Source organism: Bacillus sp. 41-22 (assembly GCF_025809295.1).
Lineage (GTDB): Bacteria > Bacillota > Bacilli > Bacillales > Bacillaceae_G > Bacillus_A > Bacillus_A mycoides.
This window is the reverse complement of record NZ_CP084035.1, coordinates 2,108,503-2,166,173: the sequence shown is the minus strand read 5'-3', so window position 1 is coordinate 2,166,173 and position 57,671 is coordinate 2,108,503. Positions and strand designations below refer to the sequence as shown.

The 57,671-nt window shown below is 34.3% G+C and carries 59 protein-coding genes and 1 pseudogene (1 of these 60 running past the window's edge); 10 read left to right on the top strand and 50 right to left on the bottom strand.

Annotated elements, in window-relative coordinates; all coding sequences use genetic code 11:
- A protein-coding gene (locus tag LCF45_RS11100) for a hemolysin family protein (protein ID WP_002127238.1) crosses the window boundary here: on the bottom strand, window positions 1-241 show its start. 1,115 nt of this gene lie to the left of the window's left edge; 241 of the gene's 1,356 nt are visible here — the first part of the coding sequence; it begins with the start codon at window positions 239-241; its stop codon lies off the left edge, out of view.
- A gap of 363 nt (window positions 242-604) precedes the next feature.
- Here LCF45_RS11100 and racA point away from each other — a divergent pair, with 363 nt between their 5' ends.
- Window positions 605-1,147: a chromosome-anchoring protein RacA gene (gene racA / locus LCF45_RS11095; protein ID WP_002012665.1), complete on the top strand. Its 543-nt coding sequence runs from the start codon at window positions 605-607 to the stop codon at window positions 1,145-1,147.
- Between the two features lie 101 nt (window positions 1,148-1,248).
- Here racA and LCF45_RS11090 read toward each other — a convergent pair whose 3' ends face one another.
- The 13 genes from LCF45_RS11090 to gntK all read right to left on the bottom strand — a co-directional run bounded on the left by LCF45_RS11090 (window position 1,249) and on the right by gntK (window position 16,829).
- Window positions 1,249-1,845, bottom strand: coding sequence for a hypothetical protein (locus tag LCF45_RS11090; protein ID WP_002085820.1), 597 nt, complete (start codon window positions 1,843-1,845; stop codon window positions 1,249-1,251).
- 316 nt (window positions 1,846-2,161) lie between these two features.
- Complete coding sequence (locus tag LCF45_RS11085) at window positions 2,162-4,012, bottom strand: hypothetical protein (RefSeq protein ID WP_087995730.1); 1,851 nt, start codon at window positions 4,010-4,012, stop codon at window positions 2,162-2,164.
- Window positions 4,002-5,819 carry an AAA family ATPase gene (locus tag LCF45_RS11080; protein ID WP_002012669.1) on the bottom strand — a complete coding sequence of 606 codons (1,818 nt, stop codon included), beginning with the start codon at window positions 5,817-5,819 and terminating at the stop codon, window positions 4,002-4,004. The genes LCF45_RS11085 and LCF45_RS11080 overlap by 11 nt, the downstream gene beginning before the upstream one ends.
- A gap of 107 nt (window positions 5,820-5,926) precedes the next feature.
- Complete coding sequence (locus LCF45_RS11075) at window positions 5,927-6,187, bottom strand: hypothetical protein (RefSeq protein ID WP_002085825.1); 261 nt, start codon at window positions 6,185-6,187, stop codon at window positions 5,927-5,929.
- 76 nt (window positions 6,188-6,263) lie between these two features.
- Entirely contained in the window at window positions 6,264-7,691 is a 1,428-nt protein-coding gene (locus LCF45_RS11070) for a basic amino acid/polyamine antiporter (protein WP_002085826.1), read from the bottom strand.
- Window positions 7,692-7,904: 213 nt separating this feature from the next.
- The gene (locus tag LCF45_RS11065; RefSeq protein ID WP_002127232.1) at window positions 7,905-9,416 is read right to left on the bottom strand and encodes an ABC transporter permease/substrate-binding protein; all 1,512 of its coding nucleotides are present in this window, start codon (window positions 9,414-9,416) and stop codon (window positions 7,905-7,907) included.
- Between the two features lie 3 nt (window positions 9,417-9,419).
- Entirely contained in the window at window positions 9,420-10,367 is a 948-nt protein-coding gene (locus tag LCF45_RS11060; RefSeq protein ID WP_033709046.1) for an ABC transporter ATP-binding protein, read from the bottom strand.
- 102 nt (window positions 10,368-10,469) lie between these two features.
- The gene (locus LCF45_RS11055; RefSeq protein WP_002127228.1) at window positions 10,470-11,027 is read right to left on the bottom strand and encodes a YdcF family protein; all 558 of its coding nucleotides are present in this window, start codon (window positions 11,025-11,027) and stop codon (window positions 10,470-10,472) included.
- Window positions 11,028-11,090: 63 nt separating this feature from the next.
- A complete protein-coding gene (locus LCF45_RS11050) occupies window positions 11,091-12,320 on the bottom strand; it encodes an MFS transporter (protein ID WP_002127227.1) in 1,230 nt (409 codons plus the stop codon).
- 1 nt (window position 12,321) lies between these two features.
- Window positions 12,322-12,858, bottom strand: coding sequence for an NADPH-dependent FMN reductase (locus LCF45_RS11045; protein ID WP_002031805.1), 537 nt, complete (start codon window positions 12,856-12,858; stop codon window positions 12,322-12,324).
- Between the two features lie 153 nt (window positions 12,859-13,011).
- On the bottom strand, window positions 13,012-13,908 hold the full coding sequence (gene gnd / locus LCF45_RS11040) for a phosphogluconate dehydrogenase (NAD(+)-dependent, decarboxylating) (RefSeq protein ID WP_002127226.1): 897 nt from the start codon (window positions 13,906-13,908) through the stop codon (window positions 13,012-13,014).
- An 18-nt stretch (window positions 13,909-13,926) separates the two neighbouring features.
- Window positions 13,927-15,276 carry a GntP family permease gene (locus tag LCF45_RS11035; RefSeq protein WP_000260210.1) on the bottom strand — a complete coding sequence of 450 codons (1,350 nt, stop codon included), beginning with the start codon at window positions 15,274-15,276 and terminating at the stop codon, window positions 13,927-13,929.
- Between the two features lie 14 nt (window positions 15,277-15,290).
- Window positions 15,291-16,829, bottom strand: coding sequence for a gluconokinase (gene gntK / locus LCF45_RS11030; RefSeq protein WP_263894806.1), 1,539 nt, complete (start codon window positions 16,827-16,829; stop codon window positions 15,291-15,293).
- A gap of 394 nt (window positions 16,830-17,223) precedes the next feature.
- Here gntK and LCF45_RS11025 point away from each other — a divergent pair, with 394 nt between their 5' ends.
- A complete protein-coding gene (locus LCF45_RS11025; RefSeq protein WP_002127222.1) occupies window positions 17,224-18,126 on the top strand; it encodes an ABC transporter permease subunit in 903 nt (300 codons plus the stop codon).
- Window positions 18,123-19,142, top strand: a complete 1,020-nt coding sequence (locus LCF45_RS11020) for an ABC transporter permease (RefSeq protein WP_002127221.1) — start codon at window positions 18,123-18,125, stop codon at window positions 19,140-19,142. Before LCF45_RS11025 ends, LCF45_RS11020 begins: the two co-directional genes overlap by 4 nt.
- Before the next feature lie 152 nt (window positions 19,143-19,294).
- Here LCF45_RS11020 and adhP read toward each other — a convergent pair whose 3' ends face one another.
- The 5 genes from adhP to LCF45_RS10995 form a co-directional block, all read right to left on the bottom strand.
- Complete coding sequence (gene adhP, locus LCF45_RS11015; protein ID WP_263894805.1) at window positions 19,295-20,332, bottom strand: alcohol dehydrogenase AdhP; 1,038 nt, start codon at window positions 20,330-20,332, stop codon at window positions 19,295-19,297.
- A gap of 380 nt (window positions 20,333-20,712) precedes the next feature.
- A complete protein-coding gene (locus tag LCF45_RS11010; RefSeq protein ID WP_002012688.1) occupies window positions 20,713-21,567 on the bottom strand; it encodes a MurR/RpiR family transcriptional regulator in 855 nt (284 codons plus the stop codon).
- Between the two features lie 287 nt (window positions 21,568-21,854).
- A complete protein-coding gene (locus LCF45_RS11005; protein ID WP_263894804.1) occupies window positions 21,855-22,490 on the bottom strand; it encodes a response regulator in 636 nt (211 codons plus the stop codon).
- 14 nt (window positions 22,491-22,504) lie between these two features.
- Entirely contained in the window at window positions 22,505-23,602 is a 1,098-nt protein-coding gene (locus LCF45_RS11000; protein ID WP_220089392.1) for a GAF domain-containing sensor histidine kinase, read from the bottom strand.
- Between the two features lie 172 nt (window positions 23,603-23,774).
- The gene (locus tag LCF45_RS10995) at window positions 23,775-24,668 is read right to left on the bottom strand and encodes a mechanosensitive ion channel family protein (RefSeq protein WP_002127215.1); all 894 of its coding nucleotides are present in this window, start codon (window positions 24,666-24,668) and stop codon (window positions 23,775-23,777) included.
- Between the two features lie 287 nt (window positions 24,669-24,955).
- Here LCF45_RS10995 and LCF45_RS10990 point away from each other — a divergent pair.
- A pseudogene (locus LCF45_RS10990) lies at window positions 24,956-25,075 on the top strand (DNA mismatch repair protein MutT); the annotation flags it as partial.
- Between the two features lie 35 nt (window positions 25,076-25,110).
- On the opposite strand, the gene LCF45_RS10985 reads toward LCF45_RS10990, so the two are convergent.
- The 10 genes from LCF45_RS10985 to asnB all read right to left on the bottom strand — a co-directional run bounded on the left by LCF45_RS10985 (window position 25,111) and on the right by asnB (window position 33,752).
- The gene (locus LCF45_RS10985) at window positions 25,111-25,659 is read right to left on the bottom strand and encodes a cysteine hydrolase family protein (protein ID WP_078178585.1); all 549 of its coding nucleotides are present in this window, start codon (window positions 25,657-25,659) and stop codon (window positions 25,111-25,113) included.
- A gap of 236 nt (window positions 25,660-25,895) precedes the next feature.
- A complete protein-coding gene (locus tag LCF45_RS10980; RefSeq protein ID WP_235713853.1) occupies window positions 25,896-26,078 on the bottom strand; it encodes a hypothetical protein in 183 nt (60 codons plus the stop codon).
- A 147-nt stretch (window positions 26,079-26,225) separates the two neighbouring features.
- Complete coding sequence (locus tag LCF45_RS10975) at window positions 26,226-26,714, bottom strand: putative periplasmic lipoprotein (protein WP_078178586.1); 489 nt, start codon at window positions 26,712-26,714, stop codon at window positions 26,226-26,228.
- A gap of 260 nt (window positions 26,715-26,974) precedes the next feature.
- Entirely contained in the window at window positions 26,975-27,622 is a 648-nt protein-coding gene (locus LCF45_RS10970) for a nitroreductase family protein (protein WP_002012699.1), read from the bottom strand.
- A gap of 98 nt (window positions 27,623-27,720) precedes the next feature.
- The gene (gene dat, locus LCF45_RS10965; RefSeq protein ID WP_002165885.1) at window positions 27,721-28,596 is read right to left on the bottom strand and encodes a D-amino-acid transaminase; all 876 of its coding nucleotides are present in this window, start codon (window positions 28,594-28,596) and stop codon (window positions 27,721-27,723) included.
- Between the two features lie 132 nt (window positions 28,597-28,728).
- Window positions 28,729-29,691 (bottom strand): ABC transporter substrate-binding protein, encoded by a 963-nt coding sequence (locus tag LCF45_RS10960; protein WP_002127211.1) that lies wholly within the window; start codon window positions 29,689-29,691, stop codon window positions 28,729-28,731.
- 234 nt (window positions 29,692-29,925) lie between these two features.
- On the bottom strand, window positions 29,926-30,912 hold the full coding sequence (locus LCF45_RS10955) for an N-acetylmuramoyl-L-alanine amidase (RefSeq protein ID WP_002127209.1): 987 nt from the start codon (window positions 30,910-30,912) through the stop codon (window positions 29,926-29,928).
- Window positions 30,913-31,018: 106 nt separating this feature from the next.
- The gene (locus tag LCF45_RS10950; protein WP_012260872.1) at window positions 31,019-31,354 is read right to left on the bottom strand and encodes a hypothetical protein; all 336 of its coding nucleotides are present in this window, start codon (window positions 31,352-31,354) and stop codon (window positions 31,019-31,021) included.
- Window positions 31,355-31,399: 45 nt separating this feature from the next.
- Window positions 31,400-31,759: a GNAT family N-acetyltransferase gene (locus tag LCF45_RS10945; protein WP_263894803.1), complete on the bottom strand. Its 360-nt coding sequence runs from the start codon at window positions 31,757-31,759 to the stop codon at window positions 31,400-31,402.
- Window positions 31,760-31,850: 91 nt separating this feature from the next.
- On the bottom strand, window positions 31,851-33,752 hold the full coding sequence (asnB, locus tag LCF45_RS10940; protein WP_002012706.1) for an asparagine synthase (glutamine-hydrolyzing): 1,902 nt from the start codon (window positions 33,750-33,752) through the stop codon (window positions 31,851-31,853).
- Window positions 33,753-33,969: 217 nt separating this feature from the next.
- On the opposite strand from asnB, the gene LCF45_RS10935 reads away from it, so the two are divergent.
- Entirely contained in the window at window positions 33,970-34,437 is a 468-nt protein-coding gene (locus tag LCF45_RS10935) for an Hsp20/alpha crystallin family protein (protein WP_002012708.1), read from the top strand.
- 36 nt (window positions 34,438-34,473) lie between these two features.
- Here LCF45_RS10935 and LCF45_RS10930 read toward each other — a convergent pair whose 3' ends face one another.
- Complete coding sequence (locus LCF45_RS10930; RefSeq protein WP_002012710.1) at window positions 34,474-35,061, bottom strand: SCO family protein; 588 nt, start codon at window positions 35,059-35,061, stop codon at window positions 34,474-34,476.
- Window positions 35,062-35,396: 335 nt separating this feature from the next.
- Here LCF45_RS10930 and LCF45_RS10925 point away from each other — a divergent pair, with 335 nt between their 5' ends.
- Complete coding sequence (locus LCF45_RS10925) at window positions 35,397-36,371, top strand: MBL fold metallo-hydrolase (protein ID WP_002065197.1); 975 nt, start codon at window positions 35,397-35,399, stop codon at window positions 36,369-36,371.
- A 188-nt stretch (window positions 36,372-36,559) separates the two neighbouring features.
- On the opposite strand, the gene LCF45_RS10920 is transcribed toward LCF45_RS10925, so the two are convergent.
- The 4 genes from LCF45_RS10920 to LCF45_RS10905 form a co-directional block, all read right to left on the bottom strand.
- Window positions 36,560-37,402 carry a DegV family protein gene (locus LCF45_RS10920; protein ID WP_033707617.1) on the bottom strand — a complete coding sequence of 281 codons (843 nt, stop codon included), beginning with the start codon at window positions 37,400-37,402 and terminating at the stop codon, window positions 36,560-36,562.
- Window positions 37,403-37,555: 153 nt separating this feature from the next.
- Complete coding sequence (locus tag LCF45_RS10915; RefSeq protein ID WP_002012715.1) at window positions 37,556-37,807, bottom strand: DUF2535 family protein; 252 nt, start codon at window positions 37,805-37,807, stop codon at window positions 37,556-37,558.
- Between the two features lie 328 nt (window positions 37,808-38,135).
- On the bottom strand, window positions 38,136-38,876 hold the full coding sequence (gene tatC / locus LCF45_RS10910) for a twin-arginine translocase subunit TatC (RefSeq protein ID WP_033708120.1): 741 nt from the start codon (window positions 38,874-38,876) through the stop codon (window positions 38,136-38,138).
- A gap of 57 nt (window positions 38,877-38,933) precedes the next feature.
- Window positions 38,934-39,113, bottom strand: a complete 180-nt coding sequence (locus tag LCF45_RS10905) for a twin-arginine translocase TatA/TatE family subunit (protein WP_002012719.1) — start codon at window positions 39,111-39,113, stop codon at window positions 38,934-38,936.
- Window positions 39,114-39,322: 209 nt separating this feature from the next.
- Between LCF45_RS10905 and trhA the strand changes: the two genes are divergently transcribed.
- Window positions 39,323-39,979, top strand: coding sequence for a PAQR family membrane homeostasis protein TrhA (gene trhA, locus LCF45_RS10900; protein ID WP_002085872.1), 657 nt, complete (start codon window positions 39,323-39,325; stop codon window positions 39,977-39,979).
- Between the two features lie 36 nt (window positions 39,980-40,015).
- Here trhA and LCF45_RS10895 read toward each other — a convergent pair whose 3' ends face one another.
- The 5 genes from LCF45_RS10895 to LCF45_RS10875 all read right to left on the bottom strand — a co-directional run bounded on the left by LCF45_RS10895 (window position 40,016) and on the right by LCF45_RS10875 (window position 45,326).
- Window positions 40,016-40,735, bottom strand: coding sequence for a lysophospholipid acyltransferase family protein (locus LCF45_RS10895; RefSeq protein ID WP_002185951.1), 720 nt, complete (start codon window positions 40,733-40,735; stop codon window positions 40,016-40,018).
- A gap of 111 nt (window positions 40,736-40,846) precedes the next feature.
- Window positions 40,847-41,482 carry an FMN-dependent NADH-azoreductase gene (locus LCF45_RS10890; protein WP_012260865.1) on the bottom strand — a complete coding sequence of 212 codons (636 nt, stop codon included), beginning with the start codon at window positions 41,480-41,482 and terminating at the stop codon, window positions 40,847-40,849.
- A gap of 237 nt (window positions 41,483-41,719) precedes the next feature.
- Window positions 41,720-43,705 (bottom strand): penicillin-binding protein 3, encoded by a 1,986-nt coding sequence (gene pbpC, locus LCF45_RS10885; RefSeq protein WP_002168473.1) that lies wholly within the window; start codon window positions 43,703-43,705, stop codon window positions 41,720-41,722.
- A gap of 156 nt (window positions 43,706-43,861) precedes the next feature.
- Window positions 43,862-44,350, bottom strand: coding sequence for a dihydrofolate reductase (locus LCF45_RS10880; protein WP_000637202.1), 489 nt, complete (start codon window positions 44,348-44,350; stop codon window positions 43,862-43,864).
- A gap of 19 nt (window positions 44,351-44,369) precedes the next feature.
- Window positions 44,370-45,326 (bottom strand): thymidylate synthase, encoded by a 957-nt coding sequence (locus LCF45_RS10875; protein WP_002127201.1) that lies wholly within the window; start codon window positions 45,324-45,326, stop codon window positions 44,370-44,372.
- A 198-nt stretch (window positions 45,327-45,524) separates the two neighbouring features.
- On the opposite strand from LCF45_RS10875, the gene LCF45_RS10870 reads away from it, so the two are divergent.
- Complete coding sequence (locus LCF45_RS10870; RefSeq protein ID WP_131246632.1) at window positions 45,525-46,979, top strand: serine hydrolase; 1,455 nt, start codon at window positions 45,525-45,527, stop codon at window positions 46,977-46,979.
- Window positions 46,980-47,030: 51 nt separating this feature from the next.
- On the opposite strand, the gene LCF45_RS10865 is transcribed toward LCF45_RS10870, so the two are convergent.
- From LCF45_RS10865 to LCF45_RS10840, 6 genes are all read right to left on the bottom strand, one after another.
- Window positions 47,031-47,963, bottom strand: coding sequence for an aminoglycoside phosphotransferase family protein (locus LCF45_RS10865; RefSeq protein ID WP_263894802.1), 933 nt, complete (start codon window positions 47,961-47,963; stop codon window positions 47,031-47,033).
- 11 nt (window positions 47,964-47,974) lie between these two features.
- Window positions 47,975-48,361, bottom strand: a complete 387-nt coding sequence (locus LCF45_RS10860; protein WP_001094650.1) for a VOC family protein — start codon at window positions 48,359-48,361, stop codon at window positions 47,975-47,977.
- Window position 48,362: 1 nt separating this feature from the next.
- Complete coding sequence (locus LCF45_RS10855) at window positions 48,363-48,998, bottom strand: HAD family hydrolase (protein WP_033734641.1); 636 nt, start codon at window positions 48,996-48,998, stop codon at window positions 48,363-48,365.
- Between the two features lie 105 nt (window positions 48,999-49,103).
- Entirely contained in the window at window positions 49,104-49,691 is a 588-nt protein-coding gene (locus LCF45_RS10850; RefSeq protein WP_002031682.1) for a YpjP family protein, read from the bottom strand.
- Window positions 49,692-49,974: 283 nt separating this feature from the next.
- Window positions 49,975-51,174 (bottom strand): ABC transporter permease, encoded by a 1,200-nt coding sequence (locus LCF45_RS10845; protein ID WP_078178919.1) that lies wholly within the window; start codon window positions 51,172-51,174, stop codon window positions 49,975-49,977.
- Window positions 51,167-51,877, bottom strand: a complete 711-nt coding sequence (locus LCF45_RS10840; protein ID WP_002127194.1) for an ABC transporter ATP-binding protein — start codon at window positions 51,875-51,877, stop codon at window positions 51,167-51,169. Before LCF45_RS10840 ends, LCF45_RS10845 begins: the two co-directional genes overlap by 8 nt.
- Window positions 51,878-52,030: 153 nt before the next feature.
- On the opposite strand from LCF45_RS10840, the gene LCF45_RS10835 reads away from it, so the two are divergent.
- Together LCF45_RS10835 and LCF45_RS10830 are read left to right on the top strand one after the other, a co-directional pair.
- Entirely contained in the window at window positions 52,031-52,462 is a 432-nt protein-coding gene (locus LCF45_RS10835) for a GNAT family N-acetyltransferase (RefSeq protein ID WP_002127192.1), read from the top strand.
- 29 nt (window positions 52,463-52,491) lie between these two features.
- Entirely contained in the window at window positions 52,492-53,019 is a 528-nt protein-coding gene (locus tag LCF45_RS10830; RefSeq protein WP_002127190.1) for an HAD-IIIA family hydrolase, read from the top strand.
- A 56-nt stretch (window positions 53,020-53,075) separates the two neighbouring features.
- Here the strand turns inward: LCF45_RS10830 and LCF45_RS10825 are convergent, their stop codons facing one another.
- The 5 genes from LCF45_RS10825 to LCF45_RS10805 form a co-directional block, all read right to left on the bottom strand.
- The gene (locus LCF45_RS10825; RefSeq protein WP_033708121.1) at window positions 53,076-53,516 is read right to left on the bottom strand and encodes a GNAT family N-acetyltransferase; all 441 of its coding nucleotides are present in this window, start codon (window positions 53,514-53,516) and stop codon (window positions 53,076-53,078) included.
- Window positions 53,513-53,986 carry an SAM-dependent methyltransferase gene (locus LCF45_RS10820; RefSeq protein ID WP_002127188.1) on the bottom strand — a complete coding sequence of 158 codons (474 nt, stop codon included), beginning with the start codon at window positions 53,984-53,986 and terminating at the stop codon, window positions 53,513-53,515. The genes LCF45_RS10825 and LCF45_RS10820 overlap by 4 nt, the downstream gene beginning before the upstream one ends.
- Window positions 53,987-54,073: 87 nt before the next feature.
- Window positions 54,074-54,772, bottom strand: a complete 699-nt coding sequence (locus LCF45_RS10815; RefSeq protein ID WP_002127187.1) for an aspartate/glutamate racemase family protein — start codon at window positions 54,770-54,772, stop codon at window positions 54,074-54,076.
- Between the two features lie 147 nt (window positions 54,773-54,919).
- A complete protein-coding gene (locus LCF45_RS10810; RefSeq protein ID WP_002168486.1) occupies window positions 54,920-56,122 on the bottom strand; it encodes an iron-containing alcohol dehydrogenase in 1,203 nt (400 codons plus the stop codon).
- A gap of 87 nt (window positions 56,123-56,209) precedes the next feature.
- The gene (locus LCF45_RS10805; RefSeq protein ID WP_002127185.1) at window positions 56,210-57,649 is read right to left on the bottom strand and encodes a GntP family permease; all 1,440 of its coding nucleotides are present in this window, start codon (window positions 57,647-57,649) and stop codon (window positions 56,210-56,212) included.
- Window positions 57,650-57,671: the final 22 nt, after the last annotated feature.

Below are 57,671 nucleotides of genomic sequence, written 5' to 3'. Positions count from 1 at the left end.
GCGCAGGTTTACCAGACCACCCAATCCCAAGAGCTGTAACAGTTATTCCTAATTGACAAGCTGATAAATATTCGTCTAAGTTTGTAATGATTGTTTTGACAGATATTGCACGATTATTTCCTTTTGCAATTAAATAGTCAATTCGTGAACTCCTCACTTTAACAATTGCAAATTCTGCTGCAACGAAAAATGCCGTTAAGGCAATTAAAACAATCACTATACTTATACTATATATGTCCAAATACTTTTCCTTACTTACAGTGTAAGCAAGGAAGCCACCTCCTACTTAAATTTATTCAAGTGAAGTAAGCATTCTTATACTCTAATAAAATTCTACATTAGTAACCACCTTTTTATATATTATATGCATACATAAAAAAGATATTTATAATTATGATAATCTAATTAGCTTATTATCGTCAAACTATAATAAGCCCAATTTTCCGATAACTAAAAATGATTTATATAAATAGTATGTGCTAAACAGCTGAACTTCGTGAAAAAACACTTTCTTTGCCGATTCCACACTTCTTTTGTCACACCTGAAGGGAACTTGCTACATAACTAGAAATCATTCAACAGGATATATATAGGAGGGATTATTTTGGAATATAAAACACCATTTATCGCAAAGAAATTAGGTGTTAGCCCAAAGGCTGTTGTCCGGATTGCACAACAATTAAATCTTACGATTAAAAAAAATAAATATGGTCATTTTATTTTCACACAAGGTGATTTAGATCTAATGTTAGAATACCATCGCTCTCAAATGGACCAGCCTCAAAACTCTCAAACTACTCAAAAACCATCTTCAAATGATGTAGAAAAATTAAAAACTCAAGTAAACACAATTGTTCAAAACACATCATCGAATGATTTTGAGCAATTAACAGCTCAATTTACCACAATTACGAGAAGACTAGATCGAATGGAAGAACAAATGCAAGATAAAGCAAATGATGTCGTTACATACCAACTTTTACAACATCGCCGCGAAATAGAGGAAATGTTAGAACGAATTCAAAAACTAGAAGCTGCCCTAAAAAAAGAAGAACCAATATACATTACTCCTGATGCAAAACCAACATATGAAAGAGAAAAGAAACCGAAGCGTCGTAAAATGATTTTCAGTATATTTGGACTATAATATTTTAGACCCTTATTCTGAGAATAAGGGTCTAATTTTTGTATGAAAACAGATGCCCGTAATAAGTAACTCTTCTTCATACTATACATATTCATATATTTTCATTTTGTTAACATAATATTTTTACTGTATTCTGCAATAAGTGCCTGCGCATGAGCATTCCCTTGAATAATATCACGGAATTCTTTCAAAGAATACAGATGTGTAGCCCCTTTTCGAGCATGAATTCGCACTGGTACACCTTGTAAAGTATCATGAAACTGGAATGGACTATCTATCGGTTCGATTGGAAAACCGAGTGTAAGTAAATACATATACATTCTTTTTGTAACTGCTGCAATATACCATTCCGCTTTCGTCTCTAACGCATGCATAAATAAAATAGCTGCCAGCCTTTTGAAATGTCCTCTCCCCCGAGACGTTTTCGCAATACTTAACTTTCCTATTTCATACACATTTTTCAAATCTTTCACTAAATCATTTTTAGAAAACGGATAGAAAAACTCAGAATTTGATTGTTCAGGTACTGTAAACTTAATACATTCTACTGTACCAATATGATGTTCATCTTCTATTAATAAAAATCGTGATGGATTTAAATTACGTTCTACAAACATTAAATTTCTTTCTTCACAAAAATCTCCCCACAGTTGCTCGAACCAAAAATGCTCTTCCTTTGTTTGAACACGCTGGAACATATTTAACCGCCTTTCCCATCGCCGCTCTGTTTTTGATAACGCTTTCACTTACTATCATATAAGAACAAATCTTCGTATGCAACTAAAAATATTTATGTCTTATTATATTCTGCAAAATGAATTAAATTCCTACTTATTAGTCATTAATACACATGCAAAACCCCTTAATTCCCCATACTGTTACAAACATAACAAGATTCAATTACTCTAATAAAAAATGATAATCACTATCAAGTTCGAACCGTATAATGTGTCTTTCCGTACTGCATATAATTCTTCTTAACCTAAAGAAATCCTTCATTAAAAAGGATTTCTTTTACATTTTATTACTTTTTAACCATTTCTCAAAAATTTGAATCATCCCATGCTTCCCAGCCAACTTCTCTTCTCCTTGTTTCGTTTTATATGGATATAGTTGTAAAAACACTCCACATCCAGATTCAATTTTTTTACTATGCATATGGCTACCTGGATATGCACAAATCACTTCATAAATCGCTCTTCGCTTAAAAATTCGTTTACCATTCTGTTCTTCTACATACTTAATAGACCAGTATTTATACATTTGCTCCGTTGCTTTCGTATTACCGACAGGCTGAAAAATATTGTACATAGGGCTGTATTTCACTTCGATAATAATAGAAGATTTATATACATACTTCTCTTCTTCCTTTACATAACAATCTAAACGAATATCCGGCTTCTTTGTGTCCTCTCCGTTATAAAAATTACTTCCTTTGCTTAGTGCAATAAGAGGGTGTGTTTCAATTAAATCATTAAACGCGACGTGCACTTTTATATCATCTCGATGTAAAATCACTGTCGTTCCATCTTGTAATCCGTCTAAATAAAAATGTTCTTGTATTTGTTCACGAATAGGATTCTTATCTTCAAATCCGATTTGTTCCAATATAGAAATAACGATAAAAAAAGCGTAATACTCATACACTAAAAACGTTGGTTTATATACGAATAATAAAGATGGGGGTTGCTCCGTATGTTGCGGTAACAATTCTAAATGGTGGATTAATTGTTGATGCGGTATAGATAAAGTGTTCGAATTAATGGTAGCTGTTTCAGAAACTTCCCTCCAAAATGGAGAATACAATAAATTTCGAAAGTATTGCACACTTTCATATACGATATGAGCTAATATTTTATATTCTTGTATTTTCACAGAACTTTTCCGTAAATCTGCTTCTTTCAGTAAATGTAGATTTCTATATTTTTGTTTTTCCCTATCCGTCACGGATCCATTTCGTTCAATCGTTTTCATAATTGTTTTAACAGCTTGAAATTCATCTGACTTTTTCTTCTTTTCTCCTTCTAATATTTCAATAGTTTTACGTACAAAAATTTCTGCTTCAAGTAAATAATAATAGAATTGCATCGTTTTAAATTTAAGAAATGCATTTTCAATACTATTTTTTTGCTCCTTAAATTTACGGTTGTAATATTTCGCATAAAGCTTTCTTTCTGTCATAATGGCAGTTTTTCTCGTTGTCTTCCGCGCTTTCGTTTCCCATTCATATTCGTGTACAAATTCCGCATTCGATTCTACTTTTTTAAAAATTTGTTTTATTCTTTTCATTTTTTGTGGCAACTTTCTTAACAATACCAAATAAGAAGAATCTTCAATATCGCTAAGTGCTGAGAAAGTTTTCTTGTAATAACCTCTATCTAAAATTAACTCGTTTAAAATTGACTTCACATAATCTTGAATCATTTCAAATTGGTCATCAAAAAAGTTTTTAGGAACCACTTGAAACGCACCATAATAAGTTTTATCTTCTATACGCACTTCAAAATGGTATAAGCCACAGCGCCACGGATAAAAAAATTCAGTTTTTCCATGTTCATACACTAATACTCTTTGTTTTTTTTCATTTAATTCATATTGTGACTCTTTTATATTCTTTTGTCCCTCATATACTTTATTCCATATGAATGTAATGTCCATTGGATTTTGATAATGGAAATGTAATTTCAGTGGTTTTAATTCCTGTACTTTATAAATACATTGAACTAATGCTGTAGTAGACGTACAAAGCCGGTTTAAAAGGATAAAATCGCCTTTCCCCTCAGTACCAATAATTAGCTTCAATACAAACGGGAGCGTTTCTTTCGTATCGACGATTGCTGTTTCATAACGCTCCTCATTTTGCATAGCCATACAGCTCCAGTTCTCTACGCTTTTGTCTTATATAAGCTAAAGAATGTTCAAATGTAGATACACGATTTGCAAGCGGAGACTGTAAAAGTGGTATCAATGTCGCTCCCCTTTTTGCTTCTTCAGAAAGTAGAGGGCCCACTGTCATTTCTGTCCCCCTTAATTTCGTTAATACACGCTGCTTTATTTGCAAATCAAAACCTTCTTCCCTGCTAATCATATAAGACTGATTATTTTGGAACGGTATATTTTGCAAATACGTAGCGATTGCGCTTGCACATCGGAAAGAAATTCCTTTTGATATATCGTGTGATGATAATACATCATGTAACTTATCCAATAACTCTAATTCCTCTTCAGTATACACTTCGATCATCTCTTTATTCCTAAACCAATTGAGTCGAAATTCTCCCGTTGTTACTTTCAGCGGAGGTTGCTGAACAACTTTCTCATGTTCTATACTCATCTCGCAAAACGGAATTTTTTGTAATGTAATCAAATTTGTTCGATCTAATAATCGATCGGAAAGCTCTTTCGTCGTTTCATCAAAATTTACAGTGCCTACGAAAATAATATTCTCACCAATTTCCACTGAAGGTGGAATTTGATTTTCTATTTCTTGTACTTTCTCATACAAACTCAAAATACGATTTTTCTTTTCAAGTTGAAGAACGGATAGAAACGGAGTAAACCAATGCTCAATATGTGACATGTTCATTTCATCGAACACAATTATATACAATTGATTTGGATTTTCTTTAGCCTTTAACAATGTCCGAACTAACTTCGTTTCACTTTCAATAAAATTACCATTCGGATGAAGGTAACCGAGAATATCATGTGGTTCTTGATACGATGGTGAAATCGGAATCCAAATTAATTCTTCCCCATAACGTAAACCAAGTGATTCTGCATAAGCTTGCACAAAGCGTGATTTCCCAACACCTGGTATACCACCAACAATTGTTAACATATTGGTTTTAATACTAATGTGAAAATTATATATATCTGTATCATCCAAATATAACCCTTTATTACGAACCATACTTTGTACATACTGCAAAAAAGAGGATTCACGCTCATCCCATTCCCAGTCATCCTTTTGCATTTTAATATCTTCTACTTCAACTAACTTACCTTCTTCAGCAATTCGTTTATTTAGTTGGTCATACACATTTTCACTTACAAAATATAAATGATCATCTACTGCTATTTCTACATGTTTCATCCAATCGTTTATTTCAATATATTTGCATTCTTTTCTTTGCTCAAAATATGAAATTGAACTTATTGATGATTTTAACGATAAATTTCCATATAGCCTTCCTTCATGCCACAATAATTCTGGAGGCTCAAAGTCTTTTGGTAATTTAGGCATAAGAAATGATAAATAACCGTTGCTTAACTTCCGTTCCAAAGACGCTCTCTTTTTATAATTTGAGACCTTTGGTGAAGGAATCACTTTATATGAAGATGCTATTTCCCGAGGCTCTTCTGTGCATATTAATTCCAGAAATAAATTTCCACGATCATAATAAAGACGAAACATAACCAGTTGCTTTTCTAATTTATGCTTCTTTAAATCAGTAAAGATTTTTTCATTCTTTTTATTACTGCATAATCCTTCAAACAAATATTTTCCAGTCGGAAATAACTCTTGTAAAGTTAAAGGTATTGAAGAAAGACATTGTACAAAGAAATTTTCTCCATTCTTCTCTCCCTCAGCTTTTGCAAACTTCCCAATAAACCTCATATAATACATTCGCTTTATAAAACTTGGATGAAGAGCTTTATGTAATTTCAACGTAGTCACCTTCTTTTTTTCATACTATTCTTATTGTATGAACTACAATCTAAAACTAGAAATAAAAAACCTGACGTCATCCGTCAGGTTCAAAATTAAAACGTATATTAATGAGAAGGAAATGCTTTTTTTTCTTGTAAAATGGCATTATGAGCGATTTTCATTTTAGCAAGTACGTACCGTAATCGATCTTCGGCATTTTCATCTTTATTTTGCTGCAAACTCGCCAAATTCTCTACAGAACTCGCTAAATTTTCAATCACGCCTCGAAGTTCAGGATGATGATTAAAAAAAGATTCTTGTACTAATACTTTCCTTAAATCACTAGCTAAATCCATAATTCTAGACAACTGTTCTTTTTCTTCCATTTTCATCCCTCCTGAATATCTTATGTATTAAATATTCTCTAGACAAGGAAAAAAGCCCTTTAAATTAAAAGGACTTTTACATTTTTATAGTTCCTGTCAGTAACATATAAAGTGATGTAATAGCTGCAATAACAATTGCCCACATCACATATCGCTCTTTGCCTGCAAAACAACGATTCCCTTTTTCTTTTCTTGCAAACATATACACGAGAATCCCAATGCCATATACGATTGAAACAAGCAATAAATTCTTTAAACCAGCTGCATAAATTAACCATACAGAGTATAGGGAAGCAATTAATGCTAACAATCCATTTTTTACTCTCGCAACTTTCAGCTCTTTCGTGATGACTAATTTCAATTGAAATAGCGCTGATAATAAGTACGGCAGTAATATAGATGTTGACGCAATAAAATACATAATTTGATATGTCGATTGTGAAAACAGAACGATTATAAATATAGTTTGGGCAACGATATTTGAAATCCACAATGCCATATGCGGCGTTTGTTTCTTATTTGTTTTCGTAAAGACTTTCGGAAACACGCCGTCTTTTCCTGCTACGTGAGAAATTTCAGAAACAAGTAAAAACCAGCCAATTAATGTACCTACAAGTGACGCAACTAATCCAATATTAATTGCCATTGCACCCCATGGCCCAACAACATGTTCTAATACATGTCCCATTGAAGGAGTCTCTAATACTGAAAGTTCTTTTCTTGTCATGGCTCCCATTGACAGAACAGAAATTAAAATATAAATAGACATTACTAAAATAAGTCCAAGTACTGTCGCTTTTCCAACGTCTCTACTATTTTTAGCTCTTCCTGATAATACAACTGCTCCTTCAACCCCAATGAACACCCAAAGGGTTACAAGCATTGTATTTTTCACTTGACCTAGTACAGAGGAAACTGAGATAGTTCCTTCGCCCCAAAAGTCATGTGTAAATGTATCCCAGCGAAACGCTGTTACCATCACGACAATAAATAATAAAATCGGAACTAATTTCCCAATCGTTGCGATAACATTCATAATGGAAGCTTCACGAATTCCAAATAAAATTAGAAAATGCAATGTCCATAATAAAAGTGATGCACCTACGATTGACGCAACATTATTTCCGCCTTTAAAAATTGGGAAGAAGTAACCTAATGTACTAAACAGTAACATAATTGTTGCAACATTCCCTAAAATCCCTGCTAGCCAGTATCCCCAAGCACTGTTAAAACCAATATATTCACCGAATCCAGCTCGTGCATAACTATAAATTCCGCCCTCAAGCTCCGGTTTTTGTCTTGCTAACGTTTGATATACGAGCGCAAGTGGAATCATTCCCATTGCTGTAATACACCAACCAATTATCGTTGCACCACTATTTGCTCCTACTGCTAAATCATGCGGTAAACTAAAAACACCGCCACCAACCATCGTTCCAACTACTAATGCGATTAACGGAAAAAATCCTAACTTCTTTTCTATTTGTACCACCCCATCTGTCATTCTAGGTGTTATGTTCGTTCAACTATTAAAGTCACCTTTTTCTCTAATAGACGTTTCTCTTATATTTTTTCAGGAAAACATTACTTATTCTAAAAGAAAATGAAGAAAAATGGAATACTTTTTTGAAAAAATGTATAAGTATGCACAAAAAAACCGTTCATTTTGTAATGAACGGTCATTTCATACATATAAAATTGTATATTTATTGTAAAATTAACGAAGTAACTTCTCTTTTTGTAAAAATTGTTTTGCGACTTCTTCGCTACTTTTCCCATTCACATTTACTTCATAATTCATTTTTCTCATTTCTTCATCTGTAATCTTTCCAGATAATTCATTTAATACTTTTTCGAGTTCAGGATATTTCTGTAACGTCTCTTTTCTTAATAATGGTGCTCCTTGATAAGGCGGGAATAGTCCTTTATCATCTTTTAGCACTTTAAGCCCATATTGCTCCAATTCACTATCTGTTGAATATGCATCGATTACGTTAACATCTCCCGATTGTATTGCACTATAGCGCAGTTTCGGTTCCATCGTTTTAACATTTGAAAACTTATAGTTATATAATTTTTGCATTCCTTTATAACCATCTTCACGATCAGCAAATTCTAATGTAAATCCTACTTTAGCTTCCTGTGCAATTTTTCCTAAATCAGAAATTGTATTTATGTTATTTTGATCTGCTATTTTTTTCGGCATGGCTAGTGCGTATGTATTGTTATACTCCATTGGCTTTAACATAACCATATTATATTTCTTTTCCATTCCAATACGAGCTTGTTCATATACTTCATCACGATTTGTACTTTTCGGTTCTTCTTTCACGAAAGTAGATAAAGCTGTACCTGAAAATTCTGGGTATATATCTACTTCACCTGATTTTAACGCTTCGAATACAAATGCTGTTTTTCCAAGGCCTGGCTTTAATTCCACTTGTAAATCTGTATCCTGTTCAATAAGTTGCTTGTACATTTGAATTAATATTTCTGGTTCAGATCCAAGTTTACCAGCAATAACTATGTCTTTCTTTTCGGTATTCCAAAGAAATGGAGCAGCTATCATTACTACAACTATACATATCGTCAATATAACGCGCTTAGAAGAGCGTTTCGGGCTCTCAAGTATGCGAAGTACTATATCAAAGAATAAAGCGAGTAACGCAGCTGGTACGGCCCCTAAAATGATAAGCGCATGGTCATTTCGATCTATACCTAATAATATGAGCTTACCGAGCCCACCAGCGCCTATTAAAGCAGCTAATGTAGCCGTTCCAACAATTAATACCATCGCTGTACGAATACCAGCCATAATAATTGGCAATGCGAGCGGAAGCTCTACCTTCCATAATCTTTTCCAGCTATTCATCCCCATAGCTCTCGCCGCTTCTATAAGTGATTCATCTAATTCCCGTATTCCTGTATATGTATTTCGTAAAATAGGTAATAGTGCATACACAACTAATGCGATTATAGCTGGCAGTTTTCCAATTCCTACTAACGGAATTAATAGTCCAAGTAAAGCAAGTGAGGGCACTGTCTGCATAACAGCAGAAGTCCCTATAATAAATTCAGCCATTCGTTCTTTTCTCGTTAATATAATGCCGAGCGGCACTGCAATAATTACTGCAAAAAATAGTGAAATAAGCGATATTTGTAAATGCTCACTTAATGCACTTAGCAATTCTACTTTTCGTTCTTGGAACGTTTGAATAAAATCAGTCACTGTTTAGCCTCTTTCCTTCATTTGTTCAACAATGTAATTGACAATATGACGACTTGTTAACGCTCCAACATATTGACCATGCTCTTCAACCGGCACTGACTCTTCAGTTTGTAAGCGGACTAGTGCTTCTTGTAATGACGAATGTAAAGATAAAGCATTCCCTTCAACTCGTATACCCTCGTCTAGCGGCAATACCTCTTCTATACTCTTCCCCTCATACCAAGGTCGTCCACGATTTCCAATGAACTCCTCTACAAACTCATTTTTCGGGTTATGTATAATTCCTTCTGGTGTATCTAATTGAACAACTTTTCCTTCTTTCATTACACAAATACGATCACCAAGTGATAAAGCCTCTTGCATATCGTGCGTTACAAACACGATTGTTTTTTGAATCTTTTTTTGCAGTTGTACGATATCCTTCTGAAGCTGCTCCCTACTTAACGGATCTAACGCACTAAATGGTTCGTCCATAAGTACAATTTTCGGGTTTGCGGCTAATGCCCGTACGACACCAACACGTTGTTTCTGTCCTCCCGACAATTCATCTGGCATGCGATCACGATATACATCTGGATCGAGCCCAACCATCTGTAGCAAGTCATCGACACGTGCTTTTATTTCCTTTTTGGTCCATTTTCTCATTTCAGGGACAACTGCAATATTTTCAGCAATTGTCATATGTGGAAACAGCGCAATCTGCTGCAACACGTACCCTATATTCCAACGTAGTTCGTTTATGTTATATTGTTGAATATCTTTTCCATCGATTAAAATTGATCCTTCCGTCGTTTCAATTAAACGGTTAATCATCTTCATTGTCGTTGTTTTCCCGCAACCACTCGGACCAATGAGAACAAAAAATTCTCCTTTTTTAATTTCTAAATGTAATGAATCCACTGCTTTTGTGCCATCTTCATACGCTTTTGACACATGATTAAATTGAATCACAGACACAACTCCTTTCATGTTGTTTCCTTTATTTTGATGGAATATAGCATTCATTTCAAATGATACGCTTTATTATACAAAAAAAGAGCTCTCATTTGAGCTCTAACGGTCGAACAATATTGTTTTCATAATTGCAGCATATTCACGCACATACGCTTTTTTCTTAGAGCGTCTCGGTGTTTCAGCAGCCAAAGCTTCCATCTTTATCCCTAAACGCTTTGCAATTATTTTCGTTCGATATAAATGATACGTATTACTTACAACTACCGCATGCTTTACATCATATAAATCCATACTAAACTTTAAATTTTCATACGTATTTGTAGAGCGGTCTTCAATTAAAATACGATTCTCATCTATACCATGTACCATTAAATAGTTTCTCATACTGTGAGCTTCCGGTATATCTTCATCTTCCCCTTGACCACCTGAAACAATTACTTTCACCTCAGGGTGAGCATGTAAATATTCCAACGCTATATCCAAACGATTTTGAAGAGATAAAGACGGTCTATCTCCAAATAACTTTGCACCTAATATAAGAACGTATGGAGAGTGATTACTCAATGTTTCACGAGCAACTTTATTCATTCGAAACGTCATATAAATGATGTATAGCGGAGGTAGTAATAAGATTATAAGCAATATCCATTTGTTCATAAATAAGTTAACACTCCCTTTCTTTTTATTATATAGAAAAAGAAAAGGAGGCAGAAGTATTTTTTAAACAATTGATTTATTAGACACATTCGCTTCCGTTTTACGTTTTGAAATTACATAATAAAAAGCAATCCCTAATGATAGGATCAATATACAGCTCAGTACATAAAACGGGATCATCACCCCTGCTTTAGATACGCCTGCCGTAAACAACATTAATAATACAATTCGAATTCCTGTGCCAATTAATCGAAATAAGCTGTCCACACGTCCCATTACTTCATTTGGAATTTCTTCCATCATCAATACATTTCTCGCCACTCTCGTTCCAGCATTTCCAATCGCATGAAAAATCGCTAGTCCATATAATAACATAATGGAAGGCTCAATAATCATTACGGTAATTGAAATTACATAAATGAACATCGTCATAACGATTGAAACTTCTGTTTTGACATATTTCATCATGATTGGAATACTTATTCCTGCAAGAACCGCTCCGACACCGTACATCATACCTTCAATTGCGTATACAGAGGCACTAGCTTTGAGTATATCTGAAATATATACTGGGATTAAATAATTTGCCATCATGACACCGATAAACGGCATATAAGTCGCGAGTAAAAACCAAAATAACTTAGGGCGCTTTTTCATAAAGTGAATTCCTTCGAACAATTGCTTCTTAAAGGTTACTTTCCCTTTTACTTCTTTTTTCTTTACATATGGTATACATAAGAACAGGAAAAATGCTCCTGCAAAAGTTAACATATCCACTAACAAGATCCATTTCAAAGAAATAATCTCAATTAAAAAGCTAGCAGCTGCACCTGAAATAACTTGCGTTAATTGTCCTTGTATTTCCATCGTGCCACTTAAACTTTTATAATGCTCTGATTGAAATATTTCTTGGTTAAATGCAAATATTGTGGGATAGAATAATAGATAATAGAAAGAACCTGCTATATAAATAATAATGTAATGAATAGAATTGTATGATTGCCCAGCAAATCCCCAAATGGCCATCATTCCTATAATGGCTATCCCGATACCTTCGTTACATAACAATAAAGATTTTCTTGAAAAACGATCAATGCTTTGCCCAATGAATGGTGTTAGTAAAAACATGATGAGAGTTGCAACGATAGAAATATACCCAAACGTTGTCTCTCCCCCACTTTCCTTAATCAATAGCCACGGAATCGTTATCATAACAATCCCAGAGCCAATAGCAGATAAACTATTGGCGCCTAGAATGTAATACAAGCGAGAATCATGATAAAGAGAGGACATATCACTCAACTCCTAATTGTTTTTTCACCTCTTTATATACGCTCATATATGCTTTTAATTCTTTAACTAAATCATGAATTAATGGTTTTGCATCTTCTCCAAGTTCACTATCTTGCACATGTAATCCATCAAGCACGACTTGTTTTGGAATTGCGTTTGCGTAAACGCCTCTAGCGACAGTGCGCATACTATTTAATGCGTTTATTCCCCCTTTACCTCCTCCAGCAACTGCTAGTAATGCGACAGGCTTATGGATGAATTCACTGCTACTTAAGTAATCTAACGAATTTTTCAGCGCTCCACTCATCGCATTATGATATTCCGGTGTACATAGTACTACTCCATCCGCAGCTTTCACTAAAGCTTTTAATTTTTTTACTGCCTCTAATTCACGTTGTGATTCTTCTCCATTATATAAAGGCAATTCCGCTACTGCTAAATCGTATAACTCCCCTTCAAATTGCTCTGCAATATATTTTGCCACAACGCGAGTTCTACCGAACTTTCTTGGTGTACCGTTAATAACGACTAGTTTCATAATTATTTCTCCCCTTTGTTTTCAAGTTACATTTATATATTATCAGAAATTTCTATACAAAACACAGTAAAAAGAGGGAAAAACTTTCATTAAATAGTATGAGAAATAAAAAAAACTCATACTTTCGTATGAGTTTCACAAAACTAATATTTCCTATTTTTTCACAACCTCATGTCCACCGAATTGATTACGAAGTGCAGAAACCACTTTTCCGTGGAATGTATCATCTTCTTGTGAACGGTAGCGCATAAATAATGACATAGCGATAACTGGTGCCGCTGCTTGTAATTCAAGCGCAGTTTCAACAGTCCATTTCCCTTCTCCTGAAGAGTTCATTACACCTTTAATGCCATCAAGTTTTGGATCATCTGCAAATGCTTTTTCAGTTAAGTCCATTAACCAACCACGGATAACTGATCCGTTCGCCCATACTTTTGCAACATCTTCATAATTGAAATCAAAATCACTTTTATCTAGTACTTCAAATCCTTCAGCGATTGCTTGCATCATTCCGTATTCAATACCGTTATGAACCATTTTTAAGAAATGCCCACTACCGACGCGACCTGCATATGAATAACCATTTTCTACTGCTAAATCTTTAAATAAAGGTTCTAGTTGATCATAAATTTCTTTTTCTCCACCAACCATTAAGCAAGCACCGTATCTAGCTCCTTCCACACCGCCTGATGTACCGATATCTACATAATGTAAACCAAAGCTTTTCGCTTCTTCAGCACGGCGTAACGTATCTTTATAGAATGAATTTCCGCCTTCAATAACGATATCGCCTTCCTCTAATAATGGATATACATCTTTTAGTACTGACTCGACAACTTCTCCTGCAGGTACCATTACCCAAATTGTACGAGGTGCTTCTAGTTCAGCAATCATTTCTTTTAACGTATGACGGGCAGTAATCCCTAATTCCCCTGCCTTTTCAACAAGCTCATTATTTACATCGTATACAACTACTTCATGCTTGTCTTCATGTAAGTGTTCAGCTAATGGGAATCCCATTTTTCCTAATCCAATTAAACCTAGTTTCATATTAATCAATCTCCCATTCTATACAAATATATTTAATAACGAAATTAGCCCAAGTGCTACAACAGATAATATTGTCTCCATTGCAGTCCATGTTAATAATGTTTCTTTCACAGTCATTCCGAAATACTCTTTAATCATCCAAAATCCTGAATCATTTACATGCGATAAAATTAATGACCCTGCTCCTGTTGCAAGTGCCAGTAACTCTACATTTACTCCTGGTGTACTTGCTGCAATCGGTGCTACAATTCCAGCTGCTGTCATCATAGAAACAGTAGCCGATCCCGTTGCAACTCGGATAAGTGCAGCAATTCCCCAACCTAATAATATCGGTGAAATATGCGATTCTTTCGCCATCTCCGCAATTGTAGTTCCGATCCCAGAATCTAATAACACTTTATTAAATGCGCCCCCTGCACCGATAACTAACAGTATGTTTGCAATCGGACCTAAGCAATCGTTTGTAAATTGTAAGACTTTGTCTTTAGAAAATCCTTTTGCATAGCCAAGACTAAAGAAAGAATATATCGTTGCAATTAATAATGCGACTATTGGATCTCCAATAAAGTGCAATACTTGTGCAAGTTGACTCGTTTTGCTTAACGCTACTTCCGCAATGGATGCACCAAGCATAAGAAATACTGGAAGTAAAATAGTAAACAATGTATTTCCGAAACTAGGAAGTTCCTTCTTCTTATCTCTTTCAATAAATTGCTCCGCTATTTCTAATGGTACTTCTTTATGTATACGAGCACCGATCCATTTCCCATAAAGCGGACCTGAAATTATTGCAGTTGGAAGTCCGACAATTAATGCATATAAAATTGTCTTCCCTACATCTGCTTTAAATATACCTACCGCTGCCATTGCTGCTGGATGCGGTGGAACAAGTCCGTGTACAACCGAAAGACCTGCTACTAGCGGAATTCCGATTGTAATAAGTGATACCCCTGTTTCTAACGCAATTGTAAATACTAACGGAATTAATAGTACAAATCCAACTTGGAAAAACACCGGAATCCCTACTAAAAATGCAACGAACATCATTGCCCAGTGAACACGCTTTTTCCCAAAACGTCCAATTAATGTGTTTGCAATTCGTTCAGCACCGCCAGACTCAGCCATCATTTTTCCAAGCATTGTTCCTAAAGCTAAAACAATCGCTAAAAACCCTAACGTATTACCAAGACCTAATTTAATAGAATCGATAATCCCCGGATGTTGTGGTGAAGTTCCAATTAAGGGCATCCCCATTGCTAGCCCAACTCCGATTGCTGTTAAAATTAACGCGACAAATGGATGCCATTTTACTACCGTAATTAGTAAAAGTAATATAACAACAGCCGCTAGTACGATCCCAACTACCATTTCTCCCAATCCCCCTATTGTTTACGTTGGAAAGCAGCTATACAATCAAATTCTTCTTTCAAACGATTGTAAAGTCGTTCATACATATAAAACAGCTCTAAATATAAAGCCGTATTTTCTTTATTCGGTACATGGTGATGGACAATATCAATCCAATCCTTCACCTCTTCAAGAGAATCAATTTTCCCAATTGCATACAAAGCAAGTGCTGCTGCCCCAAGCGCAGATGCTTCATGACTTTCTGGAACAAGCAATTCTTTCCCCATCATGTCAGATAACATTTGTCTCCAAAATGCAGATTTCGCAAAGCCACCTGAAACACGTATTTCAGTAAGTGGCCCTGTACAATCTCGAATGGCAAGTGCTACTGAATACACACTCATACAAACACCTTCCATAACTGCACGTATGAAATGTTCACGTTTATGCTGAAGGTTTATCCCGAAGAATGTACCTCGAGCATTTGCATTCCAGTAGGGTGCACGTTCTCCAGATAGAAACGGTAAAAATAGTAATCCATCTGCTCCAGCTGGTACACTTTCTGCATACTTAATTAATAAATCATAAGGATCAATTCCAAGCTTTCTTGCTACCTCTTGCTCTGGGCTACCAAATTCATCACGTAACCATCTAAGTAATATTCCGCCGTTATTCGTTGGTCCGCCGATCACCCAGTGCTCATCTGTTAATGCGTAACAAAACGTTCTTCCCTTTTCATCTGTATTGACATTTGATGAAATTGTTCGAACTGCACCACTTGTTCCAATCGTAATTGCAGCTGAACCAGGCGATATTGCACCGACACCTACATTTGCAAGAACACCATCACTCGCACCAATAACAACTGGAGTATCTTCATGAATGCCCATCTTTTGTGCTAATTCCGGTTTCATTCCCGATAAAATATATGTAGTTGGTACAGGTGTTGATAATTGTTCTGGTGACATATTTAACATAGTTAAAACATCTTCATCCCAGTTTAATGTTTCTAAATTAAATAACCCAGTAGCTGATGCAATTGAATGATCAACTACATAGCGTGAGAATAATTGATAAATGACATACTCTTTAATGGAAATAAATTTATACGCAGTTATGAATAACTCCGTTTCTTCTTCTTTCATCCACAGTAATTTAGAAAGTGGTGACATCGGATGAATCGGTGTACCAGTTCTTCTATAAATGTCATGACCATTCATTTGTTGTAATAGTTTTTCTGATTGCTTTGTGCTTCTATTATCTGCCCAAATAATAGAGCGCGTTAACGGCGCACCGTTTTCATCTACTGCAATTAAGGCGTGCATTGCTGTACTAATACCGATTGAAGAAATATCTTCCGGTGACACATTACACTTTTCGATGGCAACGCTTACAGTTTTATATACAGCAGCACATATTACATCAGGATCTTGCTCAGCCCATCCGACCTTCGGTTGAATAATTGGATAATCAATTGCATGTGAAGCAACGACTTTTCCTTTTTCAGTGAATACAACCGTTTTCGTACTTGTGGTACCGATGTCAACCCCGATTACTCTCCCCCTTGTTTCCATGCGAACCTTCCCTTCGTTTCTAGCAAAATACGATCTAGTAAACCGTTTACATGAATTAGTATATAAAATATTTTTTCATAAATCAAGTTATGAAAAGAAAATTTTTTTCAAACCAAAATGTACCTCTCATCTTCTTAATCATTCTCTTTATCTTTTTTAAATAACCTTTTTAATTTATCAAACATTCTTTCCCCTCCACCTAAAGATAATAATATATAAGTTCTCGTTTTCTTAGCTTGATGGACATAGGGCGTGGCTCCCTACTATCACTTTTTTACCTTGTAAATATATGTCCCATACTATAAAATCTAATAGTATTTATATTTTTCTGAAAAATCAAAACAAAAGATAAATTTTATTGTATAATGTTGTAAAAAGATGTCGGAGGGATTTAATGTTATATAAAATATCTCAATTCACAATAAAACTTTCATCAATTCTTTTATCACTCTTACTATTACTAAATTTACCTTATTTATTTATCACTCAACAGGGATTCACTTTTCAACCAATTCATTTTTTTAATCAGATCGTTACTATGTTAAAACAGGTTTTCTCCCCTGAATCATTAGTAGTTATAGGATCAGACCCGAAATTTGGTCATTTCAAAAAGACACCATTATTTCCAACTGTTTTAGAACCCTACCTATATTCATTTACTGTATTATTTATAGCCTTTTTGCTTGCACTCTTTCTATCATCTAGTATGGCATTTTTTTATTTTTTAGCAAAAGATTATATAAAAAAATGGATAAACCGAATTGTGTTCATATTAGAAGCTGTCCCTGATATGATGATGATGATTTGTTTGCAAATATTTTTCATATGGGTACTTCAGAAATTCGGGGAATCTCCTGTCACCATTATTTCTTTTAATGAAAATCGAGCTTATTTACTCCCTATTTTATCTTTAGCAGTCTTACCTACATTACAAATGTTTCGGATGATGGTGTTATACATAAAAGAAGAACATGAAAAACATTACGTAGAGGTTGCATATGGAAAAGGACTTTCATCAAGTTATATACTATGCATTCATTTATTCAAAAATATATCTATCCACTTCTTTCACCATTTAAAAACGATTTTTGTTTTCTTACTTTCTAACTTATTCATTTTAGAATTTGTTTTTAATATGGAAGGCATTATTCAATTTTTATTTAAGAAGGCGTTTATATCACCTCCAGCTGCATTTATCATACTTGTTATGATTATTTTACCGTTTTATGCCATTTTTCAAATAATCTCATTCATGATGAATAGATGGCAAAAGCAATTGAAAGGAGCAGCATTATGAAATCTATTTGGAAATCAAAACGATTTTTAATCGGGTTTACTTATCTATTCATACTTGTTTCAGCTAGTTTTATTTATAGTTGGTTCTTTAAAGATAACATCCCAAAACCTCCTCAGTTACTTTACAATGACAATAACGAATTACTTGGAAAGGCCCCCTTTTCGCCATCGTTAATGCCACCTTTTGGATCTGATCGTTTTGGAGAGTCTGTTTTCTTACAAATTGTAGAAGGAGCAAAATTCACCATTTTATTAGCCGTGGCAATTAGCTTCTTTCGAATTTTATGCGGAACATGTATAGGAATCCTCTTAAGTTTATACGCTCCAAGATTCAAGAGATTTTTCCAGGCATGCTCAGAAGTTTTTTATTATATCCCAACTCTATTTATCGCATTCATACTCATCACGCCCGTTAATATTGTAATTACATCAAATGCTGATAGATTAGATCCAAATATTTCATTTACGTTTTATCAAGTTCTCGTACTTATTTTCGTCGCTCTACCTACACTTTCTTTATATATCTCCTCTGAGGTTGATGAATTTATGAAACGAGATTACATTTTAAGTTCACAATTACTGGGTGCTAGCCGTTTTCATATTATCAAAAAACATTTACGAGTCTTATTACTTGATCGCTTATTTGTGTTATTCATGGAACATATCGTCCAAGCACTCATACTCGTTATCCATTTAGCGTTGCTTAACATTGTAATTGGCGGGATACAAATGCGGGAACTCTATGATGGAGTACCCAAACCTGTTTCTCTATCTAATGATTGGGCAGGTCTTATTGGATTAAATCGTTATGAAATGCATCTTTCATGGTGGATTATTTTTTATACTCTCGTTTCATTCTTTATTACGATTCTTTTTATTAAGCTTATGACAATCGGGATTCAAGATGCACTGAAAGCAAGAGATTCGCAAGTTGTAGCAATTCAAACCGTTCCAGATCATAAAAAATTTGTTAAAAATAAAGATTCTTTTTCGTTTGCAAATAAAGTGAACTTTTAATCATGTCTCATCAATCAAGTATTAATTGGCATTGATATTAGTAGAATATAAAAAAGATGATCCCTATTGAATACGAGGGATCATCTTTTTTATGCCGTCTAACTTTTTTACATATCCTTTGCTAGACTCATGCTTTTTATATTTAAAATGAATTATTTACAATCACAATTATGCTGTTTAAAATCGATTACCATACGTCCTTGAATTCTACCTTGTTCCATTTCTTCGAATACATTTTGTACTTTATCTAGAGAACACGTTTGAACAACTGGCACTACTTTTCCTTCTGCGCCGAACATAAATGCCTCCTCCAGATCCTTACGAGTACCAACTAGAGAACCAACTACTTCAATCCCGTCTAATACAAGTCGTGGAATGTTTAAATCCATAGTTTCTACTGGTAAACCTACCGCAACTACTTTACCGCAAGCACGTACTGCATCAACTGCTGAGTTGAATGCTACTTTAGAAACTGCTGTTACTACAGCAGCATAAGCACCACCAAACTCCTCTTGCACAATTTTATCAGCAGGACCTTGAGAAATCGGATTGATAGTCATATCAGCACCAACTTCTTTTGCTAAGGCTAATTTGTCGTCATTGATATCTACTGCAATTACCTTTGCACCAAATACGTTTTTAGCATATTGAATAGCTAGGTTACCTAATCCACCACAACCATAGATTACGAAAGGTTGACCAGGTTTAATGTCTGATACTTTTATAGCTTTATATGTAGTTACGCCCGCACATGTGATTGATGATGCTTGAGCAGGATCTAATCCTTCTGGTACCTTCACCGCATAATCAGCTGTAACAATACATTGTTCAGCCATACCACCATCTACTGAATAACCAGCATTTTTCACTTCACGGCAGAATGTTTCTCTCCCCGTTACGCAATATTCACAACGTCCACAAGATTGGAACATCCATGCAATACTTACACGGTCACCTATCTTTAGTGAAGTAACATCATCAGCAATTTTAGTAACAATACCTACACCCTCATGACCAAGGATGCGGCCATCGGTGTTTCCAAAATCATGATTCGCAACGTGTAAATCAGTGTGGCAAACTCCACAATACTCTACATCTACTAGCGCTTCACCCGAGTGTAACGGACGTAATTCTTTTTCAATAACTTCAATATTTGCTTTGCTGTTTTTATTAACTACTACTGCTTTCATATGTGATCTCCCCTTTAGTGTTTTAGAGTTTTAATGAGTTTATCTCACAACTACTGTCCTCACTATTTTGGCTAATTATTGTACCAAATTTAAGTGTTCAATCATCATTACAGGTTCATCATAACATGGAATTTCATAAGCTTATTGTAAAACATTGAACAATATTTGAATTATTACCCAATACGTATTTTGATGTATCAAGCTACTTGTTAAATTTCATATGCAAAATATCGAGGTTTAAAAAATGAATGGTCTAAAAGATGAGAGATTATTATTATAGGTAATTGGCATACTTCTATAGACACTTAGAACAAGTAGATCTAGAGGGTATATCAACAGACTACTCGCCAATATAAAAAGCTCTTCATTTGAAGAGCCCTTTATATTCGCTTCATCGAAATAGTTTCACGTATACTTTGTAAATTTTGTAGTGTTTCCTCTTGTCGCTGCAATGACAATCCCACATACAAAGTATCTAATAAACTAAGCTGCGCTAATCGTGACGAACTTGCTTCTGTACGAAATTCTGTCTCACGCGTCGAAGTATATAATGTTATATGAGCAAGTTGGCTTAATGCCGATTTTTGATAGCTCGTAATCGCAATAATTTTGGCCCCTCTTGCTTTCGCTACTTCTAACGCTTCAAGTAAACCTTTATTACTGCCTGAATGAGAAATTGCAATGACCACCGCTTCTTTTGTCAACAAGCCAGCTCCCATAATTTGGAAATGTGAATCCGTATGAGCAATACAAGAAATACCCGTTCTCATAAACTTATGATAAGCATCCATCGCAATAATACCTGAACCACCATTTCCATAAAACTCAATTCGTTTCGCTTCATTCAGCGCACTTACTGCCTGTTCCAACGCGTTATCGTTTAACAAATGTAATGTATCTTGCAGTCCTGTAATATGTGAATGAAAAACTTTTTTAGCAACAGTGACAATATTATCTTCTACCGATACTTCCTCATGAATATTTTGCATCGGGGTATGTACAATCTCACGAGCTAATGTAATTTTCAAGTCTTGGAACCCTTGAAAACCTAAGTGTTTGCATAAGCGGAATATCGTTGCTTCGGAACTATTCGTAACTTCCGCTAATTCCGTAATCGATTTATGTACAACATCTTGTGGATGTTTCAAAATATGTTCGGCAATACTTCGTAATTTCGGTGATAAACCATTTAACGAAGCCTGAATCTTTCCAATCCCACTTTTTGTACCAGGCATAGCGTATCTTCCCCTTCCATAGTAGCTTTATCCCGTATTAACGGGCAGTAAGACTCCCACCTCAAAATTCGATGAATGCAAGGGAGTTAGGTGGGAGATCAACTGCCCGTAAAAACCCGATTGGTTCAACTAATAATCAGTGGGGATGGCCCCCCCCACTGATTAAAGTTTCACTTTATTGTACCTAATTATTGAAAGAAGAAAAACCTTTATTCGGCATCTCTATACATTTTATTTGCTCCTATGTATTCTACCGTAACATATGACACAATTATTCATACTTATTTCTAGTTTTCCCCATGCTTTACTGCGTATAAGGCAGCTTGTGTACGATCATCTACTTCCAATTTAGCCAATACGTTAGAAACGTGTGTTTTCACAGTTTGTTCTGTAATATGAAGTTCTGCTGCAATCTCCTTATTGCTTCTTCCCTTCGCAATTTCACGAAGTACTTCTTGCTCCCTTTTTGTTAACATAGAAAAAGGATTCTCTTTTTCTTTCTTGACTGCTGATCGTCCTAATAGTGCTGGTGTTACTTTCGGGTGAAAATTTGCATTTCCTTGATATACCGCAACGATTGACGCAACGAGTTGATCTGGCTGCACTTCTTTTAATTGATAACCATCTGCCCCAGCTTCTAATGCTGGTAAAACGTAATCTTGTTCTGAAAAACTACTGAGCATAAGAATTTTTATTTTCTCATCGTATTGTTTTATACGTTTTGTCGCTTCAATACCATCCATTTTCGGCATTGATAAATCCATTAATACTACATCTGGCCTTTCTGCTTGGACGAATGTTAATGCTTCTTCACCATTTGCTGCTTCCCCAATAATTTCAAATTCTTCTCTCGTCTTCAAAAAGAATACGAGTCCCCTTCGAACGATATGATGATCTTCTACAAGTAATAATTTAATTTTCACTGACGTTCTCCCTCTCAAACCGGTAATTGAATTTCTATCTTTGTCCCCTTTTCCGGTTCTGCTTTTATTCGGAAAATTCCCCTCATTAATTCAATTCGTTCTTTCATGCTTTTCAAGCCAAGTGCTGACTCTCTTACTTGATCCTGTATAAATCCTATTCCGTTATCTTCTATGTAAAAATGCAACTTATTATTTTCTATCCTTAAATGAACACATACTTTTTCACATGAGGCATGTTTTTTACAATTATGTAATGCCTCTTGGCTTATACGCCATAAAACTTCTTCTATTTCATCTTCAATTAAAACCATTCCATCAATTCGAACTTCCACTTGAATCCCTAACAGTTTTCCGTAATTTTGAATCGCTTCTGCTAAACCTTTCTCTAATCCTTCAGGCCTTAATTGCCAAATCAAAAGTGTCATCTCTTGTAATGCTTCCTGTGATAATTCTCCAATATAACTTAACATCTCTTGCAAGTCTCTATCCTTCGTCATATTTAGAGTCCCTTTCGCTGTTAGCATAATTGAAAATAACAATTGTTTAACAGAATCATGTAAATCACGAGCCAATCGATTTCTTTCAGCTACAACTACATATTTTCGTTCTTTCTCAACTAATTGAATACGTTGTATTGTCGTTCCAATTTGAAATGCAATCGCTTCTAATAACGCTAACTCCTCCTCTGAAAAATGTGTTTTATGAGGCGAGGCTACATTTAATAGACCAAATTTCTCTGATCCAGATCTTAGCGGGATTGTCGCATGATGTGTAACATCTTCTGTCTCGCCCCAATTACATTCAATCGCATCCTCTATTCGTTTACATTCAATAATATTTGTTGCTTTTTCCAATCTTCCATTCACAAAACGTTCTACACACCAACAATCGCCTTCACACATCGGCTTCTTTTCCTGCCACGTAAGAGCTGGGGGTAAGTTTTGGTCTACAAGCATACGATGCTTTCCACTTTCATCAATAAAGAATATCCACCCTGTTTGTAAATTCATAACTTGTAATAATGTATGTAATACTTTTCCTAACATTTCCTGTAAGTTTGTTGCTTCATTTAGTAACTCAGCAATTTCTTTTAATGCCTCTAAACGATGCATCTCTTTTTCATCTATGTTCATTCTCATCACCAACTACCATTATAACATTAAGAAATTTCAAAATACTACAAACAAAAAAGAACCGAATTCCTTCAGCTCTTTTTTCGGAGATATCCCATACAGTTCATTCAAATCTAAATTCTAAACCAAAACAGAAATTAGCTAGTTTTCATTAACTGTCTGATAAAGATTGTCCCACATGGATATTCTGTAAACTTTCAGTGTTAACGAACATATTCGCTGCTGGCATTTGCACTTGATTTTTATGAAAAATAGACATTAATTCAAATCTTACTTGTCTAGAAGTTTCAAAATAATCTTCCGGTTTAATCAAACCTGTAATACAAAATTCATATCCAACATATTTAAGATTAGGATTTAAGTCTGTAACTCCAACATATTTAAATGGTTCAACAGCTTCATCATCTACTCTATAAAGACCTTGATCCAATTTTTCATTACAAATAACACACACTTCTTCTAACAATTCCTTAACTCTTGTAGGATCTTCCTGATAACTTACCGTGATGCGTTCAATAACTCGCATCCATCCTTTATTAAAATTTTGTATCGTTCTAATCTCTCCGTGTGGTATGGTAAGGAGTTTTCCTGACCATTCACGAATTTGCATAAAACGAATACTAATTTCCTCAATGGTTCCTGAATTTGTTCCGTTAAAAGTAACAAAATCGCCAACACGGAACTCTTTGTCCGCTAATCTTGCAAAGCCTAATATTACATCTTTTAGCATCTGTTGTGCAGCAAAACCGATGACAACTCCCGCTATCCCTGCACCTGCAATAATACTTTTTATATCTACAAATTGACTAATTAAATATATGATAAGACTGATGATAATGATATACCTAAAAATAGATCGAATTACACTTTGAATTGTCTGCTCTACCTCTTCATCAAAAAAGCTTGATTTTCTAAAAAACCAATCAATAATGCGATTTATAACAAAAGAAATAATGATAAGAACTAAAGCAAATAGTAAAAACCTTAAAAGTAAAAATTCCCTTACATAATTAAAAAACTCTTCAGTATACGTTAATAAACTCATCCATCCACTTCCTTACTAATAAAAATTTCATACAAAGCTACTATATTTTAAATACGCATTTATCATCTCAACACTTGTTTTCGAAACATCTTTTATCCTGATCTTAAATCGTACTTTCTTAACTATGTATTTGTATTCATTGTTCATCTTCAACAATATAACCCTTTAATGAATCTTTCAACTTCAGATGTTCTTTTCTATTTACTATAACCCTTTTTAATCCTCTAAAGGGATATTACAATAGAATTTTTTATAAACGACTTTCTTTTAAGTCCGCAATACTCACCTCGTTAAAAGCAGACGAAGCTAAATCATTACATGTACAATTTTTTGATTTAAATGGGCTACCAGAAAAGATTAGCCCGTTCATTAAAAAGTTAATTCAACAGCAAGTCGTCTCTATTTAAATGTGAAAAAGAGACCTTTTGAAGGCCTCTTTTTTTCACTTCACTTCTGCATTTAAACAAGATTTAAAATGTCCAAGTGCATACTCATGTCCTTGCGCATTAAAAGATGCAACTGCCTTTTCATATACAACAATTTTAAATCCTTTATTATAAGCATCTACTGCCGTATGAAGAACACAAATATCTGTGCATACACCTACAAGATGAACTTCTTCTATTCCTCTTTCTCTTAGCTTCATTTCTAGATCTGTTCCTGCAAAAGCACTGTAACGTGTTTTGTCCATATAGTATACATTCTCTGCATTTTTATATTTATCGTATACATCTTGTAATTCACCAAATAAGTCTCTTCCATTTGTACCTGCTATATTATGAGGCGGAAACAATTTCGCTTCTGGATGATATACATCATTGTCTTCATGTTTATCGATCGCAAATACTACGTAATCACCTTTTTCAATAAATTGTTTCGTTACACTTACAAGTTCCTTCTCAATTTCTTGACCTGGTTTCCCGCATGTTAAAGCACCTTTTTCAGCTACAAAATCATATGTATAATCAATATTTATAAGAGCTCTTTTCATAACTACAATCTCTCCTTCTTCTGTTTCACAGTAAACAATAGAAAATTTGTTATTACGACATCGTATGTACTATTCGACATTTCAAATGAAATCCCTACATTTCCAACTCAATACTTACCTTAATCCGAGTTTATCATAAAGCGTAACTTTAATCATAGGGGGGTATTATCCTTCACTAATCGGGCTTTTACGGGCAAGTTGATCTCCCACCTAACTTCCTCGCATGTGCCGAATTTTTAGGTGGGGTTCTTATTGTCCGTTAAGGCGGGATAAAACCGATACACAATGACAAAACATACAGCTCCAATTAACAAGTCATGAATGTGATAATTGAGCGTAACTTCAACCGCCTCTTGTAAAGTAAACCAAATGACCGAAAACATTATAATAAATAAGAAAATACGAATAACTCGTTTCAAACTTTCAATCCCTTCCTCTTACATGATAGTAAAGAATAAGTTCTTTCTATTCATTCGTACTAGAAAGTGAAACAAATTATTCTCAATGACATAATTCAATCCAAACTAAAAAGTACACTACTTTTGAGTAATGTACTTTTTTCCATATTAAGACGCAGGCTTCGTTTCAAACATCGCTTGATTCAAGCTAATGACTTTTCCTTTTGGGTCATTGTTTTCAAACTGAGCTGCGGTAATCGTATGACTACCTGTCTCAAGCGTCTTTTCTTTTAATTGTACTGTTGTCTGTGTTGTACTAGTTACTTGATGTTTATCTGCAAATATTTGATCTACAAATACAAATGTTTCTTTATCGTTTTGAAAATTGGAAAGTTCTAATTCGACTTGCTGAATTAAAGTATCCTTTTTTATGAATACAGTTGGTATATTGCCATTTTCAGAAGTACCATCTGGAGTAGTTACTTTTACTTTCCCTTCTCCGATTGGCACTGCTCCTTCAGGAAATACGACCATATTCTCATCACTTGCATTTACAACTTGTTCTTCCTGGTTTGACTGTGCATCCTCTTTTTCCTTTGGAGTACCACAGCCTACTAATAACAATACAGACAATCCAGCGATTATGAATTTCTTCAAAATTCATTCCCCCTGTTATTTCATTATAATTTATTATACAAAAATAACTTCTTGATTTTAAAACTAGTTTTTAACACTTTCATGAACAAATATTAGCTTGCTCACGATTACTGTACCATACTTTCATTTTAAGAACATTAATTTTTTTAAAGAAATAAATAGTAATTCTACTCTATTCATCATTTTAGCCCAATTTACTAAAAAAATATCCATTCAAAATAAAAAGACATTGTCATTTCAATGTCTTTTCTACATAACATTTAGAAAATAAATGTTGTAATCTCATCAACTTCTTTTCGCGAAAGTTTCTTCGGCTTATCTTTCGGAAACCCGAGTGAAATTACCATATTAATTTGTTTTTGAGGCTCAATTTGTAAATATTGTCGCAGTTCATCTTGAGCTAATAATACAGGTCCTGTCATTGGACAGGTACCTAGTCCTCTCGCATGGGCAGCCAACATTAAGTTTTGTGCTGCTAAACAGCTACTCTTAATTCCTTCCTCTTCCCATACTGAATCAGGAACGAAGGCAATTGGATCAAATATCTTTTCACGAAACTTTGATTCATATGGTGTTGCCAAACATACGATTAATACTGGCGCCTCAGAGAAAGCTGTCGCATATGGACCGAAAGAACGTGTAAGTAATTTCCCTGCTTTCTCTTCTCCATTTTCTGCTGCTTTTGCCGCAAGTTTATGTAATGCATCCCATGTCATTTGTTCAATTTCTTTAATTTTCTCTCTGTTCATAATGACCAAGAACTCCCACGTTTGTGAGTTCGTATCACTCGGTGCATAACGAGCACAATCAATAATTTCTTTTATATCACTAGTGGATACTTCTTGTTCTGTAAACTTTCTAACACTTCGTCTACCGTGAATTACTTCTTTAAAATCTTCATAATTCATATATTAAATCCCCTTTTTACAGCGTTTTCAAAACTTGTCCTATGGTTGAATTATATCATGAAAAAAAGCTGGGGGAATACCAGCTTTTTCCCTCATTATTAATTTGTCACTTTAAACAAACTAATACTTTCTTCATATGCAGCTTGTAGTTTTTTCGTAATTGGTCCTCTTTCTCCGCTTCCAAACTTCTCATCACCAATTTGAACAACAGGGAATATTTCAAGTGGTGTCGCTGTAAAGAAACATTCGTCAGCCTCGTATACTTCTTGCAATGAGAATTCACGCTCTTCTACTTCAATATGTAAAGCTTTCGCTAATGTAATAACGTAGTGACGAGTAATGCCATGTAGAATGAAATTATCGGCCGGATGTGTAATTAATTTATTATTTTTCACCATAAAGAAATTCGAATGACACCCTTCTGTTACAACTCCATCTCGTACTAATATCGCTTCTTGATACCCTTGCTCGTTTATTTTATTTTTAATCATGATATTAGGTAGAAGGTTTAAAGATTTTATATGACAGAACTTCCAGCGTATATCCTCTTCTACAGTAACCTTTATTCCTTGTTCCATAGTAGCGGTAGGTCTTGGAAACAAAACAATATTCGCAAAATATGTTGGCTGTAAATCTTTTTCATACACATGATTTCGAGCTTGAGCTCCACGTGATATTTGAAGATACACATTCCCATCCTCTTGAAATTGATTTCTTTCAATCATTTGATGAAGTTCTTCAACTAACTCTTCCTTTGTAAACGGCGGAACAATATTTATTTCCCTCATAGATTTAAAAAAGCGTTCCAAATGTAAGTCTAATAAATGAGGCTTCCCATCGTATAGCCTAAATACTTCATATATGCCATCACCAAATTGGAGTCCTCGCTCTTCCAACGCAACCATCGGCTGTTCTTCTTTCGTATTTACAATTCTTCCGTTAAACAAAATCCAATCTTTATGAGTAGCTTTCATTCCTTTCCACTCCTTTATTCCATGATTGGTTTTATTGTACAACTTATCCACACTTAAAAGAAGGAATTTTCTGTATTTAACTAAACAAAAAAAGTACATCACCTATTTAAAGTGATGCACTCAACCATTCATTTATTTCAAAAAATATTTTTCAATATCATCTAGCATTAAGTTTGCAGCTTTAATACCGCCTGCTGTATTCCAAATTACTTCATCCACTTGGAATACTTTATTGTCTTTAGAAGCCTGCAGCTGCTTAAAGAGTGGGTCTTCTGTCCATTCTTTTGCTAACGTGGTTCCTTCGTTATTCTTATCCGCATCTTTATCAGATGTGAAGTAGAATATGTAGTCCCCATCCATATTCGGAATTTGCTCTTTTGTAATTCCTTTTATCGCAAACTCATCTTTATCTTGTAGTGGTGGTCGCTTAAATCCAATATCATTTAAAACAGCACCTGAGAATGAGTTTTTCTGATAAATACGAACGTCACCTGGTACGAAGCGAATAATAGAAACTTTAGAATTCAATTTATCTCCTAACTTCTCTTTCATTCCTTCAATACGTTTTTTATAATCTTCAAGAGCCTTTTGCCCTTCTTTTTCTTTATTTACAGCTTTTGTATAGAGTGTAAAGTTTTCTTTCCAATCCCCGCGCAATGTTTCAGCGTACACAGTTGGCGCTATTTCGTTCAATTGCTCATATATTTTTTCATGACGCATTTTATTCCCGATAATTAAATCTGGCTTAAGCTTCATAACTGCCTCTAAATTAATATCACGCTCAGTACCTACAACTTTCGTATCTTTTAAATCTTTCGCTAAATGAGGATACCATTCATCACCAGCACGTGGTTTTGTAGTTCCAACTGGTGTTACTCCGACAGCTAAAAGCGCCTCCGCACCCTCATTTGTTAAAACAACTACTTTTTTAGGTGTACCATTTACTGTTGTTTCACCCATTGCATGCTTTACAGTATACGAATCTTTTGCTTTAGCCGATGTATCATTTTCTTTTTTCTCTTCTTTGCTACACCCTGCGATTATTACCATAAGTATCATAATGCAGAACATAAATATTTTTTTACTATGTACCATATGTCCTCCCTAGATGAAATCGATTATCATTAACAATTAAAGATTAATGTATATTACATACATTGTCAATGTATATCAGAAAACTTTTTCAATATATACATTTTAGATTCTATCCGCTATTCAAATGTTTATTTTTAAAATAAAGTGTATAAGTATGAAAATAATAAACGTTCTTAAAATGCGTATCTACGTTATACATAAATACGCATTCGTATTACATTATAAACTCATTTCCTAATATTGATTATATTTAATATATGATGGATCATTATACACCCATTGATTTCCACCAAGGTTCAACCAACCGTTTTGATTAATATATACTAAATAAGATTCTGGATTATTTAATTTACGAATAACTGAAGAAGATGTTGATGGACCACTTCTTAAGTTCACATTCGTTCCTTGTATATAAGCGACACCAATTGGACTTCCATCACTATTGCTCGTCTTTACAAAATTAATGTACGAAGGGTCATTATACACCCATTGTCCATTTCCTAAGTCTAACCATCCGTTACTTTCCTGATATACGACATACGATTCTGGGGCGTTTAGTTGACGAATAACTGAAGAAGACGTTGATGGGCCACTTCTTAAATTCACATTTTTCCCAAGTATATAGGCAATCCCCTTCGTTTGTGGTGTTGGTTGTGGATTTGGAGGATTCGGATTTGGAGCTACTCCAAAAATAGCTGCTATTCCGTTTGCATACGCTTGGCTTAGATCTTCGATAAATTGTGGATTTTTCAATAAATTAGCATCAAACGTTGTATCAATAAAGGCAGTCTCTGTTAAAATTGCATCCATTGCAGTCTCTCTTAGTACCGCATAATTTGCTTTTTTGGCTCCTCGGTCACGAAGACCGTATTTTGTTAATACAGGATTGACTGCTGCATGCATTTTTTGTTGCTTTTCATATGCGGAACTACTATTAGATAGCGCGTTGTAAATATAACTTTCAAATCCAGTTCCACCGCCACTATTAATGTGAAATGAGATAAAATAATCTGCACCAAATGAATTAGCAATATTAGCACGTTCTGATAAAGAGATAAACACATCACTATCACGTGTCATTTTAATATTGATTGGATAATTTGCAGATAAAATATCTCGCACACGTCTAGCAATTTGAAGTGTTAACTCTTTTTCCACTAACCCATTACCAACAGCACCAGAATCATATCCACCATGCCCTGCGTCTATAACAAGTTTCATATATCTTTTTCGTTCCTTTCTTTATTGTAATAAGCTTTCATTTCTACTCGTCCTATTTTATGTTAATTGTACAAGTTCCGTTACAAGTACAAATAAAAAAACCCCCTTATGTAAGGCGGTTTCTATCGCTTTGCTTTAGCCAATTTAAAATGAATATATACGATTGATAATGGATGTAACGTATGCAAAATAAAAGAAATAAAAGAAATATCCCACCGCCGCTATATAGCAACCCAAACTTCAAAAAGATGTTCAAAAGAGGTGGGAAATACGTTATGTTTTGCAATACAAATAGCATACAAAACAAAATTAAAAATACGGGAATATATTGTAATTCATATGGTCTTCTCTTCTTATACATTCTTTTCCGAATAAAAGTCTGGCATAGTTCTGCTACTATAAAACAACCTCCAACTAATACAAGACCAGAAGTTATCGTCATACGTCCACCTACCTTATATTCATATCATCACCTAATCAATATTCACTATATTTTCTTTACATATATTCCATTTTCCTCAATAAAACCAGATCCCTCTATGAAAGATTTAGCTTGTTCCGTAAACATCTCTTGCAATACTTTTATTTCTTTCACATTTCTCTGTCTTATCATTTCTTCAAATGTAAAATACGTATTTGTCCCGTATCCATAACCTTGATAATCAAAATGAATAATTAACTGTGACAAAATAGCACTCTCTTCTTGAACGCTATAATCTATTACGCCAATATATGTATCATCAACCTTTACACAATACTGAACCTTTTTCTCATCTAAGCTGTGTGAGTGAAACATTTCTTTTACAGCGCTTTCATTTTCTGTATTTACTTTCTCAAACGTAATCATATGTTGTCCATCCTTTTACTATTATTGTATCAATAATAAATGCAATTTATGAAAAAAACCTTAAGATCGAATGCGACCTTAAGGTTTTTTATTAAACTAAGCTATACGCACGCTTTGTTTCTTCGTGGAACTTATTCGTATCGTATTTATGCTCAACATAAATTTGATGCCATACCATAAACGCAAGTACAGTCCAAATTTTACGGCTATAATCGCCTTTATCTGCACAATGTGCTTCCAGTAAGTTTAATACATACTGTTTTTCGATTAAATGCTCAGTTTTGCTTTCTTTAATAATATTTACAGCCCAATCGTGCATTTCATCTTTTAACCAGTGACGAATTGGTACTGGGAATCCAAGCTTTTTACGATCTAACACGTGATCCGGAACAATTCCACGAGCAGCTTCACGTAATATAGCTTTCGTTGTTCCGTTTGCAATTTTAAATTCTGTCGGAATTTTAGATGCAACGTCAAATACTTCTTTATCTAAGAACGGTACACGAAGTTCTAATGAATTTGCCATCGTCATTTTATCAGCTTTTAATAAAATATCGCCGCGTAACCATGTGAACATATCAATGTACTGCATTTTACTTACATCATCATAATCTTTAATTTCGTTATACAATGGTTTCGTGATATCCATATAGTTAACACTTTCATCGTAATACTTCATTAATTCAGCTTTCTCTTCTTCACGGAAGATTTTCGCATTTCCATAGTAACGCTCTTCGATTGGCGTACATCCACGCTCTAAGAAGCTTTTTCCTTTAAACCCTTCTTTAAGAGCACCACTTAATGCCTTTAGAACACTCTTTCCTGGGCTAGGAATGTAAGAGAACATTTTTAACGAGTTTGGCTCACGATAAATGTTATATCCACCAAACAACTCGTCTGCACCTTCACCAGAAAGAACAACCGTTACGTGTTTACGCGCTTCTTTCGCAACGAAATACAATGGTACAGCTGCTGGATCCGCTAAAGGATCATCCATATGCCAAATGATTTTTGGGAACTCATCCATAAATTCTTGCGCTGTAATGAATACGTTATGGTTTTTAACTCCTAATTTCTCAGCAGTTTCTTTCGCAACATCAACTTCACTGAAACCACGTTGTTCGAAACCAATAGAGAATGTTAATAGATTTGGATTCATTTCTCTTGCGATAGAAGCAATAATAGATGAATCGATACCACCAGATAAGAAAGAACCTACTGGTACATCACTACGCATATGTACTTTTACAGAATCGTATAATACATCACGAATTGCTTGGATATGCTCCTCTTTCGTTGCGCTTGAAGCGTTGAAATAAGGATTCCAGTAGCGATGGATTTCCATCTCTTTACCGATTTCTTTTACGAAGTAATGACCAGGCTCAATTTTGTTAACATCAATTGTTAATGTTTCTGGCTCTGGACCATATTGGTACGTAAAGTAGTGTTGTAGTGACTTTGGGTTTACCCCTTTGTCTTCCATTACATGCATAATACTTTTCTTCTCAGATGCGAAGAATGTAGTATCACCTTGTTGTGCGATGTATAAAGGCTTAATACCGAAGTGGTCACGTGCACCGAAAAGTGTCTTTTCTTCACGATCCCAAATCATAAATGCGAACATACCACGAAGGTAGTCTACACATTTTTCTTTCATATGTGCATACAATGCAATGATAACTTCTGTATCAGATTGTGTAGCAAAAGTTGCACCTTTTTCAAGTAACATTTCACGTAGTTCTACATAATTGTAAATTTCACCATTAAAAATAATTACATATCGATCATTTTCATAAGTTAACGGCTGATGTCCTGCCTCTAAGTCAATGATACTTAAACGGCGGAAGCCAAATTGTACATGTTCATCACGAAAATATCCTTCGTCATCTGGACCGCGGTGGAAAATCATCGTGTTCATATTTTCAAATTGATGTTTTTCTGTTTCTGAAAACTCTCTAGGGTTTTCACATAAACATCCTACAAAACCACACATACTTCTTACCCTCTTTCAGTTTTCATTCTGTCTCAATACTACTATATCAACCCTATTTATACTAGCATAATCAACTGAATATGGCGACCAAAAACTATAAAAAACTCACTCCATTTCACATTTTTAACATTTTTTTATGAAAACATGAAAACTAGGCACTCACCTTTCTCCGCTTTTGTCATATGATATTGCAAATTGATTTCTAGGAGGTAATACCATGAGTGAAGAAAAAAAAGATTCTTCTCGCCCACCGGTTCGTAATTATTTAAAACAAATTGATGATTTTTTCGAACAAACACCTCTTCGTGGCGTAATTGCTGATTTAAATCATTTTTTCCAAAAAGGAAACCGTTTATTAACATTCCCAGTAGATTTATACGAAGTTGGTGACGAACTCGTCGTTACAGCCGAACTACCAGGTATACAAAAAGAACAAATTCAAATTGAAATACAAAGCGAATACTTAAAAGTCTCTGTAAAAGAAGATATACTTGAAGAGACGGAAGAAGAACAGACATCTCATAACTATTATCGCCGGGAACGTTCCATTTCAGAAGCGTCAAGAATTATTAAGTTACCATATTTAATTAATAAAAAAGCAACGAAAGCTTCTTATCAAAACGGTGTATTAGAAATTCGCGCACCGAAATTACCACAACAGCATGACATATTATCCATAGACTGAATACTAATAAAAGAAGGGTGCTTAGCACCCTTCTTTTTAATCAGCTAATCGCTTCATATCACGTATAATATCTTCGTATGGCGTATTGCTAATGCCGCTATATTTTTTCATTACTTTTCCATTTTGATCGACTAAGAAAAATGATGTACCGTGTATTACTTGCCCATTCTCTGGTTTATCTACAAGCGATTGGAAGTTATCTTTTGAAAACTTTGTAATATCCTCCAGTGAATAACCTGTTAACAAGTTCCAATTACTTGTATCCTCTGTAAACTTTTGAATGAATGCTTTCAAATTTTCTGGTTTATCAAGTTCAGGGTCTACACTAAACGAAACAAACTGAACGTCTAATTTCTCTTCCTTAGCCATTTTCTGTAATTTCGCCATATTAGCAGTCATTGGCGGACAAACCGTTTGACAGCTTGTAAACATGAAATCAGCTACCCAGACTTTCCCTTTTAAATCTTTTGTACCAAACGGCTTTCCTTCTTGATTTGTAAATTGGAAAGTTTCTAAATCCCAGTTTAACGGTTTACGTAATTTTGACCCTGAACTGCTACAACCTGCAAGTACAAAGAGACAAAATACAACCATAAGACCAATTAACTTTTGATAACGCTTCATTATTAAACCTCTCTTCTCTATCCTTAATTTATGTAAGTTATGTATATCATAACAAAAGTAAACACTATGAGAAAATTGTTTACATCATTTGTTCACGAAATCGTACGAATTTACGTATGTTACTTCTTTATTTCAAGCGAATTACTAGACAAAATATATTTTACTACTATTATTTCTCTAACCATTATTTGCGAAACGAAGTTCATTGTTAAATTTGTAAATAAATCCCCCTATTTTTTTACAATTGCTTAAACATTAATCCATGTTAAACACTGTATTCCTTAACAACATTTCGGTACAATACAACTACAACGATTTTAAATGAGGTGATGTTCATGGCAAAGCGCTATGAAAATATGGATAATGCAAGTACAAAAAAATCAATTCGCTCCTTCTTACGTTGGCGTAAAGAGAGAAAGCAAAACAAAAAAGACTTTTCTTTTCTAGTAGAACAATCACCTGTTAAACAAAGTAAATTTCTACTAAATAACTTTGAAAAAACGACTGTCACATGGATTGGTCATTCAACTTTTCTCATTCAAACGAACGGCTTAAATATTTTAACAGATCCAGTATGGGCAAATAAATTAAAGTTAGTTCCACGACTTACTGAGCCAGGGCTCACTATAAAAGAACTACCTAAAATCGATATCGTTCTTATTTCACACGGTCATTACGATCATTTAGACTTTTCATCTCTTCGTCAACTAAATGATGATGCCTTATACCTTGTTCCTATTGGGCTAAAAAAATTATTTACTCGTAAAAAATTCACCAATGTAGAAGAATACAACTGGTGGGAAAGTACAACAATTGATGAAGTCTCTTTTCACTTCGTACCTGCCCAGCACTGGACGAGAAGAACATTATTTGATATGAACACCTCTCACTGGGGAGGGTGGATCATTGATAATATGACTTCTTCAGAAACCATTTATTTTTGTGGTGATAGTGGTTATTTCCAAGGATTTAAAGAGATCGGCAAACGTTTTTCAATCGATATTGCACTTATGCCAATTGGTGCCTATGAACCAGAATGGTTTATGAAAGTGTCTCACGTTTCACCAGAAGAAGCTGTGCAAGCCTATCTAGATATAAAAGCTACACATTTCATTCCCATGCACTACGGTACTTTTGCTTTAGCAGATGAAACACCAAGGGAAGCAGTAACACGACTACGAAATAACTGGAATTTACGAATGCTACCGTGGGAACAGCTACATGTTCTCTTTTTAGGTCAAACTTTCACTTATAGCCCTATTGTCCCCGTTAAAGAACCAGTAAAAATCACAGAAACTTCTCATGTATAATAGTACTAATTTTTACGAGTAATTTATCATATACTTTAAAAAATTGAAAAGGGTGTTTTCCATGAAAGATTATTTACAGACTCGCTATATAATTAGCGGTAGCGCCTGTATTGCCCTTCTCATTTCTTATTTTCTGTCCTGAAATAATAAAAAAGCTACTTGAAAATTCATTTCAAGTAGCTTTTTTATTACTCTGCTAAATACATAAAACCAATTGCTCCTGGTCCTGTATGAGTACTGATAACTGGTGTTGTATAGAAAATCTCTGATTGAGTGAATCCATTCACTTTTTCAACAGCAGCTTTTACACTTTCTGCTAAAGGAATTGCTTTAGCATGTGGAATCGCAACAGCTTTCACCACTTTTCCAGCAGTATCTTCCTCGAATAGTTTAGCCAACGTTTTTACAATCTGCCCTTGGCTACGTACTTTCGTTACCGGATTATATACGCCGCCTTCTAAACTTGCAATTGGTTTAATATTAAGTAAAGAACCAATAAGTGCCTTACCTTTACCGATGCGTCCACCTTTTACTAAGTTTTCTAATGTATCTACGACAACATATAAACGAGTATTCTTTCTTACTTCATCAATACGTTTTAAAATATCTTCTAGTGAGCATTCTTCTTTTGCCATTTTTGCCGCTTCAATTACTTGATATGCTAAAGCATGTGTAATAAATTGAGAATCAACAACTGTTACTTTTGTATCTGTCATTGATGCAGCGCTATTCGCTGTTGCGACAGTACCGCTCATTCCACCTGTCATATGAATGGAAAGTACTTCACTTCCATCTTCGCCTAGCTTGTCATACATTTCTACAAATGTACCCATAGCCGGTTGTGATGTTTTTGGTAATTCTTCTGATTTAATCATTTCTTCAATAAATTCATCCGGTTGCAAATCTACACGATCTAAGTATGTTTGTCCATTTACAGAAATAGATAATGGTAAAACATGAATATCATACTTCTCAATTATATCTTTTGATAAATCTGCCGTTGAATCTGTTACAATTTTAATTTTTTGCATATTATATTCTTCCCTTTCCAATACGCTCTCCCTGTTATTATACTAGCATTCCCGATGCTTTCAACAATTTCGAATGAATTTCACCAAATTAATTATATTTTTATACCTAAAATAAAAAAGACAGAGCCTATCTAACTCTGTCCCTGCTGTGTATTATGCATTCTTTTCAAGAGTATTTGTCTTATATACATTTGAATAATCATTCCACTTCAAACAACTTTGTAAATATTCACGGAAAGAGTACGAGAATCTTGGGTTTTTATGTTTTTGAATTTTCGCAATAAACAATTGAAGACGAGACTGAATTAGAAACGCTAATGGATGCTGTGTTTGTAGGACAGGGATTTCAAATATTTTAATACAATTCCCTGTTGCATGAGTGAAATAAAAACTTTTCGTAATCACAATATCAATCCTCTTTTTCGTTGGATTTTTGAACTTCCTCCACTTTATTCTTTAACACGTTTTTTAGTGTAGGTTTCCTATGAATACTAAAATATCCTTAAGCTGCCCCATTTAGAAGTTAATACTTCATTTATATCCACCTAATTCGAACCCTGTCCTATATATCCTTTGAGACGGGAGTCTTATTATCCATATATAGCTTGATAACTTCAGTATAAACTTATAAAAATGAAAAGTTTGTCTAAATTTTGGAGATTCTATAATTTTTTCCTTCTATATATTGTATACAATTATAGCTAGAGTATAACAAATAAATTAAAAAGTGCCTTTATAACGAGGCACTTTTCGACTGTATTTCTTCTCTTTTCTGTTTTCGTTTACTAACTATCTTTGATAAAGCGATACTGATTTCATAAATACAAATAAGCGGTACCGCTACTAAACTATGTGATAAAAAATCTGGCGGCGATATACATGATGCAATTATAATCAACACGACATAAGCATATCTTCTTATTTTCTGAAGAAATTCTGCCGTTAGAAGACCTATACTCGTTAAAAACATAACAACTACAGGTAATTCAAATATAACAGCAAACGGAACTGTTAAATTTAATACGAAATGAAAATATTTTTCCGTTGTAAACATCGTATTAAACATCTCATTACCAATTGTAGTTAGGAAATGAAATAAAAATGGCATGACGATAAAATAACCGAAAGATAGGCCTGCTATAAATAATATAGACAATACCGGTATATACATTAATGTCATTTTTTGTTCATTGGGATGTAAACCTGGTTTTACAAATAACCAAATTTGTATCGCAGCAAAAGGAATTGTACAAACGATAGCAAATACTGTAGCAATCGAGAAAAAAATCCACAACACATCACTTGGACCGAGAACAGTTAATTTCATTGGTAAATCTTTTACAAGCCAAAAATAAATATCCTTCGTAAAAGTAAATCCAATAATTAAAAATAATACAAAGGATAATACTGTATATATTACTCGTTTGCGAAGCTCAACAATATGTTCTACTACGCTCATTTCCCGATCTTCCATCTCGTTCACCACACTTTATTTATCCATTCCGAGAAAAACTTCAGCATATTCTTTTATTTATTTATTTTTTTCTTTCTCTTGAAATGCCTCATCAGTCAATTCTTTTGTTGATTTTTTAAATTCTTTTAACGTTTCCCCTAAAGCTTTCCCAATTTCCGGTAACTTTTTTGGGCCAAATAAAATTAACACTGCTACTAAAATTAAAATTAACCCTGGAAAGCCAATATTTGAAAACATTTCCCCATCCCCTTCATAAGTAGATTCCTTGTCCTACTATTCCATAAGTTCATTTTGTCAAAAAATTTCGTAAACGTCAATGTATCCGTTGTCTTTTATCAAAAAAATTCGAAAATATAATCAATTGAATATCATTTTCTATTCCTTTTGTATATGATATGGTTAAGGAAAATATAACTTATCTCAATACAGTGAAAGGAATTAACATTATGACGCAAAAAATTAAAAGAATGACCCAATTTGTAAAAGAAGAAATTGCGAATGCAATTACCCATGGTATCGGTGCCATTTTAAGCATCCCTGCCTTAATCATATTAATTATTCATGCTTCCAAACATGGCACAGCATCTGCTGTTGTTGGCTTTACCGTTTATGGTGTAAGCATGTTCTTGCTATACTTATTTTCTACACTGTTACATAGTATCCATCATCCAAAAGTAGAAAAGTTATTTACCATTTTAGATCACTCCGCCATATATTTATTAATTGCCGGCACGTATACACCATTTCTACTCATTACACTGCGTGGTCCGCTCGGTTGGACTTTACTCGCAATTATTTGGACCCTTGCGATTGGTGGCATTATTTTCAAAATCTTCTTTGTTCGTCGCTTTATTAAAACATCAACATTATGTTATATCATTATGGGCTGGCTCATCATCGTTGCCATTAAACCCCTTTATGAAAATTTAACCGGTCACGGCTTCTCACTACTATTAATAGGAGGCATTTTGTATTCTGTCGGAGCTATATTCTTCCTTTGGGAAAAGCTTCCGTTCAATCATGCCATTTGGCATCTCTTCGTACTAGGCGGTAGTACAATGATGTTTTTCTGCGTACTGTTTTATGTCTTACCCGCAGCATAAAAAAAGTTTCAGCTTGTTTAAGCTGAAACTTTTTTATTACTTATGTAATTGAGATGCAATAATATCTTTTGTATGCTGGGTTAACTCTTTAGCATCCATACTTGCATATTCTTCAGGTGTAATTGGCTTAGAAATCGTTACTGTTGCATGAGCTGGTTTCATACGATTTCCATTCGCTTCAAACATTTTATATGTACCATCTAACGTTACAGGTAAGATTGCTACACCAGATTTTACTGCTAGGTGAAAACTACCCGCTTTAAACTCTCCAATTTCGCCACCCTTACTTCTCGTTCCTTCAGGGAAAATTACGATAGAATGTCCATTCTTTAATAGTTCAATTCCATCTTTAATTGCCTTAAGAGATTGACGGCGATCGCTGCGGTCCATAAACACACAATTCATTAGTTCCATCCATGTTGGTACAACCGGAAACTTTTTAATTTCCGCTTTTGAAACGAATCCAATTGGCTTATTTAAGTAACCTAGTAAAACAGGAATATCCATATTACTTTGATGATTACTTACAACTAGCACCGGCTTGTCTTTTGGAACATTTTCAAGTCCCTTTACTTCTACAGTCGATCCAGTTACACGCACCATTTTCTTACCAAACCAGTTTGTTGTTTTATACACAACACTATCTTTTTCTTGCGGTGACATCGCATTTGCTTTTCTTTTTATACGCCACAACCTTGGTGTAATCGCAATTACGATTAAAATTAAATAAAAGATTTTAAAAAACGTTTGAATCATACAGAACCCCCACCTATTATCATTCCGACCTTCATTATACTAGACAAACGAAGGAAAAAGAAGAAAAAATGTCCAAACAACAAGTGTTTGGACATTTTGAAGTTTTCTATATTAGAAACGTTTTGCTAATTCGCGTGCACTTGCAATTGCTGCTTCTTTAATGTCTTGTGCTTTTTCAGGATTTGCATTCATTCCTTCAACTGCAATATATTCAGTGTCTGATACACCCATGAATCCTAATACTGCATTTAAATGATTGCGACCGAAGTCCATAGATGCGTATGCTCCTTCAGAGTAAACGCCGCCTGTAGCTTGAATATGAAGTGCTTTTTTTCCTTCTAGTAAGCCAACTGGACCATTTTCAGTATATTTAAATGTTTTACCTGCGATTGATAAGTTATCTAAGTATGCTTTCACTACTGCTGGGTAGCTGAAGTTCCACATTGGAGTCACGAATACATAACGATCTGCATGCATAAATGTTTCTAAGTTATTGTTCATTGCTGCAACTTTTTGTTGCTGATTTTCACTTAAAGCTTCGAATCCTTCGCCTGCTGCAAATTTACCCCAAGCAGCGAATACGTCTGCATCGATTGCTGGTACAGTTGTATTGAATAAATCAATTGTTACAACTTCGTCTTGTGGATGTTCGTTTTTATATGCTTCGATGAAAGCTTCCCCTACTGCCATACCGAAAGAACCTTCTGCTGAATTTGGATTTGCTGTAATAAATAGTACTTTTGTCATTGTATTATCTCCCTTTTTCTATTTTATCTTTAATTCGAGATTTATTATTTTATAGTAAATAACTTACCTTATGTAAGTATAATACAAAAAGTTTTAATGGATGTCAATAAAAATAGCTACTTTTTTTCGTAAGTTAATAAGTTATATTATTTCAGTTAGTTTTTGTATATAAATATTAAGGTTTTAATCAAATAAAAAACTATCTCCATATTTCATGGAGATAGTCTTCTTCAATTACTACTTTTGAAAAACATGTTTCACTTTTTCAGCTGGAATGTTACTTCCGCCTCTACCTTTTACATCTTCAATCATCATTGTAATGACCATATCTGGTGAATTTAAATCAAATGCAGCGAACCAGCCTAGTTCTTTTCCTTCGGCCTCTTTGGATACTTTTAATTCCGCTGTACCTGTTTTGCCAGCAAGAGTCATACCATCAATTTTAGCAATTTTTCCAGTACCATCTGGATCGTTAATTACTTTCGTTAAAGCCGTTTTCAATATATCTTGATTTTCTTTAGAAATCACGTTCTCTTTCCAAACTTTTGGTTGTTTATCTGTTTTAATAAGATACGGTGACGGAATCTTTCCATCATTTACAATCGGTGCATACGTTAAAGCTAAATGAAGAGGAGTCATTAAGACTTGTCCTTGTCCATATCCTGTATCTGCCATTTGAATATCATTTTTTATGCCATCATTTGCGATTTTAGAAGCTGGGAATCCGTATTCAATTGGTAATTTCTCATCAAATCCGAATTTTTTCGCCTCAGCCATAAATTTATCTTTTCCAATTTTCAAAGCTTCTTGTGCGAAATAAATATTATCCGAGTATTTCATTGCCTTATCAAAATCAATCGGATTCGCATCTTTTACACGTGTTACGTAATAATTGCCCCAAGAAGAATCTTTCGTCCATTTCAGTCCTTCAATTTTCAATTCTTCTTTTGGATCGATTGTTTTCGTTTCAAGACCAATTGCACCTGTAATTGGCTTAAATACAGAACCTGGTACCGATAATTGTGTAAATCGATTCGTCATCGGTTTTTTCGGATCATTATTCCAAGCCTCACGTTGTGCTTTTGATGTTCCTCGTGCAATTAAATTAGGATTATAAGCTGGACTACTTACAAGAGCAATTGTTTCTCCACTTTTCGGATTAATTGCCGCACTTGAACCAGCTTCTCCCTTCATTTCATTATACGTTTTTTCTTGAACAACACTATCGATAGTTAAAGTTACATTTTCTCCATCAACAGCATCTGTTTTCGCTAAATTTTTAATTTCTTTTCCCTGTGCATCTTCCATGAAGACACGGCCACCTTTTTTCCCGCGTAGCTGTTCTTCCAATACTTGCTCTAATCCAGCCTTACCAACTGGTTCATCGGCTTGATAGCCTTTCTTTTGAAGCGTTTTTAAATCTTCAGCATTTACTTTTCCGATATAACCAGTAAGATGCGCTGCTGCTTCCCCTAACGGATATGTACGAACATTTACAGGTTTTGCTGCAACACCTGGTAAATCGATGTACGTATTTTGCGTTGCTCCCTCAGGCAAAATTCCAATTGGTACGAGATACCCTGGTTTTACCCATTTCGCAGCTAGTTTTTGATCAATCTCTTCTACAGACATATTTAACAACTTCGCTACTGCTTCTTTCGTTTGCGGAGCAGTTTCATCTAATTTTTCTGGAATAATTCCAATCTCAGAAGCTTTCCCATTCGTCGCAAGACCTTTTCCATTACGATCGTATATTTCACCACGTTTTGGTTGTGTTGTTTGCATACGCACTTTACTATCTTTTGTCATGCCAGGGAAAATGAAATCAGGTGTCCAATCTATTTTCCAAGATTCTTTATCTCCATCTTTTTCTTTCACCATTTTTGCTTCATGACCAAAAGTGATTTTACCACCAACTGTATCCATGCTTACTTTAAAAGGAACAGGGCCTTCATCTTTTTTATCTTCTTTTACTTCCCCTGTTTCTACCTTTAAGTCTTTTACTTCAATACCAGAATAAATTTTTTCATATTTCTCAGTAAACTCTTTCTTTGAAATATCTTTTTTTGCATTTTCTGATAATTGATCGTACATATCTGCAAATTTTTGTTTATTCCATGCTTTTACATATGTATCAAACGCTTCTTGTGGTTTTTCTTCTTTACCACATCCAACTAACATGAATGTTAAGCAAAGAAAAAGAATCCCCCATATTTTTCTCAACTGATTCTCCTCCTCTTTCTATATTAATACTTTTGAAAATTTTAGCATTTTTCACATGCTACCTTTCATTATAGCACTATTGAATATCCTCTATAAACTTACATTTATAAATACAAATAAAAAAATTGATGCGAATACTCACATCAATTTTTATTATTATTGTTGTTTCTCGTATACATGGTAATAATACGTATACGGATTTTTTTCATCCGTTAAACCTTTTTCTACAAAAATCTCTTTCCAATTTGTCATATCCATTTCTGGGAAGAATGTGTCCCCTTCAAATGCGTGGTGGATTTTTGTTATATATAACTTGTCTACATAAGGTAAAAAGAGATCATAAATTTGCGCTCCGCCAAAAATAAAAATCTCTTCTTCATTTTTACATAGTTCAAACACTTCTTCTACAGTATGAGCTACTTCGCAGCCTTCTACATGATACCCTTCATTACGAGTTACAATAATATTACGTCTTCCAGGCAATGGTCTACCAATTGCTTCATAGTTCTTTCTCCCCATAATAAGTGGGTGACCCATCGTCGTTTTCTTTACATACTGTAATTCACTCGGTAAACGCCAAGGTAAGTTATTATCTTTACCAATTACTCTATTCTCGTCCATTGCGACCATAAATGAAACAATCATCTTGTCATCTCCTCTACAATTACACTGCAACCGGTGCTTTAATCGCTGGGTGTGGATCATATCCTTCAATCGTTAAATCTTCCATCTCAAAATCAAACACAGATTTCACATCTGGATTTAATGTAAGTTTAGGGAACGGGTGTGGTTCACGTGCCAACTGCTTTTCGACTTGTTCAAAATGATTCGTATAAATATGTGCATCACCAATTGTATGAACAAACTCTCCTACTTCAAGACCACATTCATGTGCTATTAAATGTGTTAGAAGTGAATAGCTTGCAATGTTAAATGGAATGCCAAGGAATATATCTCCACTTCTTTGATATAGCTGACAAGAAAGTTTGCCATCCGCTACATAAAATTGGAATAGGGTATGACAAGGCGGTAATGCCATACTTGGTACATCTTCAGGATTCCAAGCAGAAACAATTAGGCGACGTGAGTCTGGCGTTTTTTTAATCATTTCAATTACATCTTTTAATTGATCAAGTGTCTCACCAGCTGTCGTTTTCCAAGCACGCCATTGCTTTCCGTATACGTCTCCTAAATAACCATATTTATTCGAAAAATCATCATCTTCTAGAACGTTCTTTTTAAACAATTCCATTTGCTCATCGTACTGCACTTTAAATTCCTCATCTTGTTGTGAACGAAGACCAAAATCAGTCATGTCAGGGCCAGTATATTCGTCACCTTCTACCCAGCTCTTAAATGCCCATTCATTCCAAATATTATTATTATGTTGCAATAAATAACGAATATTTGTATCACCTTTCATAAACCAAAGCAGTTCACTTGCTACAAGGCGAAACGGGACTCTCTTTGTCGTTAATAAAGGAAACCCTTTACTCAGATCAAAACGCATTTGATATCCAAATACAGATACAGTTCCTGTCCCTGTACGATCTTCTTTCTTCGTACCGTGCTCCATTACATGGCGGCATAAATTTAAGTATTCATATTCAGCATGTTTCATATGTAGGAAAACCTTCTTTCAATCTTATATGAAATTTATCATAACATGAAAAACAATAAATTTAATAATCTTGATAAATAAAAATCATTTCAGTAATTCTTACAAAATTATTAACTTTCCATATTTAAAAAGGTTTTCATTTTCTATTACCGAAAGTATAGTGCGGTAGGACAAAATTTATATTTGGAGGTTAGAAGTATGTCTAAAATTGAAACTCCTGTTATGACTTCGTTACAAACAACGGTTGAAAAAATGATGAAGGATTTAAACGTTCCTGGTGCTGCTGTAGCTGTTATAAAAGACGGTGAAGTTATTCTTTCAGAAGGTTTCGGATATCGAAATATAGAAACAAAAGAACCTGTTACACCGAGTACTCGGTTCGCAATCGGTTCCTCAACGAAAGCTTTTGGCACACTTTCATTAAGCTTGTTGGCACAGCAAAAAAAGTTTAATTGGGATACTCCTGTCCAGTCTTATATACCTAACTTCTCTTTATCTGAACTACTTGCTAGCTCACAAGTTACAGGACGAGATTTGGCTTCCCATCGTACTGGGGTAAGTCGTCATGAGGCTCTTTGGTACAGCTCTTCCTTATCTCGAAAAGATCTCGTTGAAAAAATAAAACATTTACAACTTGATGCACCGTTCCGCACAGCATTTCTTTATAACAACTTAATGTATGCAACAATTAGCTACATTGTTGAAAACATTACAAATCAAACATGGGAGCAATACGCTACAGAACATATTTTAGAACCTTTAAATATGAGACATACAAATTTCTCTGTTACAGATTCACAAACTACAGATGATTATGCTTTACCTTACATTGAAAATGAAGATGAAATAAAAGAAGTTCCATTCCGTAACATCGATACAGTCGGCGCTGCCGGATGTATTAATTCTACAATTGAAGATATGGCAAATTGGGTACTTCTTCACTTAAACGAAGGAAAGTTTGGAGATCATGAATTAATCTCCTCTGAATTATTACAACAAATGTACACACCACACAATTCAATTCCAGATCAACCGATTTTATCACTTCCCGAATCTCCATTAAATAGTTACGGACTTGGTTGGTTTATTAGCGCTTATCGTGGTAATAAGGTGGTTCATCATGGCGGTAATATTGATGGATTTTCAGCGCTCGTTTCATTCATACCAAATGAAAACATAGGCCTTGTCATTTTAACAAATGCTGGAGGCACATTACTTCCTACTTATCTCGCTAATCAAATTTATGATGAACTACTTGAATTAGAATCCATTGATTGGCATAAACGTGCTGTAGAAGATACTGAAAAAATGAAGGAAATGATGAAAGAAGCAACTGAATCACTTCCTGAACAAATTAAAGGAACTACACCTTCTCACAAGTTAGAGGATTATACTGGTACTTTTGAACATCCTGCATACGGAACATTACAAATATACAAGCGAGATGATTCGTTAAATGTACAATTTATGGAGATGGATATTCAATTAGGGCATCATCATTACGACATCTTCTCCGCAGAAGTTGAGTTATTCCAAATGAAAATGAGTTTATTATTCGCTTATGAAATGAGTGTGAGTGGTGAATTCCCATCCCTTCAGTTACATGTACCAGCTATGTTAAGTACTCAGCCGCTTACATTTAAGAAAATTTAATAATTATTTTAATAATAAAAAAGTAGGTGTGAGATAACACACCTACTTTTCCTATTCTTCATTTATCATTTCACTATCAAACCAAATCGGCTTCGATAATTCAAAGTTTTTATGATCCTTTAAAACTATAGTAAGACGTTCTAACGTATCATCTAACATATGCGGTGCTGCTCGTAAGGACCAGACAACTGATGAGAAAACTGTCATGCCAACGTACACCGCATATAATTTCCAAAACTCCTCTGGTATTCTACCATTAAAGTATCCTTCTATTTGTCCAATTGAATACGGAATACTAATGTCCCTTGCAAATAGTGCAATTTTCACGAAATCATGGAGTGGATCGCCCCAGTCGTATCCATTAAAATCAACAACACCTACATATTTCCCATCCCGCACAATTATATTTTCTAAATGAAAATCATCGTGTTGAAATCGATTTGGGCGGTTTTGTAAATACATTTCATTATCATCTATAAACTTTATGATTTTATCATCATTTTTTATTTTTATTCCACATGTTTTATATGCCACTAAATATTTCCGGTGTTTTTTCATTGCTCTTTCATACCATGGAAATATATCCTTAGGAGCTTCATATGTATGCATTTTTGCTAAATCTTTTCCTACCTCTATACCAATATTATATTGTTCTTTTGGTGAATACGTAGGCAATAGCTTCTTCGCATCTTCTCCTTCTATATACGAAAAAACACCGTAGCATAAACCTTCTTCTTCCAACAAACCCATTTCAATTGGCTTTTGTGCTTGCACACTACGTTTTTGCATTTCATTTAAAATTTGAAACTCTATTTTCTTTCTTTCAAACTCTTTTATATCGCCTGTCCGTAACAAATACTTTTCATCTTCAATAGTCGTAATTATATATTTTTTATCAGGAGAGAAACCTTTAGAGATTTCTTCAATATTTGCTGCATCTTTTACTATTTGTATATTGCTTTGCCGTGCTGTAATTGTCTTCATGTTTATTCCCCTTACATTTCTACATTTGGTGTATACGCTACTTCTATAATAAATCCATTCGGATCGTAAAAATCAATAGTATAGTATCCGTCCGAATAATGACTCATTTCTATCGGACCACGTATTACCTTCACTTTTGTACTAGCAAGAAAATCTGCTACTTCATCAACTACTTCTCTACGAATAGCTTGGTAACAAATATGTCTAGGCCCTAAAGTCCTTACAATTTCCCCGTCCACCTCTTTAAAATATATTTCACTTTCTCCCGTACTATATGCTACTTCATTTAACTTTCTCCATCCAATTATCAAAAACAATTTATCATAAAAAGAAATAGACTCCTCTAAATTCGCGACCCAAAATTCAATATGATGAATACCTGCTCGAAGTGTATTCATATTAAGAATGTGCCCCCTGTACGACTTGTAAAATTTCCATAGGCGTATGAACCATATAATCTGGTGCATCTTTTTCTACTGTTTCAATGACATCATATCCCCAAGATACCCAAATTACGTTCACACCAGCCTTTTTACACGCTGCTACGTCTCGCTGTTCATCACCGACATATAACATATCTTGCTCTGTTATTTTTTTTGATTTTAAAAATCTTTTTATCATTTTGTCTTTACCAAATAAATTTTTAGAACAATACACTTCTTGAATATTTTCGATACCATTATTGTGTAAAAACGCCCGAATATGCTCTTCTGAGTTCGATGATATGACGGCAATCCCGTAGCCTTTTTTATGTAATTCATCTAATACATCCTTCATCCTATGGAACAAAACGAGATCTTTTATAGCAGGTTGATACAATTTATAAAACTCCAGCGCTAATATCGGTAGTTTATACAGTGGTACATCGAGTTGCTTACATCTCTCTGGCATCGTTAATTTACGTAAATACTCAATTTCTTCTTCCCTTACCGTTTTATATCCGTGCTTTTCAGCAAGTTGATTATAAATCGGTACAAATATATTTTGTGAATCTACTAATGTGCCATCAAAGTCAAAAACGATATATTTTTGCATCCCCATACTCCCTTTTTTCTTTTTTCCTAAACATATGTTATTCAACAACATAAATGTCGTATCCTTTCATAAAGAAAAAAAGAACAAGATTTTCTCTCGTTCTTTTTAAGACAACCATTTCGGCGGTACATTCGTATTCCAATAAATATTTCCTAACTCATGGTGTCCTGAATATCCATCATCAAAACGATGATAGTGGAAATTAAAATAATATCCATCTTGCGGTGGATGATCTCTCCTCACATGAAATCGCAGTAAGTCATTTCCTGATTTCGTGTCATAAACATGAAAAATCTTTTCATTATTTCCGCCAGCCGGTCTTTGAGAAATCGCTAATGATTGTAACGATTCTTCTGGCACATCATTTGCAAGTTCCGCAATTGCCTCTTCAATTTTAGGTAATACAACATCTTTAAATTCATCTTCAATTACAGGCCCAATTTTAGAGCCGAATTTTTGCATAGATTGCTTCTCTGCTTCTTGCATCGCATAGTTAACAAAAGTATCGGTGGTTAACCTATCATTTGTTTCTTCATATGTATAGGACGTACTCTCCAAATTTTGTTGCCCAGCTGTGCTCGTAGGCTTGTCCGCAGCTTTGGCATTATCAAGTAATATGGAAGGAGGCGTCACTAAACCAAACGTAAATACGGTAATTAATGCGACTAAGGTTTTTCTAAACCAATTTGGCATTTATGTTCCCTCCCCTTTCACTCATTATATTTTATATAACGGTTGTTTCTTCTATTATACAAAATGATTGTAATTTTTGCACTTTACAATTTTGTTAACGTTCACATATTTTTCACTTGAATATGAAATTGTAAGATTTCATACACTATAAATACAACAACAATGAGGGGGACAATCAGATGACTTTAGATGTCGTGTACTCAGCCGCAAGCATACTCCTTTTAGTATATTTTATTTACCAGTGTGTTACAGACTAGAAAAAGAGCCATTTCCGGCTCTTTTTCTATGGTAAAAATACAATCCAACCAATCCATACTATAAAAATAATCCCGGCAATTACAGCTGGTAATAAATAAAAATGAGAAAGTATAACTATTCCATACAAAAGTATTACTGGAAGTAATAAATAGCGATCTGCCTTCCATCTTAACAATAGTAATTTGCCTTCATCACAATATAAATGTAGAAACATTTTTTTCGTAAATTCATTCCAATAATCGCGTGCATAACGAGAAATTGCAACTAACGTAAATACGAGGATAATAGCTGCAATCCACCTCGGACTCATCATAATACTTACCGTGCTTATACATACAATTTGAATATAAAATATTCGTGCACTACTTGTACGGAAAAATTCTTTCAAAAAAGATTCAACGATACGCGAATCAGCTTTTTTCCCTAAAAGTCTTTTAGAATGTGGGAACATCCACGGTTTTTTACTCGAACTACTCGGTTTAGCCGCATGACCACCAACTTGCATAATCCCACTCGTCCAGCGCATACTTTCTTCTTTCTCTTTCTCAACTTCTTTAAAAAAGCAATTTTTATAATTTAGTTTTTCTTTTATCAATACGATAATTAGAAAAACTGCTAGACCGATACATAGTATAGAATAAAATGGATTTTTATAAATAAGAAACAGACTCAATCCAAAAAAGGATAGACTTATAGAAAATATTACATTTTTTATAATCCATAGTAGCCATCGTTTCCCCACACGTATATGAATAAATCTCGTCAACAACGACAACATAAATCGAAATACAGTAAAGAATGTCCAAAATAATACGATTTGTATCTTTGTCGCTCCGATACTTTTCATTAACACTGGTAACATAACAACTACTACCATTACATTCGTTATCGCTATTCGAATAAATGTATATATCATGCCATACTGAATTAATTTTCGCATATGAGTTGGATACGAAATTAAAAATAAACTATCTGCTTGTTCAAAAAACGAGCGTACACCTCTCGAATATGTTACAAGATAAAATGCGAGTAAACCTAATCCGAAATACACAGTCTCTTCCATCGATAATGTTTCCGTCCATAGTGATCGATAATAGATTCCCATAAATATAAGTGCTGGAATAATTATATATAACGCAACTGTCCAATCTGTTACCGAACGTATGGACTTCCATTTCCGCTCAAGTTCATGGCGTAATCTTTTATAAAATTGTTTTTTAATCATGCTGTTCACGCCTTACGATTACATCAAAACAGTCTAATAATGAACTCCCCGGCATTTCCGCTAACGTTTGAATAGACTCTAAATGTCCATCTGCAACTAATGTACCTTGTGAAATGAGCAAAAATCTTTCGCAAATTCTTTCAGCAGTATCCAATACGTGCGTACAAAGTAAAATTCCTGCCCCGCGCTCTTTTTCTTTATATAAATAACTTAAAAACTCTTTCGTAGCTACTGGATCTAATCCGATAAAAGGTTCGTCAATTATATAAAAATCTGGCTTAGTTAAAAACGCCAATATAAGCATCGATTTTTGTTTCATCCCCTTTGAAAACTTTGATAAATACTCATGCTTATGCTTATCCATTCGAAACATATGCAATAATTCTTCAGCTTCCCTTTCCCAGCTTCCTACTTCATTCTCACGAGCAGCCATTAATAATTCAATATGTTCCCAGAGCGTCAAATAATCATAATATGTTGGATGTTCCGGCACATATGCATACGGATTTTTCTTTTCACCAAATGCTATTTCACCATTCATATTTACAAGTAAGCCTAGCATCGTTTTAATCGTCGTACTTTTCCCGGCACCATTTGCGCCAATAAGAGCAACTAATTCACTTTTTTCAATTGAAAAAGCAATATCATGAATTGTTTTTTCACCTATTTCATATCCAGCTGAGCGGATATTCACCTTCAACATACATTCCCCTTCTTTCCATTTCCAATACAATCAAGGAAAAGAATAACATATAGCTATCTGTATATCATTATAAAATATTTATTTTCATAGCAGGAAAAAACATTTTTTAACAGAATATTAAATGTTTGATTACATTTTATTGGAGTGAATAATATGTCTTTTCAAATCCGTGAAGCGACGATAGATGATATAGATGCACTTTGTTCTTTAACGAAAGAATTAAAAGGTTCCTCTATTTCCTATGAAGATATGAACAACCGATTGCAATTCGTACACATGAGTCCTTTTGATTTTTTATATGTTTATGAGGAAGAAGAAACTATATTTGGATTACTTGGGTTTCGTATACGTGAAAATTTAGAAGATGTAACTCGTTATGGAGAAATTTCAATTATTAGCGTCGATTCCACAATACGGCGGAAAGGCATTGGACAAGTGTTAATGAATTATGCAGAACAGTTAGCAAAGAAGCATAATTGCATTGGAACATGGCTAGTTAGCGGAACAAAAAGAGTGGAAGCACATCCTTTTTACAAAAAATTAGGTTATGAAGTAAATGGATATCGATTTGTAAAACATTTTTAAACTACTTTTTAATTGAAGGGACTATAACTATGACAAACATTAAAGCAATTTTCATTGATCGTGACGGTACAATTGGCGGCGACACTACAATACATTATCCTGGATCTTTTACATTATTCCCCTTTACAAAAGCAGCTCTGCAAAAACTAAAAGCTCAAAATATAAAAATTTTCTCTTTCACAAATCAACCAGGTATCGCGGATGGAATAGCGACTGTAGCTGATTTTGTACAAGAATTAGAAGGTTTCGGTTTTGATGATATTTACGTTTGTCCTCATAAACACGGGGATGGTTGTGAATGCCGTAAACCAAGTACAGGCATGCTTCTTAAAGCAGCGGAAAAACATGGGCTTGATTTAACAGAATGTGCTGTAGTTGGTGATCGCTGGACTGATATTGTGGCAGGAGCAAAAGTGAATGCGACAACAATATTAGTTCGAACAGGCGCTGGATACGATGCTTTACATACGTACCGAGACAACTGGGCACATATTGAGCCAAACTACATTGCAGAAAACTTTGAAGATGCAACAAACTGGGTTTTAAATCAACTATAAAACAATTTAAAAGAGACGTTTTCATTTTGAAAACGTCTCTTTTAATCTTACATTTTTTAAAATGTTAATTCATAATGGAAATAACGATTATCTCTTAAATAACCATTTTCAGCGTATAATCGCTGTGCTGATAAATTATCAATCTCTGTTTGTAATTTTACACCTTTTGCGCCATTTTCTAATGCGAATTTTTTAGCAGCTTCTAATAATTTTTTACCTGTTCCAGATCCGCGCTTCGCTGCCTGTACAAACAGATCATTTAAAATCCATAATTCTTTCATTGAAATGGAAGAAAATGATGGATATAGTTGCGTGAATCCAATATATTCACCGTCTTCAACTGCTACGAAAATAACGGATTCTTTTCTCTCGATACGATTTCGTAAAAATACTTTTGCACCTTCTAAATCGGAATCTTGTCGGTAAAACATACGATAGTTATTAAAAACTGATGCTAGTCCATCTAAATCTGCAATTGTTGCCTCATATATTCTCATTTTACTCCATTCCCCTTCCAATACTGTCTCATTATATCCGTTACCCATTTAGGCTGTTGTATTTCTTCTTTCGGCATAAACTCTTTCATTATTGGCTTTATATCCAATATAGGGGTGCCATCAATAGCGTCTAATCCCTCAACAATAATTGATTTACCGTCTCTTTTTATCACTTTTACAATTGTTACACCTAAGCGATTCGGGCGATTTTTCCCGCGCTGTGCAAAAATGCCTACTTTAGGATAATCCTTATTATTTCTAGGATGTCTAGCAACATATTGAATTTGTTCATCCGTTACTTTATGAAAATAAAAAACAACTTCAATATGAGAAAAATCTTCAATCCCTTGTATACTTTCCTCTGTATACAATTCAGTTAAAGTAATACAGGATCTTACTTCTCCCCATTCGTCATCTTTTATTTCCTTTCTTTCATTATGTACAAATGCGATTGGTTGAACTGAAAACATACGCATCCCCCTTAAATGTAACCACTTACATTATAAAATATTTTCTGAATGTTTTCCAGATACATGAACTAAGTTTACATAATATAATTATAATCTATTTTCTAGAGCCACATTTACTGCTTCCATTGCATGTATAAAAGTTGTATCAAATATCGGAACTAATACGTCTTCCTGCTTTATTAATAATCCTATTTCTGTACAACCTAAAATTATGCCCTGTGCTCCTTTTTGCACTAGCTCTTCTATGACTCTTTTATAATACTCTCTAGATTGTGATGTTATTTTTCCTAAACATAATTCTGTATAAATTATTTCATTTATTTTTTCTCTATTTTTTTCTACTGGCACTATTACTTTTATATTATTCTCTTCTATACGTGACTTATAGAAATCTTGCTCCATTGTATATTTTGTTCCAAGTAGACCAATCGTTTGAATACCTTTTCTTTTAATTTCTTTTGCAGTAGTATCAGCAATATGTAATACGGGGATGTTAATATTCTCTTTTATTTTCTCCACTACTTTATGCATTGTATTTGTGCAAATGATTATAAAATCTGCTCCTCCCTTCTGCAATGAATACGCCGCATTCCCTAATACTTCCCCTGCTCCATCCCAATCCCCGTTAGACTGGAATCGTTCAATCTCTTCAAAATCCACACTATTAATCAAACATTTTGCTGAGTGTAATCCTCCTAATCTACTTTTTATCTCTTCATTTAAAATTCGATAATATTCTGAAGTCGATTCCCAACTCATACCACCTATAAGCCCTATCGTTTTCATATTAACACACCTACCTAAACTTTTTTCCAAACTAATAACAATGTTTTATTATGTATATTATACACAATAAAACAAGACTTTAATTTTATAATATAAAGTCTTGTTTTAACTATATTTCCAAGGAAATTTTATGGGAATATTCTGAAATTAATTCCCTAATGTTTTTATAGAATCTTCATATTGATAATTAAAACATTGTCGATACAACTGTTTAATTTCATTATAAGAAGGAACTCGTGGATTATTTCCTGGGCTACCACTTTCAATTGCATCCGAGGCCATTTTTGAAATAGCATTTTCAAACTCAATTTCATCAATTCCATATTCTTTTAAATTTGGAATACGAAGATCGAAACAAAGTTTCTTTATTTCAGCAAGCGTGTAATTCGCTACTTCTTCCTCAGAATATGAGTAGAGATCTTTGTTTAAATTGCGTCCAATCTCGGCTAACCTTTTCACTGCACTTGTTTTTGTGAACTCTAAAACTGTAGGTAATAGTATGGCGTTCGATATACCATGCGGTACATGAAATAGTGCACCTACTGGCCTTGACATACCATGAACTAACGTAACTGATGCATTTGAGAATGCAATTCCAGCTTGTAATGAAGCGATCATCATTGCTTCCCTTGCTTCCATATTATCTCCATCTTCATATGCAATACGTAAATATTTCATAATACTTTCAATAGCCGAAAGAGCAAGTACATCTGTAAGTGGTTGTGAAAATTTAGAAATATATGCTTCAATTGCATGGCATAATGCATCTATACCTGTCGCTGCCGTAATATGAGGTGGTACCGAACTTGTTAATATCGGGTCAATAATCGCTACTTGCGGGGTAAAACTCGGATGCTTCATCATCATTTTTACATCTGTTTTTTTATTCGTAATTACTGCTACACTTGTTACTTCTGACCCAGTACCTGAAGTTGTTGGAATTGCAATGAGTGGTAGTGGATCATTTTCTATTTCAACATCTTTTTGGACGTAATATTCAATTGCTCCACCATTAGTATGTAACACCGCTACTGCTTTCGCAGCATCAATACAACTTCCACCACCAATACCGATAATAAAATCACACTTTCCTTCTTTACAAATCGTTAACGCTTCTAATACGTGTAAATTTGTAGGCTCAGCATTCACTTTGTTATATGTAATAACAGTAATACCTTTCTTATTTAGCTGTTTTATGCACCTTTCAACATACCCTAATTTCTCCATAATTGTATCAGTAACTATAAAAGCTCTTTTCCCAAACTTCTTTGATTGTTCCCCCAGCTTTTCAATCGAATTTCTTCCATATAGTACCGACTTCGGCATACGAAACTCAGCAACTTCTTGCAAGTACTCCACCCCTTCTTCCCCTTATTAATGTTTTAGTTTATAAAATATCAACTAAATAAATCTTTACAATTCATATAGTATCTATTATTAATAAATTCCTGTAATAGTATAGAATGCGATAACTAAAAACACAGCAAGCGTTTTCAAAACTGTAATAGCAAATATATCTTTATATGACTGTTTATGTGTTAAACCTGTTACTGTAAGAATAGTAATAATAGCCCCGTTATGTGGTAATGTATCCATTCCTCCTGATGCCATTGATACGATACGGTGCATAACTTCTAATGGAATATCAAATTGATTGGCTGCTGCAATAAATTTATCCCCCATCGCACTTAAAACAATCCCCATTCCTCCTGATGCAGAACCTGTAATACCGGCTAAAATATTCGTCGTTACCGCTCCATTCACTAAAGGATTTGTGAACGTTGCAGAAATGCCGTCTCTCATAATTGCAAAGCCTGGAAGTGCTGCAATGACACCACCAAAACCAAATTCTGCTCCTGTATTCATTGTTGCAAGTAGCGCACCACCAATACTTGTATTCAATCCAGCTTGAAATCCTGTTACTACCCGTTTCCAATATAATAAAAGAGTTGTTAAAATTCCTATTATAAGTGCCAATTCTACAGACCATATTCCAACTACCGCACTCAATTCTACTTTTCCAAATGCTTTCATACCAATTGCTGAAAAGTCAAAACCGTTCGGATACCACTTCGGTATCATAATAGTAAACACTTTATTCATTACACCTACTAAAATAAGTGGTATAAAAGCAATAAGTTGTTGTGCCCTCGTAATTTCTAAACTATTTAACAGCGGTATTTCTTTCTGCTCTAATTCCAAAGATGCTGCCATTTCAGTATTCCCATTGTTAAAACCAAAATACCCTTCACCTGCTGCTTTTGCCTTCTTACGCCTACTCTCTAAATATAATAAACCTAACGTGAGAACAAAAATTGCCCCTACAATACCAAGTATCGGTGCAGCATAAATGTCCGTTTTAAAAAATGTTGTAGGTATTACATTTTGAATTTGTGGTGATCCAGGAAGCGCATCCATTGTAAACGTTACTGCTCCAAGGACAATCGTTCCAGGTATTAAGCGCTTTGGAATATTAGCTTGTCGAAAAAGCTTAGCTGCAAACGGAAATATAGCAAATACCACTACATATACACTAACACCACTATACGTTAAAATAGCACCCATTAAAACAATCGCTAAAATCGTACGTTTTTCTCCAACCAACTCTACAATCGTCTTTGCAATAGAATCAGCAATTCCTGACATTTCTACTACTTTCCCAAAAATTGCTCCAAGTAAAAACACCGGGAAATATAGTTTAATAAACCCTACCATTTTCTCCATAAAAATATTAGAAAAGAAAGGTAATACAAAACTAGGTTCTGTCAAAAATACCGCAAATAATGCAAAAATCGGTGCAAATAAAATAACAGAAAACCCTCTATACGCTACAAACATAAGTAAGCTAAGTGCTAATAATATAATAACTAGCTCCAATTATACCCCTCCTTTAAACTGA

Excerpts from the sequence above, each read along its gene's own strand:
- LCF45_RS10830 (WP_002127190.1), top strand. The coding sequence starts at position 52,492 with ATGACAAACATTAAAGCAATTTTCATTGATCGTGACGGTACAATTGGC.
- LCF45_RS11020 (WP_002127221.1), top strand. The coding sequence starts at position 18,123 with ATGAAATCTATTTGGAAATCAAAACGATTTTTAATCGGGTTTACTTAT.
- LCF45_RS10845 (WP_078178919.1), bottom strand. The coding sequence starts at position 51,174 with ATGATTAAAAAACAATTTTATAAAAGATTACGCCATGAACTTGAGCGG.
- gnd (WP_002127226.1), bottom strand. The coding sequence starts at position 13,908 with ATGAAACTAGGTTTAATTGGATTAGGAAAAATGGGATTCCCATTAGCT.
- adhP (WP_263894805.1), bottom strand. The coding sequence starts at position 20,332 with ATGAAAGCAGTAGTAGTTAATAAAAACAGCAAAGCAAATATTGAAGTT.
- LCF45_RS10850 (WP_002031682.1), bottom strand. The coding sequence starts at position 49,691 with ATGCCAAATTGGTTTAGAAAAACCTTAGTCGCATTAATTACCGTATTT.
- LCF45_RS11010 (WP_002012688.1), bottom strand. The coding sequence starts at position 21,567 with ATGCCTGGTACAAAAAGTGGGATTGGAAAGATTCAGGCTTCGTTAAAT.
- LCF45_RS11035 (WP_000260210.1), bottom strand. The coding sequence starts at position 15,276 with ATGGTAGTTGGGATCGTACTAGCGGCTGTTGTTATATTACTTTTACTA.
- LCF45_RS10895 (WP_002185951.1), bottom strand. The coding sequence starts at position 40,735 with ATGATTCAAACGTTTTTTAAAATCTTTTATTTAATTTTAATCGTAATT.
- LCF45_RS11075 (WP_002085825.1), bottom strand. The coding sequence starts at position 6,187 with ATGGAAGAAAAAGAACAGTTGTCTAGAATTATGGATTTAGCTAGTGAT.
- LCF45_RS11025 (WP_002127222.1), top strand. The coding sequence starts at position 17,224 with ATGTTATATAAAATATCTCAATTCACAATAAAACTTTCATCAATTCTT.
- LCF45_RS10905 (WP_002012719.1), bottom strand. The coding sequence starts at position 39,113 with ATGTTTTCAAATATTGGCTTTCCAGGGTTAATTTTAATTTTAGTAGCA.
- LCF45_RS10860 (WP_001094650.1), bottom strand. The coding sequence starts at position 48,361 with ATGAATACACTTCGAGCAGGTATTCATCATATTGAATTTTGGGTCGCG.
- LCF45_RS11055 (WP_002127228.1), bottom strand. The coding sequence starts at position 11,027 with ATGAACAAATGGATATTGCTTATAATCTTATTACTACCTCCGCTATAC.
- LCF45_RS10970 (WP_002012699.1), bottom strand. The coding sequence starts at position 27,622 with ATGAATTATGAAGATTTTAAAGAAGTAATTCACGGTAGACGAAGTGTT.
- LCF45_RS10945 (WP_263894803.1), bottom strand. The coding sequence starts at position 31,759 with ATGATTACGTTTGAGAAAGTAAATACAGAAAATGAAAGCGCTGTAAAA.
- LCF45_RS10925 (WP_002065197.1), top strand. The coding sequence starts at position 35,397 with ATGGCAAAGCGCTATGAAAATATGGATAATGCAAGTACAAAAAAATCA.
- dat (WP_002165885.1), bottom strand. The coding sequence starts at position 28,596 with ATGAAAGCTACTCATAAAGATTGGATTTTGTTTAACGGAAGAATTGTA.
- LCF45_RS10815 (WP_002127187.1), bottom strand. The coding sequence starts at position 54,772 with ATGAAAACGATAGGGCTTATAGGTGGTATGAGTTGGGAATCGACTTCA.
- LCF45_RS10985 (WP_078178585.1), bottom strand. The coding sequence starts at position 25,659 with ATGAAAAGAGCTCTTATAAATATTGATTATACATATGATTTTGTAGCT.
- LCF45_RS10890 (WP_012260865.1), bottom strand. The coding sequence starts at position 41,482 with ATGACAAAAGTACTATTTATTACAGCAAATCCAAATTCAGCAGAAGGT.
- tatC (WP_033708120.1), bottom strand. The coding sequence starts at position 38,876 with ATGGAAGATCGGGAAATGAGCGTAGTAGAACATATTGTTGAGCTTCGC.
- LCF45_RS10840 (WP_002127194.1), bottom strand. The coding sequence starts at position 51,877 with ATGTTGAAGGTGAATATCCGCTCAGCTGGATATGAAATAGGTGAAAAA.
- LCF45_RS11045 (WP_002031805.1), bottom strand. The coding sequence starts at position 12,858 with ATGAAACTAGTCGTTATTAACGGTACACCAAGAAAGTTCGGTAGAACT.
- LCF45_RS11070 (WP_002085826.1), bottom strand. The coding sequence starts at position 7,691 with ATGACAGATGGGGTGGTACAAATAGAAAAGAAGTTAGGATTTTTTCCG.
- LCF45_RS10920 (WP_033707617.1), bottom strand. The coding sequence starts at position 37,402 with ATGCAAAAAATTAAAATTGTAACAGATTCAACGGCAGATTTATCAAAA.
- LCF45_RS10955 (WP_002127209.1), bottom strand. The coding sequence starts at position 30,912 with ATGAAACTTGTTATAGACGCAGGGCATGGTGGATATGATTCTGGTGCT.
- LCF45_RS10960 (WP_002127211.1), bottom strand. The coding sequence starts at position 29,691 with ATGGTACATAGTAAAAAAATATTTATGTTCTGCATTATGATACTTATG.
- LCF45_RS11090 (WP_002085820.1), bottom strand. The coding sequence starts at position 1,845 with ATGTTCCAGCGTGTTCAAACAAAGGAAGAGCATTTTTGGTTCGAGCAA.
- LCF45_RS10865 (WP_263894802.1), bottom strand. The coding sequence starts at position 47,963 with ATGAAGACAATTACAGCACGGCAAAGCAATATACAAATAGTAAAAGAT.
- LCF45_RS10875 (WP_002127201.1), bottom strand. The coding sequence starts at position 45,326 with ATGAAACATGCTGAATATGAATACTTAAATTTATGCCGCCATGTAATG.
- LCF45_RS11050 (WP_002127227.1), bottom strand. The coding sequence starts at position 12,320 with ATGTCCTCTCTTTATCATGATTCTCGCTTGTATTACATTCTAGGCGCC.
- gntK (WP_263894806.1), bottom strand. The coding sequence starts at position 16,829 with ATGGAAACAAGGGGGAGAGTAATCGGGGTTGACATCGGTACCACAAGT.
- LCF45_RS10820 (WP_002127188.1), bottom strand. The coding sequence starts at position 53,986 with ATGTTTTCAGTTCAACCAATCGCATTTGTACATAATGAAAGAAAGGAA.
- LCF45_RS10930 (WP_002012710.1), bottom strand. The coding sequence starts at position 35,061 with ATGAAGCGTTATCAAAAGTTAATTGGTCTTATGGTTGTATTTTGTCTC.
- LCF45_RS11000 (WP_220089392.1), bottom strand. The coding sequence starts at position 23,602 with ATGCATCGTTTAGAGGCATTAAAAGAAATTGCTGAGTTACTAAATGAA.
- LCF45_RS10825 (WP_033708121.1), bottom strand. The coding sequence starts at position 53,516 with ATGAGAATATATGAGGCAACAATTGCAGATTTAGATGGACTAGCATCA.
- LCF45_RS10950 (WP_012260872.1), bottom strand. The coding sequence starts at position 31,354 with ATGACGATAACTTCTGGTCTTGTATTAGTTGGAGGTTGTTTTATAGTA.
- LCF45_RS10835 (WP_002127192.1), top strand. The coding sequence starts at position 52,031 with ATGTCTTTTCAAATCCGTGAAGCGACGATAGATGATATAGATGCACTT.
- trhA (WP_002085872.1), top strand. The coding sequence starts at position 39,323 with ATGACGCAAAAAATTAAAAGAATGACCCAATTTGTAAAAGAAGAAATT.
- LCF45_RS10870 (WP_131246632.1), top strand. The coding sequence starts at position 45,525 with ATGTCTAAAATTGAAACTCCTGTTATGACTTCGTTACAAACAACGGTT.
- LCF45_RS11085 (WP_087995730.1), bottom strand. The coding sequence starts at position 4,012 with ATGCAAAATGAGGAGCGTTATGAAACAGCAATCGTCGATACGAAAGAA.
- LCF45_RS10855 (WP_033734641.1), bottom strand. The coding sequence starts at position 48,998 with ATGCAAAAATATATCGTTTTTGACTTTGATGGCACATTAGTAGATTCA.
- LCF45_RS10880 (WP_000637202.1), bottom strand. The coding sequence starts at position 44,350 with ATGATTGTTTCATTTATGGTCGCAATGGACGAGAATAGAGTAATTGGT.
- LCF45_RS10935 (WP_002012708.1), top strand. The coding sequence starts at position 33,970 with ATGAGTGAAGAAAAAAAAGATTCTTCTCGCCCACCGGTTCGTAATTAT.
- asnB (WP_002012706.1), bottom strand. The coding sequence starts at position 33,752 with ATGTGTGGTTTTGTAGGATGTTTATGTGAAAACCCTAGAGAGTTTTCA.
- LCF45_RS10995 (WP_002127215.1), bottom strand. The coding sequence starts at position 24,668 with ATGAGTTTATTAACGTATACTGAAGAGTTTTTTAATTATGTAAGGGAA.